Raw genomic sequence first — 56,540 nt, forward strand, 5'->3', positions numbered from 1 at the left:
GACGTCCGGGTGCGGCGCGCGGTAGCCTCCGCCTTCGACCAGTGGTCACGGGCCTTTTCCCCCGTCATCCGGGAGACGTTGCTGGGTCTGATGACCGACCCTGACGCAGAGGTGCGGCAGCGGGCCTGCCACACGGTCGCCGACGGCAGGAGCCGCGATCCCACCCTCGCCGACGGCATGGCAGAGCTACTGGACGATCCAATCCGCCAGGTCCGGGTCGTCGCCGTGTACGGGCTCGCCCTCCATGACGACGAGCGGTGCGTGGAAGGCGCAGGTCGTCTTCCCCCGGCGCCGCCCGGCGCCCCATACGAGTATGACCTCGACGAGGTATGGCGGTACAAGCTGCGCCGCGATGATCGCTGACACCCGGGCCGGGACGTCAGGGCCGGAAGAACACCAGGTACCGGCAGCCTTTGCCTGACGGCATGTGGCCTCGAACGAGGCCACATGCCACTGCCTTGGGGGGCCTGGCGCAGGGTACAGACCGTTACTGGTACCGGCAGCGCGCCGAGAGGTTTGAAAGGGATCAGGCAGTCACCAAAGGTAACGACGTCTTAGCCTGCCCAGGTTCGAACTCTGGCGCCGCCGGCATCCCCCTCGGTCGGGAGAACGGCATGCATGCCCTCCGCCACTTCTGCGCCTCCGTGCTCCTGGACGCGGGGGAGAGCATCAAGGCCCTGAGCGAGTACCTCGGCCATCGCGACCCGAGCCTCACCCTCCGGAGGTACACGCACCTGATGCCGAACAGCGAGGCGCGCACTTGGGCCGCCGTCGACCGGGTCTTCCGGGACCCGGAGAGCACCGAAGACGGCCCCGATACGGCCCACGGGGCAAGTTGACCCCCTGACCTGCAGCGCAATCAGAACAGCCACAACTGATCACCGGCGGCGTTGAGTCGCCACCGCCTGAACGGTCGTCGCGCTGAACTGCTGCTGAACTGTCGGCAGTTGATGTCGGTTGTCGACGCCGGCTGTTGACGCCGGTCGTCATCGAGCGCCCTTCCACGGCCCCTGGGCCGCCCGGGAGGGCGCTCGTGCGTGAGCGCCGCTCCAGGAGCGTTCCGGAGACACCGGGGCCTGGGCTAGGGCAGGTCCAGCTCGCCGACCGTCTGACTCCCGCTCGTCTCGCCGGTCGGACGGAAGCCGAGCCGCAGGTAGAAATCCTCCGGACCGTCCTTCCCCGGATGCCAGGTGGTCGTCATCCGGGTGCCGCCGCGGCTGCGGATCTCGGCAGCGACGGACTCGACCGCGAAGCGGCCGTAACCCCGCCCCTGCGCACCGGCGGCGATGTTGAGACGCCAGAGCCCGGAACGGATGTCCGTGCCCGATCCGTCGCCCAGCCAGTCGATGCCGAGGAAGGCCATGAGGAAGCCGACAGGTCTGCCGTCGTCAAGGATGAGACGGGGCCAGGCTGTTGTGGGATGGACATACGCCTCGGCCAGCGACTTCACGACCGGCGCGACCAAGTGCTCCTGCTCCGGACGGACCCGCACGCCGATGGCGGCGTCCATGTTGTCCGGAGTGATCTCCTCCAGACGGAGTGTGTTCGGCATGGGGAAACCCTAAGCGGTTGATCGAGTGGGCCACGAACCCGGCCGCGCCCGCGGTCGGTGCCCACGGCGCTGTCGGGGTAGCGCACTCGCTACGCGTCCAGGCTCGCGGCGAAAGCCGCAAGGGCCTCGAAGTCGGGCTCGCGCAGGCCGAGTCGGGGGTTCACGTGCTGGAGGAGTGCGGGGGCGGGATGGCGGGCGGTGACGAACACCGTGTCGGCCGGCCCCTGTTCGTCGTCCACCCAGGCGAAGGGGCGGCCCTCGGCGTGGGCCACGATGCGTTCCGTCTTCCAGTGGACGCCGTCGGGGCGCTCGGCGAAGAGAGCGCCCGTGAAGTCGACGTAGGGGAGTTCGGGGAGGCCGATCACGGGGGCGATCCAGCGGTTGGCCGCGTCCATCCACGTGGTGGCCCAGCACAGCTCGTAGCCGAGACCGAGGAGAGCGCGGCCGTGGTCGGGGTGGAGCCAGACGCGCAGCGGCCGCCCGGGCTCCAGCGCCACGCGGATCGTCGTGTATCCCTCGGGCCGACGCTCCTTCTGGGCCGCGTACGGATTGAGCGGGCCGTCGACGTCGAGGAACAGCAAGGGTCGGCTCATCGGGTCACGGTACGGGAGACCGGGCTCGGGGACGGGAGTGTTCGGCTCGGCTCGACCCGGGAGGTATGCCCGGGAGCGTCGGTGTGTGTCGTCAGGGGGCAGGGGCGCGTCGTGAGAGGTGTGGAATTTCTTGCGGCGCAGGCATAGCGCCGAGGGGCCGCACGCGTCACAGCAGGTACAGGGGCGGGACACGAAGCCCGTCGAGGCAGAGAAGGTGACGATGGATGCCGAAGGGCTCGAAAGCTTCAGACAGTTCGTGGCCGGCAGGTCCGCAGCCCTGCTGAGGACCGCCGTGCTGCTCAGCGGCGGTGACCGGCACGCGGGGGAGGACCTGTTGCAGGGTGCCCTGGCCAAGGCCGCCGGTCGCTGGCACCGCATCGACGAACCCGAGGCGTACGTACGGCAGGTGCTCTACCGTCAGCAGATCAGCCGCTGGCGACTGAAGTGGCGGCGACGCGAGGTCAGCGTCGCCCATCCGCCGGAGACCGGTCCGCCTGGCGCCGACACGGCGGCCGCCGTCGACCTGCGCCTGGTGATGCGCGAGGCACTGTCCCGGCTCACCGCGCGCCAGCGCACCGTCCTGGTGCTGCGCTACTTCGAGGACCTGCCGGAGGCCGACGTGGCCCGGCTGCTGGGCTGTTCCGTGGGCACCGTGCGGTCCACCGCCCACCGCTCCCTGGCCCGGCTGCGCGTCCTCGCGCCCGAACTCGCCGCGCTAGCCCCCGCCGCCGGTGAACGGCCGTCGTCCCGTGACTACTCGCCCGTGGAGGTACGGCCGTGAACATCGAGGAACTGCTGGGCGAGACGCTGCGCGAGCAGGCCGCCGAACAGCCGCCACCCGGCCCCGGCCTCGCCGACCGGGTCCTGACCGTGCGCAGGCGCCGCCGGACCCGGCGCATCGCGTCCGTCGCGGTCGCCGTCGCCGCGGCGGTCACCGCGGCGGTCGGGGTGCCGCGGCTGGAGTCCGGTGGACACGACGTACGCCCCCTGGGAAAGGTGGACCCCAAGCCGAAGGCTCCGACGGCCGCGCACCCGGCGCAGTCGCCGGTGCGCTCGCTGGTCGCGGCCGGGCGTACGGCCATGGCCGCGTACTACACCCAGAAGACCGACTGGCGGACCGCCCACAAGGGCATCAGGATGCGCACCTACTGGCTGCTCGACCCGAAGTCCGGCCACTACAAGAAGGACACCCGGTGGTCGTGGGTCGCGGTGGCCCCCGGCCTGCGGACCGCCGCCGTACTGGAGCAGCACCTGCCCGTGCGCCGGATCGGCCTGCTCGACATCGCTAGCGGCAAGGTCGAGCGGTGGATCCCGGTCGACCACCCAGTGGGAGGGCTGGAGTTCTCGCGCAACGGCACGAAACTCGTCGCGACGACGTACGAAGAGAATCCCGACATCATGACGAGAACGGGCGCCGAGGGCATCCCCGTGCCGGTGATGTCCTCCCGCACCGGGTTCTACGTCTTCGACGTGGCGTCGGGGAAGGGCTCGTGGGCCGCGGTGGGGGTGCAACGGGACAACCAGGGCCACGAGATCAACCTCCGCCAGGACTTCGAGTTCTGCCGCGACGGGAGGACCGTCACGGGCAGGCAGTCGGGCGCGCCCACCGTTCGTTTCTACGACGCGTCCGGCCGGGAGGTGGGCGTGCCCGAGGGGGAGCGGTACAACACCGTCGCGGCCGGCCTGTCGCCCGACGGCACCCGGCTCGCCGGGGAGTTCGCGGGCAAGAAGTGGCACACCTCCTCGTGGATCCTCGACCCGCACACCGGCAAGCACCTGGCCGAGGTCCGCGGCCAGATGCTGCTCGTCTGGGCCGACGACAAGTCCCTGATCGCCTGGGACATCGCCAAGGGCGACAAGAACGAGTTCCACAATCGGCTGGTGCTGGTCACCATCGGCAGTGACAAGGAGGTGCCGCTCAGCGGCTTCCTCCGGGGCACCGACGACTCGGTGGGGCGCTGGGAGCCCGTCTTCGCCGATCGCTGAGCCTTCCTCGCCGGCCGCTCACCAGACCACCGTGAACTCGTCCGTGAACTCGTCCGCGACCTCGGCGAGCACCGCCCGCAGCCCGTCGGCCGTCTCCCGGTCGGCGGGCCGCAGCGGTGCCCGGACCGGGCCGGCCGGCAGCCCGAGCGCGGCCAGCAGCGCCTTCGCGGTGACCGTGCCGGGCAGTCCCGCCCCCGTCGTCGCCTCGATCAGCGGCAGGGCCCGCCGCATCAGCCGGGCCGCCCCCGCCGTGTCGCCGCCGTCGAACGCGTCGAGCACCGCGCGCATCAGGCCCGGTACGACGTTCGCCACCGTGCTGACGTACCCGGCGCCGCCCACCGCGTACAGGGCGAGCGCATGCTCGTCGCAGCCCGCGTAGTACGCCAACTCCGTTCGGGCCAGCACTCTTTGGGTGCCGAGCAGGTCGTACGCGCAGTCCTTCACGGCCACGATCCGGCGGTGCGCGGCGAGCCGGATCATCGTGTCGGGTTCGATGCGGGTGCCGGTGCGGCCGGGGATGTCGTAGAGCATGAGCGGGAGTTCGGACGCGTCCGCGACCTCGGTGAAGTGTGCCTCCAGCGCGTCCTGCGGCGGCTTCGAGTAGTACGGGGTGACGACGAGTACGCCGTCCGCGCCCGCCTCCCCGGCCGCCAGGGCGAGTTCGACGGTGTGCCGGGTGTCGGACGAGCCGACGCCGGTGAGCAGGCGGGCCCGGTCGCCGACCGCCTCGCGGACCGCGCGTACCAGCGCGGACTTCTCCGCGTCCGAGGTGGTCGGCGATTCGCCGGTGGTTCCGTTCAGCACCAGGCCGTCGCAGCCCCCGCGCACCAGGCGGTCGGCGAGGCGCCCGGCGCCGTCGAGGTCGAGCGCGCCCGCCTCGGTGAACGGTGTGATCATCGCGCAGAGCGCCCGGCCGAAGGGCGCCGGAGACCGGTCGGAGTTCGTCATACGAGCAGTCTCGGCGCGATGACCGTACAGCTCCACTTAAATCTTCTACCGCATATCGCTAAGCACTGCTGAGAGGTGCTGTCGGGTCCTCGGCCCGAGGCCCTATGTACCGTTCCGCCCTTCATGGGTCACCATGGACCGGAAGGTCACCGACCGCAGGTCATGGGAGGCGTCATGAGGCTCGGCAAGGCACTCGCCACCGGAGTCGCGGAGGAACGGGCCCACGCGGACGAGGACACCTTCGAACTCCCCCGGATCGTCGAGGAGTCGGAGGCATCCGTGCCCGATGAGGTTCCGGCCGGCCGATGAGGCTGCGGCTCCCCGAGGAACGCCCGACGGAGCCGCCGACCGGATACAAGATCGCCCACCCGGTGCTGTCCCAGGACGGCACCAGGGCCGGGTTCACCGGAGTGTCGCTGGGCGGCGCGCTGCCGTACGGAGTGCTGGACGAGGCCCGCTGTGTCTACGGGCGGCGGCACCGCGCGCCGCACCGCCGCTGCGACTGCGGCTTCCACTGCGTGCTGGAGTCCTCCGCCGCCGAGGCGATGCTGTGCACCGCGGAGCACCGGGCGGCCGTCCTCCTCGAAGTCTCCGTACTCGGCGCCTACATCCGCTTCGAACGCGGCTTCCGGTACGCCCGCCAGCGGGTGCGCGGTGCCGCCGTCGGCCCCTGTGGCTGCGGTGCCGTGGCCGAGTCGCTGGCCGACGCGGGCTGGGGGCGTCCGGGCTGGCGCGCCCTGACGGCCGCCTGCGCGGGTTGCGTACGGGGCCGTACGTCGCTCTCGCTCGCCTCCTTCGCGCGGCTGGCCGGGGAGGGGCTGCGGGTCCGGGCGGCCGGTGGTCCCGCGGTCGTCGCCGCCGCTCTCGGGGTGCCGGAGCTGGTCGCCGAGGCGGCGCTTCTCCAGGCCCGACTCGACTGGTTCCAGAGCCAGTTGGCCCGACTTCGTGATCGGGGACCGCAGGGATAGCCGCGTCCGGTCCGGGTACCAGAGCCTCCATGGGCGAGAACGGCGAGCGGCGAGAACTCCTTACCTCTGCCTCGTGCTCGCCGTGAACCTGCTCCGAGGGCGGTACAGCGGTCATCGACGGCACCGTTGAGATCCGTCGGCGGAGCTGGAGGGGAATGATGCGGCGGCGGACCGGACCCCGGCCCGCTGCCGCATCGTGGGCCGGACGACCGCCCGCCCCCTACCCCTCTGCCGTCCGACTTGTCGACCGCCCGGCCGTCCCGCCCTCATGTCCCCGGCCGACGCCGGTCCGGACGGCTCGCCCCGCCATCGCCCCGCCGCCTCGCCTCGCCGCCTCGCGGGAACGCCCCGGCCCCGCGCCGTCACACCCGCTCGGCGGCGTCCCGCCCAGCCCTCTCGGGCAGCGGCACGATCCCGCTGTCCACCTTCTCCCGGGCCGCCCGCAGTGCCCGCAGCCGCGGGGGCCATGCGCGGGTGTCCCGGGGTTCGACGTAGGGCTCCTCGGTCGGGAGCCGGCCGTGGGTCATGGCGCGCTGGCGGGCGACCTCCGCGTCGAACTCCAGGCCCAGCAGGATGGCCAGGTTGGTGAGCCAGAGCCACACGAGGAAGATGATGGCGCCCGCGAGCGTGCCGTACGTCTTGTTGTACGAGCCGTAGCCGGCGGCGTACACGGCGAACCCGGCGGACGCGGCCAGCCAGATCAGGGTGGCGACGACGCTGCCCGGACTGAACCAACGGAAGCCGCGGCCGGAGACGTTGGGAGCGGCCCAGTAGAGCAGCGCGATCATCAGCTCGACGAAGACCAGCAGGACGGGCCACTTGGCGATCGACCATGCCGTGATCGCCGCGTCGCCGAGCCCGATCGCGGTACCGGCCCGTTCGGCCGGCGGCCCGGTGAACACCACGATGACCGCGCTCCCGGTGAGGAGCACCATCAGCGTGACGGTGAGCCCCAGCCGCAGCGGTGTGACCTTCCAGACCGGCCGGCCCTCCGGCAGGTCGTACACCGCGTTGGACGCGCGGATGAACGCGCCGACGTACCCGGACGCGGACCACAGCGCCGTGCACAGGCCGATGATCGCCAGCACCCCGCCGGTACCGCCGCTGTCGCCCAGTTGCGCGACCGCGTCCCGCAGGATCTCGCGTGCCGGGCCCGGGGCCAAGTCCCCTACGCCGTCCAGGAGTTCGTCGGTGACGCGCTGCCCCATGACACCCAGCAGCGACACCACCACGAGCAGGGCGGGGAACAGCGACAGTACGCCGTAGTAGGTCAACGCGGCCGCCCGGTCGGCGAGTTCGTCGTCCCGGAACTCCTTCACGGTGCGCCATGCCACGGACCACCACGCTCGCGCGGGCAGTCGGACCGGGCCGTTCTTCTCCCCGGATCCGGTCCTCTCCCCGGATCCCGCCGCCGCCGAGCCCGAGCCCGTTCCCGTGCCCCTATCCGCTTCACTGCCGGTGCCCCTGCCGGCCCCCGCCCCTGCGCCCCCTCCCGCGCCGGTGTCGGGCCCCGTCCCCGTCCCCATCCCCGTGTCCGGAAGAGCCCGCCGCTTCGATTCCGGTCGCTTCTCGCCCATGCCTGGCGTGTTGCCCGGATCGCGCCGCTGAAGCCCACCGGGGGCATCCAGGTCGTACGACCAGCCGACGATTCGAGTCGCCTGGACAAAAAAATTGTTCGGTGGGAGGGTGGAGTCATGTTGGACGTGACCGTAATCGAGGACGCCGAGGCCGCCGCCGTGTCGCTGGACCCCATACGGGCCCGGCTGCTGGCCGAACTGGGTGTCGGACCCGCATCGGCCGCCATGCTGGCCGGCAAGGTCGGTCTGCCCCGGCAGAAGGTGAACTACCACCTCAAGACGCTGGAGCGGCACGGCCTCGTCGAGCTGGCGGGCGAGCGTCGCAAGGGCAATGTCACCGAGCGGCTGATGCGCGCGACCGCCGCGTCGTACGTGATCTCCCCGCTCGCGCTTGCCGCCGTGCAGCCCGATCCGGACCGCTTCCGGGACCAGATGTCCGCCCGCTGGCTGCTCGCGCTCGGCGCCCGGCTGGTCCGGGACGTGGGCTCGCTCGTCACGGGCGCCGCGAAGGCCCGGAAGCGACTGGCGACGTACGCGCTCGACGGCGAGGTGACGTTCGCGTCGGCCGCCGACCGGGCCGCGTTCATCGAGGAGCTGACGGCCGGGGTCGGCGCGCTCATCCGCAAGTACCACGACGGCGACGGGGAGGGCGGGCGTCCGCACCGGATCGTCGTGGCCGTCCACCCCACGGTCAGACCCGAAGCCGTGGCCGGGCCCGGAGCCGTGGCGCGCACCGAAGCCGCGGCCGACGCCGAGGCGCCGCCGGAGGCCGAAGCCGCGGCAGGACCTCGGGCCGTGGAAGCATCTCAAGACGTGGAAACAAACGCGGGCCGCGAAGCCGCCCACTGATCATTCAGGAGTCATCATCATGCCCAAGGAATTCGAGATCGCCCGCGAGTACGAGGTCGACGTTCCGCCCGCCCGGATGTGGGAGGCGATCACCAGCGGCAGCGGCGGCTGGCTGTGGCCCGTGGAGTACGAGCCCCGCCAGGGCGGCGCCGGTCCCTTCGGCAGCATCATCACCGCCTGGGACCCGCCGCACCGGCTGACCGTCCGCACCGAGGACGTCCCGTTCCCGACGCAGAGCCTCAACCAGATCGACCACACCATCGAGGCCCGCGACGACGGCCGGCGCTCCTGGGTGCGGTACGTGCACAGCGGCATCTTCACCGACGACTGGGACAACCAGTACGACGGTGCCGACAAGCACACCGACTTCTATCTGCACACCCTGCGCGAGTACGTGACCCACTTCGCCGGCCGCCCGGTCGCCTTCGCGACCTTCCAGGGACCCGGCGCGTCCACCGCCGACGACGCCTTCGCCGCCGTCGGACGGGCGCTCGGCCTCGCGGACGACACCGCCGAGGGCGCGCGGGTGCGGGCCGAGGGACCCGGCGGCCAGGCCTTCGACGCCGTGCTGGACTACCGCAACCCGTACTTCATCGGGCTGCGCACCGACAGCGCGCTCATCCGCTTCTTCGGGCGCAACCGCTGGGGCGCGCCGGTCGGCATCAGCGTCCACGACTTCGCGCCCGACGCCGACGCCAAGGGCAACGAGACGGCCTGGACCGGCTGGCTCGACGGGGTCTTCGCGGGCTGACCCGCGGGCTGACCCGCGGGCTGACCCGCGCGCCGACGCCGAGGTCCGCGCAGGCGAAGAGCCCGGCCCCCCGGACGACGGGGCCGGGCTCTCGCGTACCGGAGCGACCGGTGACCAGTGGCCGACGATCGCCAGCCAGCCAGCCAGCCAGCCAGCCAGCCAGCCAGCCAGCCAGCCAGCCAGCCAGCCAGCCAGCCGGCCATCAGCAGCCGGTGGCCAGTGGCCCTCGATCAGCGGCCGGTGATCGCCGGCCGCCGATCAGTGGTCGGCGACTACGGACGGAACCGCAGTACCTGCGGGTCGTGGTCGCTGATCTGGTCGGAGAACTCCGAGTTGATGTGCACGCTGTCGTACTCGAAGTCGCAGCCCCTGCGAATCGACGGGCTGACCAGGATCTGGTCGAGGACCTGCTGGTTGCCCTGATAGTCGTACGTGTAACGCTCGCTCTTCGGCAGCGACTTGATCGCCGACCAGAGCTCGCCGTCACCCTCCAGGATCTTGGCGGTGTCCGAGAACTCGAAGTCGTTCATGTCGCCGAGGGCGAGCACGTCGGCGTTCTTCTGCGTCTTCAGGATCTCGTCGACGAAGGCGTTCACCACGGTCGCCTGGGCGTGCCGCTGGACCTCCGAGCTGCGCGTCGGGGGCTGGTACTGCGCGGTCAGCCCCTGGTCACCACCCTTGGAGTTGAGGTGGTTGGCGATCACGAAGACGGTGTGGCCGCGGAAGACGAACTCGCCCGCGAGCGGCTTGCGGCTGCTCGTCCAGGCCGTGTTGGCCGGGTCGATGCGGCCGGGGGACGCGGTGAGCTGCGCCTTGCCGTGCACCTTCGTGACGCCGACGGCGGTCGTGGAGTCGCCGCCCGCGCGGTCCGTGAACGAGACCCGCTCGGGGTTGAACAGGAAGACCTGGCGGATGTTGCCGCCGGGCTCGCCGCCGTCCTGGTCGTTGACCGGGTCGATGGAGCGCCAGTCGTACTTCGGGCCGCCCGCCGCGACGATCGCGTCGATCAGCTTGTTCACCGTCTGGTCGGCGGCGACCGTACCGTCGTCCGTCGCGCCGTTGTTGTCCTGGATCTCCTCCAGGGACACGATGTCGGGCGACTGCAGGTTGTTCACGATCGCGGACGCGTGAGCCGCGAACGTGGCGTCGGACGGGTCCAGGTTCTCGACGTTGTACGTCGCCACCGCCAGCTCGCCGCGCGCCTGCTTGTGCGTGGTCTCGCGCTCCAGGCCGCCCTTCTGCAGGGTGCCCAGCTGGCCGGCGACCAGCGTGTAGCCGCCGAACTGGTTGTAGTCGAGCGGACCCGCGGTGGTGCCGGTGAGCTTGTCGCCGACGTTCGCGGCCGGGAAGTCGGCGGTCGCGCCGAGCGACTGGACCTGTATCCGGCCGGTGTTCTGCGAGGTGTACGAGCCGTACAGCGAGCCGCCCCGGCGGGTGGCGTGCTCGTGCGGCTTCACCGTGACCCACAGCTCCGCGTACGGGTCCGTGGCGGTGACCACGCGGGCGTCGGAGACCTGGACGTTCATGCCCTCAAGGGACTCGTAGTAGTCCAGGGCGTACTGCTTCGGGTCCAGGGGCAGAGCGTTGACCGAACCGCTCGCGGCGGTGTCGCCCGCGGGGGTGTAGAGGTCCGGCACGGACTTCGCGTCGACGACCGTCGCGGCCGGGACGGCGTTGCCGCTGGAGACGACGGTGACCGTCGGCTTGCCGATCTCCGTCACGGACTGGTTGCCGGTGGAGACGCCGCCCGGGACGTACTCCGAGACCGTGCCCGTCACCGTGACCGAGTCGCCGACGGCGACCTTGGGGGTGGAGCTGGTGAAGACGAAGACGCCCTCACTGGTGGCGGGGTCCGCGTCAGGGGTGGGGTCCTGGAACCAGAAGCCCTTGGACGAACCATAGGTCCGCACGCCGGTGACGATGCCGGCCACGTCCGTGACCTTCGTGCCCGCGAGGGGGGACGTCCGGGTGGTGCCCTGGATGTCGTGGATGTGGACGGTGTCCGCCTGGGCCGGGGTGGTGAGCACCACGGCGGAGACGGTGGAACAGACCGCGGCGACGGTCAGCGCGCCGATGCGCGCGGTTCTCTTGCTCGGCAAGGGAATCCCTCCGGGGACGTTCATGAGCGCCGGGACGAGGGTGGACGGTGGGGGGAGCGCGACCTGCTTGCGGGCCAGTGACGCGCGTAGAAGGGCTTGGGCCACACGGCCGTTGAACTTCTACGCGCGTCAATCTCGTGTGTAGCGAGGGGAGTTGTCAAGGTTTCGGCGGTGTACGAGACCTGTCGGATACATGAACCGGGCGGCATGGGTGGAAATCCGTCTAGGCTGAGCAGTTGGCACGGACGTCCCGGGCCGCCTTCGGATCTCCGGGTCCGCGGGCGCCCGGCGGGGTCCGGCGCCCGCCGTGGCCGACGGTGCCCGCCACCGTCCGGCGCGGCTCCGGGCGACAACTCGCCTGAACCGCTTGCCCTGCTCGTCGTGGTTGTTCGGAGGAGAACTCAGCCGATGTCAGACAGCTCTTCCTTGCCGCCCGTGCGGCTGCACTCCGAGGCGCAGCTCGCGCGGGCCGCGCTCGCCGCGCCGCTGCTCTCCCGCGCCGCGCGGCTGGCCCGCTGGGCGGGCCCCGCCACCCGCGTCGGAGCGGGGGGCGAACTCGTCGAGGAACAGCTTCCCGAGGCCGCCGGCGTTCTCGGCCTGTCCGGCGACGAGGCCGCCGCCCTCGCCGGCGAGGCCTGGCGGGTGGCCGTCGACGCCGGGCTCGTCGAGGTCGTCGACGAGGAGGAGGGCACCGTCGGCACGGGCGAGGACCTCGCCCTGCTCACCTCCGGCGCCCCGCAGGACGTCCTCGGCGTCTGGCTCGGCGCGCTCGACACCGTGCTGGCCGACGCGAGCGTGCCCGACCTCGGCGATCTCGTCGACGCCATGGACGGGGAGGGCGAGATCGATCTCGCCGCCCTGGACTGGGACCCCGAGGCGGAGTCCGACTTCCTCGACGGGGTGCTCGGCAACCTGTATCTGCTGACCGTCGGCGAGGACGCGCTCGGCGAGGTGCCGGTGCCGCTGCCCGCGCTCGCCGCCTCGATGATCCTGCCCGACGACATGGGCGAGCCCACCAACGACGTCCTGGAACAGGTCTCGAACGCCATGATGCGGCTCGACGACCAGTTCCGGCTGCTGGAGCCCATCGGCCTCGTCGAGTTCCAGCCGGTCGACGAGGCCCTGATGGCGGACGCCGCCGAGGAGCCGCCCGCCGCCGACGACATGGACGTGTCGCGCTACGGGGTGGTGCGCCTTACACCGCTCGGTCTGTACGGACTGCGCGCCCGGCTGATCGAGGCGGGCTTCTCCGCCCCGGCGGTCGGCGAGCTGACGGACAAGGGCGCGGACGCCCTGCTGGACGGCACCGCCGACTTCCCCCCGGCCGCCGCGCAGGCCGAGATCGAGCAGTGGCTCGCCCGGCGTGAACCGCTGTCCGCCGCACAGGAGCTGCTGTCCGCGGCGCGTGGCGCCGACAGCGGAGCCCCGCTGCGCCGGCTGCACTGCCAGCAGGCGCTCGCCCTGGTCGGTGTGGAGGCCGAGACCGCGCTGCGCGAGGTGCTCGACGACGCCGAACTGGGCGGTCTCGCCCGGGTCTGGCTCTCCGAGCACGGCGCGGCCGACGTGCCCCCGCCGTCCGAGTCGATGGTCTTCTGGCTCACCATCGACACGGTGGCGGCGCAGCTCGCCGCCGAAGGGAACTCCGCCGAACTCCAGGCGCTGGTGGAGGGCCTGGCCCAGCAGCACAGCGGCTTCTTCGACTCGGCGTGGCGGGTCGACCACCCCGCCGCCCCGGACGTCCTGGAGGCCATGGGCCGGCTGCACCCCGACAAGAAGGTGGCCAAGGAAGCCCGCAAGGCGGCGTTCAAGGCGCGATCGCAACAGGGAGGCTGAACGGGGCGCCCCGTGCAGCGAGCCCGTGCCGTGACCTGGCGCGGTGAGCCGGTGCGGTGAGCCGGGACACGGACGCGGGGACAGGGGCGCGCGGACAGGGACGCGGGGACACGGACGCGGGGACAGGGGCGCGCGGATACGGGCGCGCGGAGCCTCGCGTTCCCCCTGCGCCGGTCGGGTGGATTCACCCAAGCGGGACCTCCGAAGTCGGCGCGCGTTCAACTCGCGTTCAGTCGGGGGCGGGACGGTGTGGCCGCGAACCGAGGTCGTCACCCCCGCACGACAGTCCGAGTCCACCGTCACAGGAGACATCACATGTCGCTCACTCGCAGGGACTTCGCCAGACAGTCCGCGATCACCGGCGCGGGCGTGGTCCTGACCGGCAGCGTCGGCGCCCTCGCCACGGCCCCGAATGCGCTCGCCGCCACGGAGACGGTCACCGACGGCGCGGCCGAGGACGCGGCGGAGGCCCGGCACGGTGGCGTCGGCTACGGTCCCCTCGTCACCGACCCGAAGGGCCTCCTCTCGTTGCCCGCCGGGTTCTCCTACCGGGTCATCACCTACAGCGGCCGTACGAAACTGGACTCGGGTGAGTTCACGCCGTCCAACCACGACGGCACCTCCACCTTCGACGGCCCGCGCGGCGCCACCCTCCTCGTCAACAACCACGAGCTCAAGGGCCCCCGCGCCGGCTGGACATACCCCGTGCCGCTCACCGAGGGACTGGTCTACGACCCGGCCGCGTCCGGCGGCTGTACGGTCGTCGAGGTGCGCCACGACCAGGTCGCCGAATGGGTCGGCGTCGCGGGCACCTCCACCAACTGCGCCGGCGGAAACACCCCTTGGGGCACCTGGCTCACCTGCGAGGAGACCGAGGACAAGGCCGGCCAGAACGGCATGACCAAGGACCACGGCTACGTCTTCGAGGTCGACCCCCAGGACCGCCGCCGCAACAAGAACCCCAAGCCCGTGAAGGCGCTGGGCCGTTACGCCCACGAGGCCGTCGTCGTCGACCCCCGGCGCGGCCGGCTCTACCTCACCGAGGACGCCTCGGGCCCCAACGGCCTGCTCTACCGCTGGACGCCCCCGCAGGGCTTCGAGCACGGCCACGGACAGCTCGCCACCCTCGCGGACGACGCCGGGGCCCTCCAGGCCTTCAAGTGCTTCGACTCCGGCGGCAAGTTCGTGGACGACCTCTCCCGCGCCACCCGGATCGGCACGGTGTACGGCGTGGACTGGGTCGACGTCCCCGACCGTGACGCCGGGACCGTCTCCGTCCGCAAGCAGTTCACCGACGGCCAGGTCACCCGCGCCCGCAAGCTCGAAGGCATGTGGTGGGGCGACGGCGGCGTCTACGTCGTCTCCTCCTACGCCCGCGCCGAGAGCCCCGGCCAGGCCCACGACGGAGCGGTCTGGTTCTACGACCCGGGGCGCCGCACCCTGACGCTGAAGGTCCTCATCGGCGTGAACCCGAACCCTTCCGAGGACGGCGCCTTCGACGGCCCCGACAACATCACCGTCTCCCCGTACGGCGGCCTCGTCATCGCCGAGGACGGCGAGGGAATCCAGCACCTCTTCGGCGCCACCGAGAGCGGCCGTACGTATCCGATCGCCCGCAACGAGCTCAACATCGGCACCGCCGAGGCGCCGGCGTACAGCGAGTTCACCGGCGTCACCTTCTCGCCCGACGGCCGGACCCTCTTCGCCAACATCCAGGAACCGGGCATCATGCTGGCCGTCACCGGCCCCTGGAAGCGCCAGAAGCGCGGCTGAACTCCCGCCGGTTCCAACGGAATTAATTCGCTCGCCCGACGCGCGGCCACCCTCCTAAAGTGATGCATGTCCAGGTGCGAAGGCAGGACCTACTTCCACTGATAATGGGGCGGTCGCGGGTTCGAGTCCCGCCATCGGTACAACGCGCCGATGTAGCTCAGGGGTTAGAGCACCTACGTCGGTTCCGCCGACTTCGATCTCTGGACACCACAACTTCACGCACCTCCCGGTGCGCGGGCCGCAGCTACTTCTCTTTCAAAGAATCCACGCCGCGGCCGACTTGATCTCGGGAGGCGCAGCTCATGGTGGGTGCCCGGTGCGCAGGCAACGGTTACTTCATTGGGATCGGAAGGTCGCGGGTTCAAGTCCCGTCATCGGCTTCAGGTCGGTGTAGCTCAGTCGGTAGAGCATCTGAACAGTTCCGTCGCCGACTCCTGATCTCGGGCACCCTCCATTTGCTGTGCCTCCCTCCGAAACACGACGTCACCGTCGCAGAAGGAATTCGGGGGAATTCACCATGGCACGATTCAACACCAAGGCGGCCAAGGCGCAGCCCACTTCCCGCGTCACGTCCACCGGCCGTGTGCTGCGCACCCACCAGGGCGGCCTCGGCCGCGAGCGCGACGCGCGCTCCGAGCTCTTCCTGCTCGCGATCGCCAACTTCGTCTCGCAGCAGACCTTCTACGAGACCGGCGCGGACCGCGACGACCGGTTCGCCACGCTGGTGCGCGAGCTCGCCGTCGCCGACCCGTCCTGGACCGCCGCACTGCTCGGCTGGCTGCGCGGCGAGGGCAACCTGCGCACCGCCTCGATCGTGGGCGCCGCCGAGTACGTGAAGGCACGCCTCGACGCGGGTGCCACCGACGGCCCCGCCAACCGGCAGGTCATCGCCTCCGTGCTGCGCCGTCCGGACGAGCCGGGCGAGCTGCTCGCCTACTGGACCTCCCAGTACGGCCGCAACGTGCCCAAGCCCGTCAAGCGGGGCATCGCCGACGCCGTACGCCGTCTCTACAACGGCAAGTCGCTGCTGAAGTACGACACCGCGTCCAAGGGCTACCGCTTCGGCGACATCCTCAACCTCGTGCACGCGGCGCCGGACCCCGCCAAGCCGTGGCAGGGCGACCTGTTCCAGTACGCGCTGGACCGGCGCCACAACCCGGACACGGCGGTCGTCCCCAAGTCGCTGCCCATGGTCGCCGCCCACCGGGACCTGATGGCGCTGCGGCCCGCCAAGCGGCGCAAGGTCGTGACCGGCGCGCAGGGCGCGCAGCGCCTGGCGGACGCGGGCATGACCTGGGAGGCGCTGGCCGGCTGGCTGCAGGGACCGATGGACAAGGCGGCCTGGGAGGCCGTCATCCCGTCCATGGGCGCGATGGCGCTCGTCCGCAACCTGCGCAACTTCGACGAGGCCGGTGTCAGCGACGAGGTGGCGGCGCGGGTCGCCGCGAAGATCAGCGACCCGGCGGAGGTCGCGCGTTCGCGGCAGTTCCCGTTCCGCTACCTCGCGGCCTACCAGCACGCGCCGTCGCTGCGCTGGTCGTACCCGCTGGAGCAGGCGCTCGGCCACTCGCTGGCCAACGTGCCCGCACTGCCGGGCCGGACCCTGGTGCTCGTGGACCGCTCGGGTTCGATGTTCTACTCGCGGCTGTCGGAGCGCTCCGAGCTCAACCGGGCCGACGCGGCGGCGATCTTCGGCACGGCGCTCGCGCTGCGGGCGGCGGACGCGGACCTCGTCGAGTTCGGCACGACCAGCAAGCGAGTCGAGTTCAGCACGGGCGAGTCGGTGCTCAAGGTCATCGGCCGGTTCGGTGATCTCGGCGGCACCAACACGAGCGAGGCCGTCCGCGAGCACTACAGGAAGCACGACCGGATCCTGATCGTCACCGACGAGCAGGCCACGTACAGCCACTACGGCGACCCGACCGAGCAGGTCCCGGCGCACGTACCCGTCTACACCTGGAACCTCGCCGGCTACCGGGCGGGCCACGGCCCGTCCGGAAAGGGCAACAGGCACACCTTCGGCGGACTCTCGGACGTGGCCTTCCGGCTGGTGCCGCTGCTGGAGTCGGCGCGCGACGCGGACTGGCCGTGGGCCTGAGGAACCGGCGCGGGCCCGTGGGCCAGGCGGACGCGTGAGGCCCCCGGGCTCGTGGGAGGAGCGCGGCCCGTACTTCGGTGCGGGCCGCGCTCTTCGTGCGTACCGGGATGTCAGAGGGACTGGGCCGCCGGTTTCACCATGCCTCGGACCGTGCGGGACTTGACGAACTCGCCCATGGCCGTCATGTCCCATTCACCGGAGAACTGCTTGATGAGCTTGGCCATCATGACGCCCGTCTGGGCCTCGGCGTTGGTGAGGTCGAAGCGGACGAGCTCCTCGCCGGTGGTGGCGTCGATGAGGCGGCAGTAGGCCTTGGCCACCTCGGTGAACTTCTGGCCGGAGAAGGAGTTCACGGTGAAGACGAGGCCGGTGACCTCCGGGGGCAGCCGGCCGAGGTCGACGGTGATCACCTCGTCGTCTCCGCCGCCCTCGCCCGTGAGGTTGTCGCCGGCGTGCTTGATCGCGCCGTTCACGATGGAGAGCTTGCCGAAGTAGCAGCTGTCGATGTGGTTGCGCTGCGGGCCGTAGGCGATGACCGAGGCGTCCAGGTCGATGTCCTTGCCGAGGAACGCGGGCTCCCAGCCGAGGCCCATTTGGACCTTGGAGAGGAACGGACTGCCGCCCTTGACCAGGGAGACCGTCTGGTTCTTCTGGAGGCTGACCCGGCCCTTGTCGAGATTGATCTTGCCGGTGGAGGCGGGGGCCACCGGGGGAGCCGGGGGAGCCGGGGGAGCGGCCGGGACCGGCGGTGCGGTGACGCGCGGGTCCGTCGGCGGGGCCGGGGGCGCCGCCGGGGGCTGCGGTACGGAGGCGGGCCGGGCGGCGGCGGGGGCGGGTTCCTCCACGCTCACGCCGAAGTCGGTGGCGATGCCCGCCAGCCCGTTCGCGTAGCCCTGGCCGACCGCGCGGGCCTTCCAGGCGCCGTTGCGGAGGTAGACCTCGACGATCACCAGGGCCGTCTCCGCGCCCAGCTGGGGCGGGGTGAAGGTGGCCAGGACCGTGTTGGCGTCCGCGTCGCGGATCGTCGCGGTGGGTTCGATGCCCTGGAACGACTGACCGGCCGCGTCGGGGCTCGCCGTGACCACGATCTTCTCGATGCCCGGGGGGACCGCGGTGGTGTCGACCGTGATCGCGTCGGGCGCCGTGCCGCCGCCCGAGCGGTAGGTCACGCCGGGGCCGGCGGGCTGGTTGTAGAAGATGAAGTCCGCGTCGGAGCGCACCTTGCCGTCGGCGGTGAGCAGCAGGCTCGACACGTCGAGCCGCACCGGTGCGGAGACGTCCACCGTCACGCGGGAGACGGGGAGAGGGATGTTCGAGCCGGGGGTCATAGCTGTCATGACTGGGGTAACGAGCGGAGGCGCTTTACCGTTCCCTTACCCAAGGGTGAGTTGCGGGGGCATGTCCTCCTTCGCCCCCGCAACCCGGACTCGGTACCAGGGCCAACCTGGACTCGGTACCAGGGCCAACCCGGACTCGGTTCTAGGGCACGACGACGATCTTGCGGCCCACGCCCGACGCGAACTGTTCCAGGGCCTCGGGATAGCTCGTCAGGGGGAGGCGGTCGCTGATGAGGACCGACGGGTCGAGGACGCCCGTGGCGAAGAGCTCCGCGGCACGCTCGAAGCTGTGGAGGACGGCCATCGAGCCGGTGATCGTGAGCTCCTGGTTGTAGATGCGGTACGGGTCGATGGTGACCCGGGTGGCGTAGTCGGCCACGCCGAACTGGAGGAAGGTGCCCGCCTTGGCCACCCGGTCCAGGCCGTCCTGGATCGCGGCCGCGTTCCCCGTCGCGTCGACGACCACGTCCCAGCCCCGCGGGCGGTCCAGTTCGTCGGGGTTCGCCGCCGCCCCGGAGACGCCGAGCAGCCGGGCGGTGGCCAGCCGCTCGGGGTTCACGTCGACGACGTCCACGCTCGCCGCGCCGGTGCGCTTGGCGAGCTCCAGCATCATCAGGCCCATCGTCCCGGAGCCGTAGATCAGGACGTGGGCACCGAGCCGGGACCGCAGGACGTCGTAGCCGCGGACGGCGCAGGAGAGCGGTTCGATCAGGGCCGCGTCCTGGGTCCCGACGTGTTCGGGGAGCTTCACGCAGTTCGCGACGGGGGCGGTCGCGTACTGGGCGGCGCCGCCCGCGGTGGTCACACCGATGGCGGCCCACCGCTCGCAGAGGTTGTTGCGGCCCGTACGGCAGTGGCGGCACTCGTGGCAGTACAGGGACGGGTCGACGGCCACCCGGTCGCCGACCACGAGCTCCGTGACCCGGGTGCCGACGCCGACCACCTCGCCGGCGAACTCGTGCCCCGGCACGATCGGCAGTTCGGGCGCGAACTCGCCCTGGAGGATGTGCAGATCGGTGCCGCACAGGCCGCAGGCGGCGACCTCGACCACGACCTCGCGGGGGCCCGGCGTCGGGTCCGGGACCTCGGCCACGACGGCACGCCCGACGGACTCGATGACTGCGGCCTTCATTTCACGGCTCCCAACGACAGGCCCTGGACCAGCTTGTCCTGGGCGGCGAACCCCGCGGCGAGCACCGGCAGGGAGATCACGAGCGACGCGGCGCACACCTTCGCCAGGAACAGGCCCTGGCTGGTGATGAATCCGGTCAGGAAGACGGGGGCGGTCTCCGCGACCACGCCCGTGAGCACCCGGGCGAAGAGCAGTTCGTTCCAGCTGAAGATGAAGCAGATCAGGGCGGTGGCGGCGATGCCCGGCAGGGCGATGGGCGCCACCACGCGGGTGAGGACGGTCGGCAGCCGGGCGCCGTCGATCCGCGCGGCCTCGATCACCGCGACGGGGACCTCGGCGAGGAACGACTGCATCATCCATACCGCGATCGGCAGGTTCATCGAGGTGTAGAGGACGACCAGCAGCCAGATGTTGTCGAGCATGCCGGTGTTCTTGGCGAAGAGGTAGATCGGCAGCAGACCGGCCACCACCGGCAGCATCTTGGTCGACAGGAAGAAGAACAGGACGTCCGTCCACTTCTTCACCGGGCGGACGGAGAGCGCGTACGCGGCCGGGAGGGCGAGGAGCAGGACGAAGACGGTGGACACGACCGACGCCACCGTGGAGTTGACGAGCGCGGGCCAGGGGCTCGCGCCGCCGCCCGTGCCGAAGAACTCCCGGTAGCCGTCGAGGGTCAGGGCCGCGCCGAAGGACGGCGGGTTCTTCGCCGCGTCCGGCTCGGAGTGGAAGGACGTCAGGGCCATCCAGGCGACGGGCAGGAAGAAGACGATGCCCAGCACCCAGGCCAGCAGGCCCAGGCCGGTTCCCCTGGCGCGGCGCGCGCGGACGTGGGGCGCGGTGGTGCTCATCAGCGGGACCCCTCCTCGCGGAACAGGGACGACACCACGCGCAGTGCGAAGGTCGCGATGACGATCGAGCCGATGACCACCAGGACGCCCGCGGCCGAGGCGAGGCCGTTCTCGTGGGCCTGGTAGAAGCTCTGGTAGACGGTGTAGGGCAGGTTCGCGGTGCCGAGGCCCCCTGAGGTGAGGGTGAAGACCGCGTCGAAGTTCTGGACGATGTAGATCGAGCCGAGCAGGGCGCCCAGTTCGAGGTAGCGGCGCAGATGCGGGAGCGTGAGGTGGCGGAAGACCTGCCAGTCGTTCGCGCCGTCCACCCGGGCCGCCTCGATCTGCTGGTGGTCGCGGCTCTGCAGGCCGGCGAGCAGGATCAGCATCATGAACGGCGTCCACTGCCAGACCAGGGACGCTTCGACCGCGAGCAGCGGGGTGTTGGAGATCCAGTCGGGCTGGGGACCGCCCACATAGTGCAACAGCCCATTGAGCAGGCCGTATTCAGGGTTGTAGAGCACATGCTTCCAGAGGAGGGCCGCGGCGACCGGGACCACCAGGAAGGGCGCGATCAGCAGGGTGCGGACGATGCCGCGCCCCCGGAACCTCCGGTCCAGGAGCAGGGCCAGGACCAGGCCGAGGACCAGGCTGACGAGGACGACGGTGACGGTCAGCAGGATCGTCGTCCAGACGGAGTGGCGCAGACCGGCGTCGGACAGGACGTCCGAGTAGTTGCCGAAGCCGGTGAAGCGGCGGGCCTTGGGATAGAGGGCGTTCCAGTCGAAGAACGAGATCACCAGCGTTGCCACGAAGGGCAGTTGGGTCACCACGATCATGAAGACCAGGGCGGGGAGCAGCGGGCCGCGGGTGGCCCAGGCGCGCAGCCGGGCGGACGGCTGCCGATGGGTGCGTACGGGGGGAGCGGCCACGCGGGCCGTGGTCGTGGCGGTCATCGTCCCTCGTACTCCTTGGAGATCTTCTCGGCGAGTTTCTGGGACTTGCTCAGCGCCGAGTCGACGGACTGGCGTCCGGCGATGGCCGCGCTGATCTCCTGCGAGACCTTGGTGCCGAGGTCGGTGAACTCGGGGATGCCGACGAACTGGATGCCGGGCGCGGGGCGCGGCTGTGTTCCGGGGTCGCGCGGCCGGGCGCCCTCGATGGCCTCGCGGGTCATCTCCTGGAAGGCTCCGGCCTCCTTGCGGTAGGCGGCGTTCGTGTACGTCGACGCGCGTTTGCCCGCCGGGACGTTCGACCAGCCCGTGGTGTCCCCGACCAGTTGCTCGTACCGTCGGCCGGAGGCCCAGGAGATGAACTTCCAGGCCTTGTCCGAGTTGTGCGAGGCCTTCTGGAGTCCCCAGGCCCAGGTGTAGAGCCAGCCGGAGGACGCGGTCTTCTCGACGGGGGCCGGGACGTAGCCGAGCTTGCCCCGGACCGGGGAGTCCTTGGCCTCCAGCAGGCCCGCGGCCGAGGTGGCGTCGTACCACATGGCCGTCTTGCCCTGGGTCATGTTGTTGAGGCACTCGGCGAAGCCGGACTGGGCGGCACCGGACTCGCCGTGTTCGCGTACGAGGTTCACGTAGAAGCGGGTGGCCCTCTCGAACTCCGGTGAGTTCAGGCGCGCTTTCCAGCCCTTGTCGAACCAGGTGCCCCCGAAGGTGTTGACCACGGTGGTGAGGGGAGCCATGAGTTCGCCCCAGCCGGGGAGGCCGCGCAGGCAGATGCCCTTCATGCCGGGTTCGGCCCCGTCGGCGGCGGCGGCCAGCCTGCCCACCTGCTCCCAGGTGGGGTGCGCGGGCATGGTCAGCCCCTTCGCGGCGAACACGTCCTTGCGGTACATCAGGAAGGACGACTCGCCGTAGAACGGCTGTCCGTAGAGCTTTCCGTCGGCGGCGGTCAGCGACTGCCGCATGGGCTTCAGGATGTCCTGCTCGTCGTAGGCGCTGTCCTCGCGTACGTACGAGTCCATCTCGTGCAGCCAGCCGTTGCGGGCGTAGATCGGTATCTCGTAGTTGGAGAGCGTGGCGACGTCGTACTGGCCCGCCTGGTTGGCGAAGTCCTGGCTGATCTTGTCGCGGACGTCGTTCTCCGGCAGGACGGTGAAGTTCACCTTGATGCCGGTCTCCCGGGTGAAGTGGGCCTCGGTGAGTTTCTGCAGCTCGACCATCTGCGGGTTGTTGACCATCAGGACGTTGATGGAGTTCCCGCCGGAGCCCGTCCCGCCCGCTCCGGTCCAGCAGCCGGAGAGGAGCGGGGAGAGCAGCGTCCCTGCGGCGGCCGCGGCGAGCAGTGCGCGCGGCCTCCGTCGGCTCGGGGTTCGCATGGATCACTCCTGGAGGAATGGGTGGATAAAGGGTGGGTCGGGGCGTAAGGGTGCCCCGCAGTGGGTGAGTCGGGCCGTCGGGTTCGGTGGGGGTGGGGGAGATGGCGGTTCGGGTCGGCCGGGGTGTCAGACGCGGATGACCTGGGGGCCCTGGAGCGAGTAGCGGTGTGCCTCGGAGGCCGGGAGCAGCGTGCTCGTGACGATCGTCTCCAGGGCGCCGACGCCGGCGAACCGGCAGAAGCTGACGGCGCCGAACTTGGTGTGGACCCCGGCGAAGACCGTGCGCCGGGAGGCCCTGATCGCCTGCGCCTTGACCTCGCTGACCGCCGGGTCGGGGGTGGTGAGGCCGTGTTCGCGGGAGATGCCGTTGGCGCCGATGAACGCGAGGTCGATGACGAAGCCGGCGAGCATCTTCGTCGTCCAGTGGTCGACCGTCGCGAGGGTGCCGGGGCGGACCCGGCCGCCGAGCAGCAGGACGCTCGTGTTCCCGGCCCCGGCGAGCGCGCCGGCCGCGGCGAGGGAGGCGGTGACCACGGTCAACGGCCGGTCCCTGGGCAGTGCTTCGGCGATGAGCTGCGGGGTGAAGCCCTCGTCGATGAAGACGGTCTCGGCGTCCCCGGTCAACTCGGCCGCCGCGGCGGCGATCCGGCGCTTCTCGGGCACATGGCTGGTGGTGCGGAAGGCGAGTGTCGTCTCGAAACCGGCGCTCTCCACGGGATAGGCGCCGCCGTGGGTGCGGCGCACCAGGCCGTGGTCCTCCAGGGTGCGCAGATCGCGCCGTACGGTCTCCTTGGCGACGCCGAGTTCGCCGGCGAGTTCGGTGACGTCGACCGAGCCCGTGCGGCGCGCGGTCCGGACGATCTCGCGCTGCCGTTCTTCCGCCGTCATCGCCGCCATGGCCGTCACCCGCTCCCTCGCGCTCCGTCACGCGGTGCCCGTTCGGGCCCGGTGGAGCCCTTGAGGGAAGTTCTACAGCGGGCGTCGGTCGCGGACCAGGCCTGTTGCGGGCCCGATACTGCCCGGCTGGGCCCGTTCGGTGCCGTGGCCGCCCGCGGCGGACCTGGGGCGGAGCGGGTGGTGAGGTGGGATCGGGCAGAGTCCGTGCCCGAACACGGGAGCGGGCGGGCCCGTTCGGTGCCCGCCCGCCGTTTCGCCGCCCGTCCCCGCCGTGGCGTCAGTACGGCCAGACCGGCGGGTGCGTCGTGAAGTGGCCGCCCAGGTGGGCGTGGTCCGGGTTGCCCGGGTCGAGGTCGCCCTGCTCGGCGATGATCTTCTCGGCGTACGGCTCGGAGTCGTCGCGCGGCTCGTAGCCGAGGGCCCGCGCGCTCGAAAGGTCCCACCACAGGCGGGTGTTGGCGGACGAGCCGTAGACGACCGTGTGGCCGACGTCCTCGGCGGTCAGGGCCGCGTGGAAGAGCCGGGCGCCGTCCTCGGGGCTCATCCACACCGAGAGCATGCGCACGCTGGTGGGCTCCGGGAAGCAGGACCCGATGCGCACCGAGACGGTCTCCAGGCCGTGCTTGTCCCAGTAGAACTGGGCCAGGTCCTCACCGAACGACTTGGACAGGCCGTAGAACGTGTCCGGGCGGCGCGGGGTGTCGATCGGGATCAGCGGGTCGTCCCCCCGCGGGCGCGGGGTGAAGCCCACCGCGTGGTTGGAGGAGGCGAAGACGATCCGGCGTACGCCTTCCTCCCGCGCCGCTTCGTACAGGTTGTACGTTCCCTCGATGTTGGCCTTGAGGATCTTGTCGAAGGAGGCTTCCAGGGAGATGCCCGCGAGGTGGATGATCGCGTCGACGCCCCGCACCGCCTCGCGCAGCGCCGCCCGGTCGGCGAGGTCCGCGGTGATCGCGTCCGGCTCGCCCTCGACGGGCAGCACGTCGAGCAGGCGCAGCTCGTAGCCGTACTCCGGCAGTAGCCCGCGCATCAGGGTGCCGAGTCCGCCGGCGGCGCCGGTGAGCAGAACGGTGCGGGGAGCGGGCATGCGGGGGTCTCCTCGGTGCGGGCCGGCGGGTCGGGGCGGGCTCCGCCGGGCACCCGGCGGAAGGCTCTGAGGCATGGCCGTATTCGTGTATGACATTCACATCCATGGACACGCTAAGGAGCGTCGACGCGCCACGTCAAGTGTCACGTGGAGGGGGGAAATCCGCCTTCGTGTTGCGGGTTTGTGTGCTTGACCGGCCCCGAGGTGGCGGCTTAGCGTGGGCGTGTTCAGAGATATGGACGTGGATCAGAAACGTGCACTCGGTGGGCACCTTTTAAGGGAGAGTCCGTGACGTCAGCCCCTCTTGCCGCTCGGCTGAGCATCCCCAGCGGGCCGCTCTTCTTCCCCGTCACCGCGTACGGCCCCGACGGCACCGTCGATCTCGACGTCTACCGGGAGCACGTGCGGCGCGGCGTCGAGGCCGGAGCCGCGGCGGTCTTCGCGTGCTGCGGCACCGGCGAGTTCCACGCGCTCGTGCCCGAGGAGTTCGAGGCCTGCGTCCGGGCGGCGGTGGAGGCGACCGCGGGACGCGTGCCGGTGGTCGCGGGCGCCGGATACGGGACCGCGCTCGCCGTGCGCTACGCGCGCCTCGCGGAGGCCGCCGGAGCGGACGGGCTGCTCGCCATGCCGCCGTATCTCGTCTCGGCCGGGCAGGAGGGCCTGCTCCGGCACTACCGGGAGATCGCCGCCGCCACCTCCCTGGACGTCATCGTCTACCAGCGCGACAACGCCGTCTTCACCCCCGGGAGCGTGATCGAACTCGCCCGCACCGACGGGATCATCGGGTTCAAGGACGGGCTCGGCGACCTGGACCTGATGCAGCGGATCGTCAGCGCCGTACGGAGCGAGGTGCCCGGCGACTTCCTGTACTTCAACGGCCTGCCGACGGCCGAACTGACCGGACTCGCCTACCGGGGACTGGGGATCACGCTCTACTCCTCGGCGGTCTTCTGCTTCGCCCCCGAGATCGCGCTGGCCTTCCACCGGGCCCTGAACACCGGCGACGACACGACCGTGAACCGGCTGCTGGACGGTTTCTACCGGCCCTTCGTCGACCTGCGGGCGCTGGGACGCGGCTACGCGGTCGCCCTCGTCAAGGCGGGCGTCCGGCTGCGCGGACTGGACGTCGGCGAGGTGCGGCCCCCGCTGAACGAACCGGCCGAGGACCATGTCAAACAGCTCGCGCAGCTGATCGACCGCGGGTACGCGCTCCTTGAGGAGGACATGTGAGGACGTCGGCGTTCCTGTACCCCTGGGACGTCAACGGCGACCCGGAGGCCGCCGCCAGGACGGCCGCGCTCGGGGTGAGCCAGGTGACCCTCGCGTCCGCCTACCACTCCACACGCGCGGCGACGCCCCGCCACCCCCGGCACCGGATCGTCACGGCCTCGCACGCCGCCGTGCTGTACCCGGTGGACGAGGCACGGTGGCAGGGGCGCGCCCTGCGCCCCTACCCGGCCGGTGACTGGGCGCCCGGCGACGCGTACGGCGAGGCCGCCGCCGCGCTCGCCGGGGCCGGGCTCGACGTCCACACCTGGGTCGTGCTCGCTCACAACTCCCGTATGGGGGAAGAACATCCGACGACTTCGGTCGTCAACGCCTACGGGGACCGCTACCCCTGGGCCCCCTGCGCGGCCCAGCCCGCCACGCGCGCCTACCTGGCCGACCTCGCGGTGGAGGCCGCGGTCCGGCCCGGCGCCGCCGGCACGGAACTGGAGTCGCTCGGCTGGTACGGGCTCGCCCATCTGCACGCCCACGACAAGATCGGCGGCGCCCCGCTCGGGGACGCCGGCCACTACCTCATGTCGCTCTGCTTCTGCGCCGCGTGCGCGGACGGATACGACCGACAGGGCCTCGACGCCGAGGAGTTGGCGTCGTTCGTACGCGGAGCCCTGGAGCCCGTGTGGCGGGGGGCGCCGTCGGACGGGGGCTGGACCGGGGTCGAGAAGCTGCTCGGGGCGCGGACCGCCGGGCTCACCCGGGCGTGGCGTGACGAGGTGGCCCGGTCGCTGCAGGAGCGGACGGTCTCGGCGGTACGCGCCGCCGCGCCGCCCGGCTTCCAGGTCCTTCTGCACGCCGACCCGGTGTCCTACCACTGCGGCGCCAACGCCGGAGTCGACCCGCGGCACGTCCTGTCCGTGGCCGACGGAGTGGTGGTGCCCTGCACCGGGGGTGCCGGTCCGCTGACCCCGTTCGCGGAGGCCGTGCGGGCGGGCGCGCCGGGGCGGGTCCTGGCCGCCAACTTCACCGTGGTGTCGGGGATGGGCGGCCGGCCGGACACCCTGGCGGCGGACGCGGCGCACGCGGTCGAACTCGGCGCGACGGAACTGCGGCTGTATCACGCGGGGTTGGCCTCGGACACCGACCTGGAAACGGTACGGGGGGTGCTGGCGGGGCTGTAGCCCCGGCCCCTCGGGCGGGCATGTCCAGCCCCTCCGGCGTGTACATCCACCCTCCGGCGTGATGATCCAGCCCCTCCGGCATGTGAGGAGCGGGGTCCGGGGCGGACCCCGGGTGCGATGGGGTCCCCCCGGTCGAGCGCAGCCGAGACCGTGGGGGAGGGAAGGGGCGGAGGGGGCGAACACCGTCCTGCCTTCAGTCCGCGACCGGCACCGGGGCGACCCGGAACAGAGGACCCAGGGTCACCAGCCGGATCAGCCCCAGCGCGGGCAGCAGAACCCGGTAGTCGACCAGTTCGACGAGCCCCGCCCCGAGCGCCAGCCCGACGGCGTTCGGCGCGAACAGCAGCGTGTTCAGGGAGGCGGAGACGCGCCCCAGCAGGTCGTCCGGGGTCTGCCGCTGAACCGCCGTGTACGCGGCGATGAGCGCGCAGGGCAGCCCGACCCCCGCGGCCGCGCTCGACGCGAGGGCCACCGCGTCGTCCGGAACGGCCCGGAGGACGACCGCGACGGCGGTGAGGGCGATCCCCGAGGCGGCGAAGCGCCGTTCGCCCAGCCGCCGCAGAAGCGTCCCGGACACCAGCCCGACGGCGACCGAGCCGGCGCCCTGTGCCACGTACAGGACGCCGACGTACGTGGGTGAGTGACCCAGCCCCTCCGCCACGGCGTAGACCGTCGAGCCGCAGATCCCCCCGAAGAGCATGGTCGTACCGCCGGCGATCACCAGCGGCCGGAGCCCGGGGTGGCGCAGGAGATGACGGACGCCCTGCGCGGTGCGGGTCCGCAGACTCCCGGCGGGCACGGGGACCGGCGGGGCCTCGCGGACGCGCAGCAGCGCGAACACCGCCGCCGCGAGCGCGAACGTCACCGCGTCCAGGAGCGCCACCCGCGGACCGCCGTACGCCGCGTAGAGGCCCGCCCCGGCGAGTGGCGCCAGCAGTTTCATGCCCTCGTTGGCCGTCATGCGCAGCCCGTTGAAGTCACCGAGGAGGCGCTTGTCGAGCGCGCCGGCCAGCAGTGCCGTCTCGGCGGCGTCCTGGACGACGCCCAGAGCGCCGTAGACCAGGAGCACCGCGAACAGGATCCACAGGCGGCCCCGCTCGTCCACGGCGAACAGGATGGGCAGGAGCGCCGCCAGCACCAGATGCGAACCGATGAGCAGAGGCCGGCGGCGGGTCCGGTCGGCGAGCGTGCCGAGGACGGGGCCGATCAGGGTGGGGGCCCAGAGGGCGAAGACGCACAGCGCCGCCAGGCCGTTCGAGCCCGTCAGGTCCTTGACCCAGATGCCCGAGGCCAGCCACATCGCCGACGTGCCGAAGCCGGAGACGACCGTTCCGGTCAGATAGAGCCCGGCGTCGCGATCGGCCAGAACCCGCGTAACTGTCCATGTCATGGCAGGTGATCGTGGTTCTAAGGCGGCCCGGAGGGGATCGGACAACTGCCTTAGACCGGGCGGTCCGGCGGCCGGGCCCGTGCTTCCCGCACACGAACGGGGCGGCGTACTCCGACGGGTGCCGGGGTACGCCGCCCTGGGGTGGGACGGGTCTGCGGGTCGGGCCGTGCGGTCATGCCGGCTATTTCGGGTCGCGGTCGAACTGCGCCTTGGACCAGCGGTGGCCGAGGACGCTCAGGCCCAGGCACCAGGCGAGGGCGATCCACCCGTTGTTGCCGATCCCGGTGCCGAGGAGGAGCCCGCGCAGGGTCTCGATGGCGGGGGTGAAGGGCTGGTACTCGGCGATCGGCTGGAACCAGCCGGGCATCGAGTGCAGCGGGACGAAGGCGCTGGAGATCAGGGGCAGGAGGATCAGCGGCATGGCGTTGTTGCTGGCCGCCTCGGCGTTGGGGCTGCCCATGCCCATGCCGACCGCGATCCAGGTGAACGCCAGGGCGAAGAACGCGAGCAGGCCGAAGGCCGCCAGCCATTCCAGAGGGGTGGCATCGGTCGAGCGGAATCCCATGGCGACGCCGACGGCGCCGACGAGGACCACACTCATGATCGCCTGAAGCACGCTCCCGACGACGTGTCCGAACAGCACGGACCCGCGGTGGATCGCCATCGTGCGGAAGCGGGCGATGATGCCCTCGTTCATGTCGGTGGCGACGGAGACCGCGGTGCCGACCACGGTGGAGCCGATCGTCATCAGCAGGATGCCCGGGACGATGTAGGCGATGTAGGCGGAGCGGCCCGCGCCGCCGCTCATGGTGTCGCCGAAGATGTAGACGAAAAGCAGCAGGAGCATGACAGGCGTGAGCAGCAGGTTCAGGGTGAGGGAGGGGTAGCGGCGGGCGTGCAGGAGGTTGCGGCGCAGCATGGTGGTGGAGTCGCGTACGGCGAGGGAGAGGGTGCTCATCGGACAGCCTCCTTCGGCTGGTTGGGCTGGTTGGGTACGGTGCCGCCGGTCAGGGCGAAGAAGACGTCGTCGAGGTCGGGGGTGTGGACGGTGAGTTCGTCGGCTTCGATGCCGGCGGTGTCGAGTCGGTCGAGGACGGAGCGCAGGGCGCGCTGGCTGCCGTCGCTGGGGACCTGAAGGGTGAGGGTCTCGTCGTGCGGGGAGGCTTCGTCCAGTGCGGAGGCGGCGGTCCGGTAGGCGGCGGGGTCGGTGAAGCGGAGGCGGACGTGTCCGCCGGGGACGAGTCGTTTGAGTTCGTCGGCGGTGCCCTCGGCGGCGATCCTGCCGTCGTGCAGGACGGCGATCCGGTCGGCGAGTTCGTCGGCCTCCTCCAGGTACTGGGTGGTGAGCAGGACGGTGGTGCCGCCGGTGACGAGTTCGCGGATGATGCCCCACATGGTGTGCCGGGAGCGGGGGTCGAGGCCGGTGGTGGGTTCGTCGAGGAAGATGATCCGCGGGTTGCCGACCAGGGTCATGGCGATGTCCAGGCGGCGTTTCATGCCGCCGGAGTAGGTGGAGGCGGGCTTCCTCGCGGCCTCGGTGAGGTCGAAGCGCTCCAGGAGTTCGGCGGTGACCTGTCGTCCCTCGTGCTTGGAGAGGTGGTGCAGGTCCGCCATCAGGAGCATGTTCTCCTCGCCGGTGATCAGCCCGTCGACCGCGGAGAACTGTCCGGTGACACCGATCGCGGCACGTGCGGCCTGGGCCTCGGTGGAGAGGTCGTGGCCGCCGACGCTGATCCGACCGGAGCCGGGGCCGGGGGAGATGAGCGTGGAGAGGATCTTGACGACGGTCGTCTTGCCGGCGCCGTTCGGGCCGAGCAGGGAGAAGACCGTTCCCTCCGGGACCGTCAGGTCGATGCCGTCGAGGACGACCTTGTCACCGTAGGACTTGCGCAACTCGTGCGCCGAGATGGCCGGGTTGGTCATGGGGTGCTCCTTGATCGCGGTTCAGAGGCTGCGGGCGGTGATGGTGCCGTGGGTGGTGGTCGCCCGGAGGGCCAGGGCGGGGGTGGTGTCGGAGTTCTTGAGGGTGTTGTCGATCCGGCCGTAGGTGGTGCCGGCGTCGAGGGTGGCGGAGACTCCGGCGGCCGCGCCGATGTTGATGTCGCCCTTCTGGGTGCTCAGGGTGAGCGTGCCGCGGACGGCTTCGGTGATGGTCAGGTCGCCTCGCTGGGTGCTGATCTCGCCGGGGCCGGTCAGGCGGCCGATGGTGATGTCGGCGTCGAGGCCGGTCAGGTGCACGGTGTCGGCCTCGTCGAGCTTGACCTGGCCGTGGGCGCCGTCGAAGGTGAGGTCGCCGAGGCGCCCGACGCCGCGGAGTCCGGCGGCGGCGGCCGTGGCCTGGACGCGGGAGCCGGCGGGGAGCTGGACGGTGACCTCGATGGAGCCGGAGGGGCCGAGGAGCCGGTTCCTGGCCTGGGGGGTGCGGACGCGCAGGACGCCGTCCTGGTAGGTGACCTCGGTCTGTTCGGCCGTCTTGATGTCGCGGCTCCTGGTGGCGTCGGCGGGCAGGATCTCGACGGTGGTGTCCGCGCGGTCGGCGGCGATGAGCCGGATGTGTCCTGCGGTGATGTCGAGGACGGCCAGGACGGCGGCGGGGGTGTCGAACTTCTGCATGGTGCTCTCCTTCGTCTGTCGCGTCCGCGGTGGGTCCGTCTCCGCGGTTCGCGTTTTCCGATGAAGGAAACGCTACGTTGCATTCGAGGTCCGAGCAATGCTGTTGTTGCGTCAGATTGCTTTAGCCGCAGGTGATAGCCGTGAAATCGTTGCAATGATTTTGAGAGCGAATGCAACAGGCCGCGATGCGTTCGTTGCAATGAAATGCCGGTGAACGCTATGCTGGGGACACACGGACCATGAAGGAGGCCGCGATGCCGGGAGGCAGACTCACCCAGCAGGAACGTCAGCAGATCGCGCTGGGACTGGCCGACGGCCTCGCCTACGCCGAGATCGCCAGGGGTCTGGACCGGCCGACGTCGACGGTCACGCGCGAGGTGATGCGCAACGGCGGCCCCACCGGCTACCGCGCCGAACTGGCGCACCGCGCAACCGAGAACCGCGCGCACCGGCGCCGGCAGGCCACCCCCCTGGCGGCCGACGCGCCCCCGCAGCCGCACGGGCGCGACGCCGAGGCGGTGCGCGCCTACGAGGAGGTGTTCACCGAGGTCATCATGGCCACGGGCGCGCCCACGATGATGGCCCGCGTGATGGCCTGCCTCACCCTCACGGACTCCGGCAGCCTCACCGCGGCCGAGCTCGTCCAGCGCCTTCAGGTCAGCCCGGCGTCCGTCTCCAAGGCGATCACGTTCCTGGACGGCCAGGGACTCATCCGCCGGGAACGCGACGAACGCCGCCGTGAACGCTATGTCGTCGACGACGACGTCTGGTACCAGGCGATGATGGCCAGCGCCCGCTCCACGGCCCAACTCGTCGAGACCTCACGGCACGGCGTCAGCATCCTCGTCCCCGGCACCCCCGCCGCCACCCGCCTGGAGAACATCGCCCGCTTCCTCGACTTCGTCTCCGAGAACCTCGCCCGCGCTGCGGAACAGGCACGGGAGATCCTCCACACCAAGCCCGCCACGGCCTCGGGCGGCGTGGCTCCGGGCGGCGCGGCCGAGCCGGGGCCGGACAGCGCATAGGCCGTCCGCCACGACTCGGCGCTGCACATGGGGCGCCCGGACTCGATCTGTACGTCTGCCGACCGTACGACCATCGATCCGGGCGTCCGCCGGTGTTCGCTCAGTTCTTCAGCAGGTCGCAGACGAAGTTCTCCTCGACCGCGCGCAGTTTCTTCAGGAGTTCGGGCTTGGTCGCCTCGTTCACCTGGGTGGTGAGGGAGAAGGTCAGCGACCGCCGGCCGTCGGGTGTGGCGGCGATGAGCTGGGTGTAGCCGGGGAAGTTGCCGGTGTGGCCGAGGACCACTCCGCAGCGGGTGGAGTACCGGAAGATCGCCGCCCCCGCCTTGTTCCTGCCGGGTCCCGCGGGCTCGGAGGCCCCGTCGATCCAGCGCCGCTGCTCGCGCAGGGTGGCCGGGGAGATCAGCGCCCCGCCCGCGTAACCGCGGATGAAGCGGGTCATGTCCGCCGGAGTCGAGACGATCCCGCCCGACGCCCACACGCCGGAGGCGCTGAGCACCTCGCTGACGTCCTCCGGGGCCTTCGGTGGCTGGACGTCGTAGCCGTGCATGTACGGCTCGGGCATCTCGTAGCCCTGCGGGAGGCTCGTGTCGCGCAGGCCGAGCGGCCGGTAGACGAGCCCTCGCAGCAACTGCTCGTAGCGCTTGCCGGTCGCCGCCTCGGCCATCAGCGCGACCGCGATGTTGTCGGAGTTCGAGTACTGGTACCGCGATCCCGGCCGGAACAGCAGTGGGTCACCGGCCACGTAGTCGAGCAGCCGGCGCGAGTCGAAGTGGTGGTGCGGATCGGTGGTGAGGATCTCGATGAACTCGGGACTCTTCGTGTAGTCGGGCAGTCCGCTGGTGTGGTTCAGCAACTGGCGCAGTGTCACGGCGTGCCACTTCCGCGGCAGTGACGGCAGACGGCGGCCGATCGTGTCGTCGAGGGAGAGCGCGCCCCGGTCCACCAGGCCCAGTGCCACCGCACCGCTGAACGCCTTCGCCGTGCTCGCGATCCGCATGTGGTCGTCCGGTGCGACCGGACGGCCGCTCACGATGTCGGCGACTCCGGCGCGCACGACCCGGGACCCGCCCTCGCGGCGCAGGACGGCGATGACGCCGGGCGGACCGCCGGGGCTGCGCACCAGTTCTTCGAGCTGCCGGCGCAGCCCGCGGTCGTGGTCAGGGGCGCCGGTGGCGGGGCCGGATCCGGCGTCGGCCGGTGCGGACACGGCGCCCGTCAGGCACGCGGCTGCCAGCAGGACGCCGAGGAACGGGCGCGGTCGGATGCGGCGGGGCAGTGGCATGGGGTTCTCCCGAGTAGGGCGGGGGCCGGGGCACGCCCAGCTTCGGCCCGGGTCGATCCACTCGCCTGCGCCGCTGCTGCATACGGGGGAGCGCGCCGCCCGGTGTTGGGCCGTCCGGCCGCCCCGGCGCGTGATCCCGGGCCGGGAAGCCGATGAGTTCCGGGTACGGGCGGGGTCTACCTCACGGGCGCCCCCAAGGCCTCGCCCTGAAGTGGATACGAGTGCGGACATGCGTTCTGAGGAGAATCGGATGACAGACCAGACCTTCGACTTCGGGCCGCAGGCCCTGATCGTGGCGCGCCTCGCGGAGAGTGTCACGGACGAGCAGCTCGACGGGGCGACCCCCTGTCCGGCGTACGCGGTGCACAACATGCTCGGACACCTGAACGGACTGGCCGTGGCCTTCCGTGACGCCGGGCGCAAGGACCTGGGCCCCACGACCGACACCAGCCCGGCCGCAGCCGTGCCCGACATCGAGCCGGGCTGGCGCGAGAGCCTGCCGAAGGCGCTCGACGAACTCGCCGACGCCTGGCGGGACCCGGCCGCCTGGACCGGCATGACCCGGGCGGGCGGAGTGGAGCTGCCGGGTGCGGTCGCCGCGGCCGTGGCCGCCGACGAACTGGTCGTGCACGGCTGGGACCTCGCGCGGGCCACCGGCCAGGAGTACGCGCCCGATGCCGCCGCGCTCCAGGCCACGCGCGGCTTCCTCACGGCCGTCGCCGAGGACCCGACCCGGGTCGGCGGCATCTTCGGTCCCGTCGTCGCGGTACCGGACGACGCGCCCCTCCTCGACCGCGTCATCGGCCTCAGCGGCCGGGACCCCGGCTGGAAGCCGTAGCGCAAGGAGGGGCAGCCCCCTGGCCGGAGGCCGTGGCGGGGAGCGTTCCCGGCCCGATCCCGGCCGGGAACCGCAGCGAAGGAGCGGGCCGCGAGAGCCGTGATCCGCCTTCGCCGAATCACGGAAGCACACACATCGGAACCGGGTGGAGGCGGCCGGGCCGCACGCCTCCAGGAAGGCCGCGCGCCTTCGCGCAGGGTGTACGCCGCCGCGTAAGCCGCGCGCCTCTACGAAGGCCATGCGCCTTCGTGCAGGGGGTGCGCCTCCGCGTAAGCCGCGCGCCTCCAGGTAGCGCTGAATGCCTCCGTGCCCCGCGCACTTCGCGCCCCGCGCACTTCGCGCGGAGGTGCGTACCTCCGCGCTGGCCGCCCCGCCCTCGCTCCCGCCTTCGCCGAACGCGGGCGCCGACGCGAATCCGTTCCGCGTCCGTGATCCCGACCGGAATCGCGAAAGTGAACAGTCGGAGCGCCAGGCCCTCGGCCGGTCGGGCGTGAACCGTCCGGTGCTCGGCGTCCGCACGTCACCTCGATTTCCTTTGTCGGAAGCGTTGACGAAACACGGTCACGCTCCTACCTTCAACGCGTCGTACTTCGTACGTCATATATGAGACGCGATATGCGAGATCCGGGACCGAAGTCCGCGATCGGTGCCCGGCTCCCGTGATCCGAGACGTGAGACCAGAGAGGCGCGCATGACCTCTGTGCCCACCCCGATCCCGTCCCGCACGCAGTTCGTGCTGGAGGGGATCAAACACCGCATCCTCACCGGGCAGTTGACCCCGGGACAGGCTCTGGTCGAGACCGACCTCGCCGCACAGTTCGGGGTGTCGAAGACCCCGGTGCGCGAGGCGCTCAAGACCCTGGCCGGCACCGGGCTCGTCGTGATGAACCAGTACAAGGGCGTCACGGTGCGCATGGTGGACGCGGACATGGCGCGCGAGGTGTACGACGTACGGCTGCTCCTCGAACCCGAGGCGCTGCGTCGGGTGGTGCGCCGCGGAGCCTCCCTCGACGCCGCCCGGGACGCGCTCACCCGTGCCGACGACGCCGCCGACACCGCCGAACGGTCCCTGGCCAACCGGGAGTTCCACCGCGCCCTGTACGTCCCCTGCGGCAACCCGCTGCTCGGCCGGATGCTCGACGAGGTGCGCGACCAGGCCGCTCTTGTCTCGGCGGTCGCCTGGGCGGCCGACCCCTCCTGGGAACGGGAGGCGAGCGAGCACCGGGAGATCCTGCGGCTCGCCCTCGACGGTGACGCAGACGCCGCCGCCGGAGCGCTCCGCGCACACATCGCGTCGTTCGTGCAACGGGCCTTCCCCCAGGGCCAGGAAGAGGACGGACAGGAATGACAGCGACGTTCGAGACCCAGCGGGCGGCCCTCGCCGAGGTCGTGGCGATCCCGGTGACGCCGTTCGCCGAGGACGGCACGATCGACCGGGACACCCACCGGGTCCTGCTGCGCCGACTGATCGACGGCGGCGTCCGCACCCTCACCCCCAACGGGAACACCGGCGAGTTCTACGCCCTCACCCCCGAAGAGCGCCGGATCGTCACCGAGTTGACCGTCGAGGAGGCCGGCGACCGCGCGGTCGTCCTCGTCGGCGTCGGGCACGACGTACCGACCGCCGTCGCCTCCGCGCGGCACGCCCGTGCCCTCGGCGCACCGATGGTGATGGTCCATCAGCCCGTGCATCCCTACGTCTCGGAGAGCGGCTGGGTCGACTACCACCGGGCCATCGCGGAGGCCGTGCCCGAGCTGGGCGTCGTGCCCTACATCCGCAACGCGGGGCTCGCGGGCGCGCGGCTCGCCGAACTCGCGGACGCCTGCCCGAACGTCATCGGTGTGAAGTACGCCGTTCCCGACGCGGCGCGCTTCGCGTCCTTCGCGCGGGACGCCGGGCTGGAACGGTTCGTGTGGGTGGCCGGACTCGCCGAGCCGTACGCTCCCTCGTACTTCTCGGCCGGCGCCACCGGCTTCACCTCGGGTCTGGTGAACGTCGTACCGGCCGTCTCGCTGAACATGATCGAGGCGCTCCGGTCCGGCGACTACCCGGCCGCGATGAAGGTCTGGGAGCAGATCCGCCGCTTCGAGGAACTGCGCGCCGCGAACGCCTCCGCGAACAACGTCACCGTGGTCAAGGAAGCCCTGTCCTCGCTCGGGCTGTGCCGCCGCGACGTCCGTCCGCCGAGCAGGCCGCTGCCCGCGAGCGAGCGGTCCGAGGTCGCGGCCATAGCCGCCGGATGGTCCCTGTGAAACGGCCCGAGGACCTCAGAAGCCATCAGTGGTACGGCACCGACGGGCTCCGCTCGTTCAGCCACCGGGCCAGGACCCGGCAGCTCGGCTACCTCCCCGAGGAGCACCTGGGCAAGCCGGTCGTCGCGATCCTCAACACCTGGTCCGACATCAACCCGTGCCATGTGCACCTGCGCGACCGCGCCCAGGCGGTGAAGCGGGGCGTGTGGCAGGCCGGTGGATTCCCGCTCGAATTCCCGGTGTCCACGCTGAGCGAGACCTTCCAGAAGCCGACCCCGATGCTCTACCGCAATCTGCTCGCGATGGAGACCGAGGAACTGCTGCGGTCGTACCCGGTGGACGGGGCCGTGCTGATGGGCGGCTGCGACAAGACCACGCCCGCGCTGCTGATGGGGGCCGCCTCGGTCGATCTGCCGACCGTCTTCGTGCCCGCCGGGCCGATGCTGCCGGGGCACTGGCGCGACGAGGTCCTCGGCTCCGGCACCGACATGTGGAAGTACTGGGACGACAGGCGCGCAGGTCTCATCGGCGACTGCGAGATGACCGAGCTGGAGAGCGGGCTCGCCCGGTCGCCGGGGCACTGCATGACCATGGGTACGGCGTCCACGCTGACGGCCGCCGCCGAGGCGCTCGGCGTCACCGTGCCCGGCGCGTCGAGCATCCCCGCCGTCGACTCCGGACACGACAGGATGGCCGCCGCCGCGGGGCTCAGGATCGTCGAACTCGTCCACAAGGACCGCAGGTTGTCCGACATCCTCACCGCGGACGCCTTCACGGACGCGGTGACGACGGTGCTCGGTCTCGGCGGTTCGACGAACGCCGTGATCCATCTGATCGCCATGGCCGGACGGGCCGGGGTCACCCTCACGCTGGACGACTTCGACAAGATCGCCCGGACCGTGCCGGTGCTCGCCAACGTCCGGCCCGGTGGACGGACGTACCTCATGGAGGACTTCCACTTCGCCGGCGGTCTGCCCGGGTTCCTGTCGCGGATCACCGATCTGCTGCACCTGGACCGGCCCACCGTGTCCCACGACACCCTGCGCGAGCAGTTGGCGAACGCCCGGGTGCACAACGACGACGTCATCCGCACCCGGGAGAACCCGGTCGCGGCCGAGGGCGGAGTGGCCGTCCTGCGCGGCAACCTCTGCCCCGACGGCGCCGTCATCAAGCACATCGCGGCGGAGCCGCACCTGCTCAAGCACACCGGTCCCGCGGTCGTCTTCGACGACTACCGCACCATGCAGCGGACCATCGACGACCCGTCGCTCGGCATCACCGCGGACAGCGTCCTCGTGCTGCGGGGCTCCGGCCCCAAGGGCGGTCCGGGCATGCCCGAGTACGGGATGCTGCCCATCCCCGACCACCTGCTCAAGCAGGGGGTCCGGGACATGGTGCGGATCTCCGACGCCCGTATGAGCGGCACGAGTTACGGCGCGTGCGTGCTGCATGTGGCGCCCGAGTCGTACGTCGGCGGCCCGCTGGCCCTCGTGTGCGACGGGGACACGATCACCCTGGACGTAGAGGCACGGTCACTCCGGCTCAACGTGGACGACGCGGAGCTGGAGCGCAGACGGGCGAAGTGGACCCCACCGCCCGTCCGGTACGAGCGCGGCTACGGAGCGCTCTACAACGAGCAGATCACCCAGGCCGACACCGGCTGCGACTTCGCGTTCCTGGCCCGGCCGGGCCAGGTGCCGGACCCGTACGCGGGCTGAGGCCCCCCGCACCCCGCACATGGAAGTGCTCGATCCATGTGGTCGTAGCAAGCGCTTCCTGCACTCACAGTACTTGCCCCACTGCGAACGGAGAACAGTCATGGCACAAGCCGCAGCCGTGGCGAAACCGCCCGCGCCACCCCGGCGGCGCCGTGCTTCCGCGACCCCGCGCAGGCTCCCGTATCTGCTGATCGCACCGGCGGCCCTGCTGATGCTGGGCTTCATCGCCTACCCCGTCATCAGCGTCTTCTACTACAGCCTGCAGAACTACAACCCCACCAAACCGTGGCGCAACGGCTTCGCCGGCTTCGGCAACTTCACGCACGCCTTCACCCAGGACCCCCAGTTCTGGGACACGCTGACCTTCAGCGCCAAGTGGGTCGTCGTCGAGGTCGGCCTCCAGCTCCTGTTCGGCCTGGTGCTCGCGCTGATCGTCAACCAGACCTTCGTGGGGCGGGCGTTCGGGCGGGCGCTGGTCTTCTCGCCATGGGCCGTCTCCGGGGTGCTCACCTCGGCGATCTGGGTGCTGCTCTACAACTCCCAGACGGGCATCACCCGTTACCTCGCGGACGCCGGTATCGGCTCGTACGGGACGAGCTGGCTGTCGGACACCTCCACCGTCTTCCCGGCGGCCGTGGTCGCCGACCTGTGGCGCGGGGTCCCCTTCTTCGCGATCCTGATCCTCGCCGACCTCCAGTCCGTCTCCAAGGACCTGTACGAGGCCGCCGAGGTCGACGGAGCCAGCCGCGTCCGGCAGTTCCTGCACATCACGCTGCCGCACCTCAAGGACGCGATCGTCCTCTCCACGCTGCTGCGCGCGGTGTGGGAGTTCAACAACGTCGACCTGCTCTACACCCTGACCGGCGGCGGACCCGCGGGCGAGACCACGACCCTCCCGCTCTACATCGCCAACACCAGTGTCGACGCCCACAACTTCGGCTACGCGTCGGCCCTCACGACGGTCGCGTTCGTGATCCTGCTGTTCTGCTCGATCGTCTATCTGCGGCTGAGCAAGTTCGGAGGCGGGGACAAGTGATCACCAAGGACGCCGGGACGATCGCCCCGGCCGCACCCGCCCCGCCCGTCGAGGAGCCCCGCCCGCGCGAGCGGAGGAAGCACCGCGCCTGGGACGAGGTCCCGCGCCGGCACATCTACGTACCCCTGGGCATCTACCTGCTCTTCACCCTGATCCCCTTCTACTGGATCCTGCTCTTCGCGCTGCGCCCGGCCGGGTCGACCTCGCTCGTGCCCTGGCCCATGACCTTCGAGCACTTCCACAAGGTGTGGACTGAGCGCAGCTTCGGGACCTACTTCCAGAACAGCGTCCTCATCGCCGTCGCCACCCTGGTGATGACCACGCTCGTCGCGCTCGCCGGCGGCTACGCGCTCGCCCGCTTCGACTTCAGGATCAAGCGCGGCTTCATGCTCGCGCTGCTCTGCTCGCAGTTCGTGCCGGGTGCGCTGCTCCTGGTCCCGCTCTTCCAGATCTTCGCCGAGCTCCGGATGATCAACTCGCTGGTCAGCGTCATCATCGCCGAGACGGTCTTCCAGCTCCCGCTGTCGATGATCCTGATCAGCGGGTTCATCAGGAACGTGCCGTACTCCCTGGAGGAGGCCGCCTGGGTGGACGGCTGCAACCGCTTCGACGCCTTCCGGATCGTCGTACTCCCGCTGCTGCGGCCCGGGTTGATCGCGGTTGGCTCCTTCGCCTTCGTGCACGCCTGGAACCACTTCCTGTTCGCCCTGATGTTCCTCAGCGACCAGAGCAAGCAGACCATCCCGGTCGGCCTCAACACCCTGATGAGCTCCGACAGCGTCGACCTGGGCGCGCTCGCCGCAGGCGGCATCATCGCCGCCGTCCCCGTGGTCGTCGTGTTCGCCTTCATCCAGAAGTGGCTGATCACCGGATTCAGCGCGGGGGCGGTGAAGGGATGACGGCCCTCTCGCAGCAGGGTGGCGCCCGCCGCCCGGACGGTCCGCGGACCGCGCCGGCCGGAGCCACGGCGCACACCGGTCCGCGGGCCGCGCCCACCACTGCCCCGGTGAACACGACGGCCCCCGCACTCCCGCTGCCCGTCGTCCTCGCGGGCGCCCGGGGCCATGGCCGCTGGCACCTGGACAACATCCGCCGGCTCCAGGACAAGGGCCTGGTACGCCTCGTCGGCGTCTGCGAGCTGAACCCGCTCGCCGAGGAGGAGCTCGGCGGGCAGCGCGTCGAGCAGTCCGCCGACTTCGGGGCCCTCCTCGACTCCACCGGCGCCGCCGCCGCGGTGATCTGCACCCCCATCCCCACCCACACCGACCTCGCGCTGACCGCCGCGCGCAAGGGCGTCCACCTGCTCCTGGAGAAGCCGCCCGCGCCCTCCTACGCCGAGTTCCGGCGGATGGCCGAGGGGGTCGCGGCGGCCGGGGTGGTCTGCCAGATCGGCTTCCAGTCGCTCGGCTCGCACGCCGTCCCCGCCATCAGGAAACTCATCACCGAGGGCGCGCTCGGCCGGGTGACCGGCATCGGCGGGGCAGGGTCCTGGGCGCGCGACGAGGCTTACTACGGGCGCGCCCCCTGGGCGGGGAAGCGCCGGCTGAACGGCGTGGACGTGGTCGACGGCGTCCTGACGAACCCGCTGGCCCACATCGTCGCCACGGCCCTCGCGCTGGACGGTTCGACCCGTGCCGAGGACGTCACCGGCATCCGGACCGAGCTGCTGCGCGCCAACGACATCGAGTCCGACGACACCTCGTGCGTGCGGGTCACGACCGCCGGGGGCCGGATCACGGTCGCCGCGACGCTCTGCGCCGAACAGCCCGGCGAACCGTATGTCCTGGTGCACGGCACAGGGGGCCGGATCACCTTCTGGTACAAGCAGGACCGCGTCCTCGTGCAGCGGTCCGGACACGGCCCCGAGGAGATCGAGTACGGCCGTACGGACCTGCTGGAGAACCTCGTCGAGCATCTGAGCGGCGGCGCCGAACTGCTGGTCCCACCGGAGTCGACGGGCGCCTTCATGAAGGTCGTCGAGGCGATCCGGCAGGCACCCGACCCGATCGCGCTGCCCCCGGACGCCTGGGCGACGCTCCCCGGCGAGCGGCGCCGTGTCGTACCCGGTGTCGACGGATTCGTCGCGGCCGCCGCGGAGACCCTCGCCCTCTACTCCGAGCTGGGCGCCCCCTGGGCGCTCCCGACAGAGGTGAGCACCCGATGAACAACGACTCGCTGGTCCTGCGGATCGGCGGCCGGCCCGTCGGCCGGTACGTCACCCGGCCCGCACTGCCGGACCGGCTGTCCCCGCGTCCGTACCTGCACCCGGTCACCACCCTGGCGGGCACGGCCGTCACCGAGCTCAGCCCGGCCGACCACGCACACCACCTCGGCGTCGGTGTAGCCGTACCCGACGTCGAGGGGCACAACTTCTGGGGCGGGCGCACCTACGTCCGCGACCAGGGGCCGACCGAGCTCGACAACCACGGCGCCCAGCGGCACTCCGCGTTCCAGCTCTGCGACCCGGACGGCTTCGTGGAGGAACTGCGCTGGATGGCCGCGGGCAACGAGCTGCTGCGGGAACGCCGTACGGTCGCGGCCGTCGGACTCACCGACTCCGCCTGGGCGCTGGACTTCACCTTCTCGCTCACCAACGTCACCGCGGGCGGGCTCTCGTTCGGCAGCCCGGCCACCAACGGCCGGCCGGGCGCGGCGTACGGCGGCTTCTTCTGGCGGGCCCGCAAGGAACCGGACGCCCCCCGCGTGTTCACCGCCGACGCCGAGGGCGAGGAGGCGGTCCACGCGACCACCGCCGACTGGCTCGCCCTCGCGGGCGCCGGCTGGACGCTCGTCCTCGCCGGGGCCACCGCCGCGACGCGCCGGGACCCGTGGTTCGTGCGCACCGCCCAGTACCCGGGCGTCGGTTCCTCCCTCGCCCACGACAAGCGGCTCATCGTAGAGGCGGGGGACACGCTCGTACGCCGGGTGGTCACCGTCGTCGCCGACGGAACCCTGGACCGGAGCGGGGCCGCGGCGCTGGTCCGCAAGGCGGTGAGCCCCTGATGGCCCTGCCCTCCGCCGACCTCGGTGACGGCACGTACCGCAACCCGGTCCTCGACGCCGACTGGTCCGACCCCGATCTGCTGTGCGTGGGCGACGACTTCTACCTCACCGCCTCCAGCTTCGGCCGCGCCCCCGGGCTGCCCCTGCTGCACTCCCGGGACCTGGTCAACTGGACGCTCGTCGGACACGCCCTCCAACGCCTCGACCCGGCGAGGGAGTTCAGGACTCCTCGACCCGACTGCGGGGTGTGGGCACCCGCGTTGCGCCACCACGACGACCGCTTCTGGATCTTCTGGGGCGACCCCGACCACGGCATCTTCCAGGTCAACGCCCCCGGGATCAGGGGACCTTGGACCCGACCGCATCCGGTCAAGGAGGGCAAGGGACTCATCGACCCCTGCCCGCTGTGGGACGAGGAGAGCGGCGAGGCGTATCTCGTGCACGCCTGGGCCAAGTCCCGCTCCGGCGTGAGGAACCGGCTCACCGGACACCGGATGCGGCCCGACGGCACCGGTGTGCTCGACGAGGGGAAGGTGATCGTCGACGCCGATCTGATTCCCGGCTGGTTCACCCTCGAAGGACCCAAGGCCTACCGGCACGACGGCTGGTTCTGGATCTTCGCGCCCGCCGGGGGAGTCGAGACCGGCTGGCAGGGCGCCTTCCGCTCGCGCGGCTTCTTCGGGCCCTACGAGGAGCGGGTGGTGCTGGAACAGGGGAACACCCCGGTCAACGGCCCGCACCAGGGCGGCTGGGTGCGCACGGCGGCCGGCGAGGACTGGTTCGCGCACTTCCAGCAGCGCGGGCCCTACGGCCGGGTGGTCCATCTCCAGCCGATGCGGTGGGGGGCGGACGGCTGGCCCGTGCTCGGTGACCGGGGCTCCCCCGTCGCCGTACACCGGAAGCCGAAGCTGCCGGCCCAGCCGCCGTCCGCGCCCGCCACCGACGACGACTTCCCCGGCGGCCGTTTCGCGCGTCAGTGGCAGTGGACCGCCAACCCCCAGGAGGGCTGGGCCACCCAGCACTCCGGCGACGGACTCCGGCTGAGCTGTGTCCGGACGGCGGACGCGCACGACCTGCGCCGACTGCCCCACGTGCTCACCCAGCGGATGCCGGGCGCCGCCGCCACCGTCCAGGTCGACCTGAGCCTCGACAGCGAGGAGCCCGGAGCGCGGGCGGGGCTCGTGGTGCTCGGTGACGCGTACGGCTGGATCGGGCTCCAGCGACAGCCCGACGGATCGGTCCGGCTCGTGCACCGGTTCGCCGAGCGGGCCACCGGGGAGTCGTCCGACACGCGTTCCGGGCCGTGCCGGGGTGAGCGTGACGCCGCACCCGCGCGGCCCGCGCCCGAGGGCCGGGCCCGGCTGTGGACCGAGATCGGCGCGGGCGGCCGCTGCCGCTTCTCCTACGACGTCGGTGGCGGCCGGCAGTCCTCGGGGCAGGTCTTCGCCGCCACCCCCTGGCGCTGGGTCGGCGCCCTGCTCGGCCTCTTCGCGCTCGCCCCGGCCGGCAGGGGACACGCCGGCGCCGCCTCGTTCACGCGATTTCGTGTCACTCCGACCCTCTGAGGGTCACTTCCCGCCGTTCGTCCGCCTGTTGGGAGCCGAAATGACGCACCTCCGTAGCAAGCGCTTGCCGGATGTGGAGGGAAGGGCGCGCCCCTTCCGGAAGCAGCCGGGTGCCGATCTCCGAGAACACCGCACCGACCCCACCACCCCGTTGGATCCAGAAGAAGAGAGCCGACCCGTGAAGAGAAGCCCACTCAGGAGCAGCCCACTCGGCACCGGTGCACCGCGGACCGGTGCGCCGAAGACCGGCATCCGTGGCGGCAGGCGCGTCGCCGTGGCCGTCGCCCTCGGTTCCGTGCTCGCGCTGACCGCCACCGCCTGTGGTGACAACGGCAGCGGCAGCGCGGGGGACAAGGGCACCGAGGGTTCCGGCAAGGGCGAGATCACCTTCTGGGACAACAACGGCGGTGTCCGCACCGACATCTGGAAGCAGATCATCGCCGACTTCGAGAAGAAGTACCCGGACATCAAGGTCAAGTACGTCGGCATCCCGGCGGCCAGTGCCCAGTCGAAGTACGACACCGCCATCCAGGGCGGTGGCCTGCCCGACGTCGGAGGCGTGGGCACCGCGATGCTCGCCGAGGTCGCCGTCCAGGGAGCGCTGGAGCCGCTGGACAGCCGGATCGAGAAGAGCGCGCTGAACGGGAAGCTGAGCCAGAACCTGCTGGACGTCAGCCGGGCCGCGGGCGGCGGAGACACGCTGTACCAGGTGCCGACCTCCGCCAACAACGGCACGCTCTGGTACCGCACCGACCTGTTCAAGGCGGCGGGCCTGGACGCGCCGACCTCCTGGTCGAAGTTCTACGACGCGGCCGCGAAGCTCACCGACAAGGGCAGGAACAAGTTCGGCTTCACCATCCGCGGGGGAGAGGGCTCCATCGCCCCGGCACTGGACGCGGCGTACGGCCAGAGCGGCATCACCTCCTTCTGGAACGGCGACAAGACCACGGTCAACGACCCGAAGAACGTGGCGGCCCTCGCGAAGTACGTCGCGCTGTACAAGAAGGTCACCCCGTCCGCCGACGTCAACAACGACTTCACCAAGATGGTCGCGCAGTGGGACAGCGGCACCATCGGCATGCTGAGCCACAACCTCGGCTCCTACCAGGACCACTTGAAGGCGCTGGGCGCCGGCAAGTTCCGCGGCGTCCCGAACCCCACGCTGGACGACGGTACGCGCGTACAGGTCTCCAACCCGGTCGACGGGCTGAGCCTGTTCAAGTCCGGCAAGAACAAGGCGGCCGCCTGGAAGTTCATCGAGTTCGCCGTCTCGGCCGCGGAGAACTCCAAGTTCAACGAGTCCGCGGGCCAGGTACCGGCGAACACCGACGCCGCGAAGGACGCGTGGATCCAGCAGGCCGAGCCGACCAGGCTCGCCGCCGAGGCGCTGAACGGCACCGGCACCAAGATCGTGCAACTGCCGTACTACCTGCCCGACTGGAACACCGTCTCCAAGGCCGACAACGAGCCGAACTTCCAGAAGGTGCTGCTCGGCAGGATGAGCGCGAAGGACTTCCTGGACACGCTGGCCGACCAGTTGAACAAGGCCCAGGCGGACTGGAAGGCCCACCACTAGTCCGGCGCGCCCGCCGTGGCCGGCCGCGGCCGGCCACGGCGCGCGCCCCCGCACCGCTGTCGAAGCCTCCGTCGACCTCTATGGAACCTCCGTTGAAACCCTCTGTCGAAAGGCACACGCCCGTGTCCCTCACGCGCAGACAGGTCACCTCGGCGGCCGTGGCCGCCTTACCCCTCGCCGTCGCCGCGGCGGCACCCGCCTCGGCGCGCCCGCACCGCCGGCCGCGCACCCTCCACATCGCCGGTGATTCCACCGCCGCCCAGAAGTACGCCGACGCCGCGCCCGAGACCGGGTGGGGCATGGCCCTGCCGTTCTTCCTCCACGAGGACATCGTGGTCGCCAACCACGCGGTGAACGGCCGTAGTTCGAAGAGCTTCATCGACGAGGGCCGCCTCGCGGCGATCCTCGACGTGATCCGGCCCGGCGACCTCCTGCTCGTCCAGTTCGGGCACAACGACGAGAAGACCGCAGACCCGACGCGCTACACCGAGCCGTGGACGACGTTCCAGGACTGTCTGCGGCAGTACGTCGCGGGCGCGCGGGACCGGGGCGCCCGGCCGGTGCTCGCCACCCCGGTGGAGCGCAGGAAGTTCGACGCGGACGGCAACGCGGTGCCGACGCACGGCGACTACCCGGCGTCGATGCGCGCGCTCGCCGCGGACGAGCACGTGGCGCTCCTCGACATCCAGGCCCGCTCGATCGCCCTGTGGCAGCGGCTCGGCGTCGAGGAGACGAAGAAGTACTTCAACTGGACCGCGACCGAACAGGACAACACCCACTTCAACCCGCCCGGTGCCATCGCCGTGGCCCGTCTCGTCGCGGCCGGACTGCTGCACCGCCGGGTGCTCTCGACCCGGGACGTACGCCGTCTCGACGCGGAGATCCCCGAGTCCTGGATCACCTGGCCCACCGCCTGAACACCTGAGCCGAAAGAGGGAGCCGCACCATGAGCACACAGAAATGGCATGAGCACGTCACAGAGTGGAGCGCGATCACCGCGCGCAGAGCGGCCGTCCTGATCGGCTGCACCGCCCTGGTGCTCGCCGTCACCGGCACCACCGCCGGGGCCGGGCCCCGCGAGCTCGGCCGGCAGACGCTCGCAGCGAACGACGGCTGGGCGTCCGCGGGGACCGGTACCACCGGCGGTTCGGCCGCGGCGGCCGCGCAGGTCAGCACGGTCACCACCTGGGCGGAGTTCAAGGCCGCACTCGCCGCCGGCGGCACCGCGCCGAAGATCATCAAGGTCAGGGGCACGATCGACGCCAACGCCGAGGGGTGCGACTCCTTCGCGGCGCCCGGCTACGACTTCGCCCGGTACCTCGCCGACTACGACCCCGCCGTGTGGGGCTACGACCAGGTCGTCAGCGGTGAGCAGGAGGATCTGCGCGCCGCCTCGGCGGCCAACCAGGACACCGCCATCAAGGCGTACGTCCCCGCCAACACCACCATCGTCGGCATCGGCCGCAACGCGGGCTTCAAGGGCGCGAGCCTCCAGATCAAGGCCGTCGACAACGTCATCGTCCGCAACCTCTCCTTCGAGAGCCCCCTCGACTGCTTCCCGCAGTGGGACCCCACCGACGGCGACACCGGAAACTGGAACTCCGAGTACGACAGCGCGGTCATCTACGGAGCCACGCACGTCTGGCTCGACCACAACACGTTCACCGACGGCGCCCACCCGGACAGCTCGCTGCCGACGTACTACGGCCGGATCTACGAACAGCACGACGGCGAACTGGACATCGTCAAGGGCGCCGACTACGTGACCGCCTCCTGGAACATCTTCGCCGACCACGACAAGACCATCCTGATCGGCAACAGCGACAGCGCGTCCACCGCCGCCGTGGACCGCGGCCACCTGAAGGTCACCCTCCACCACAACCTGTTCACCGGTCTCGTCGAGCGCGCCCCGCGCGTGCGCTTCGGACAAGTGGACTCCTACAACAACCACTTCGTGGCCGACTCCACGTACGGCTACAGCTACGGCATCGGCATGGAGTCCCAACTCGTCGCCGAGCACAACGCGTTCACGCTGCCGGACTCGGTCAGCGCCGCCCTGGTCCTCAAGAAGTGGAAGGAGGCGCCGCTGACCGCCGCCGACAACTACGTCAACGGCCGCCCGACCGATCTGATCGCCGTGCACAACGCGGAGATCCCCGCCGAGACGCTCCAGTCCGGTGCCGGCTGGACACCGGCCCTGCGGACGAAGATCGACGCGCCGAGGGCCGTTCCCGGCATCGTCGACCACCGCGCGGGCGCCGGAAAGATCTGCTGACCATGACCGGACACCCCGTCTCCAGAAGGGCGTTCGTCGCCGCGGGCACCGGAGCCGCACTTGCTCTCGGGCTCGCGGCGCCCGCCCGTGCCACCGGGCGCCCGTCCAATGGGCACCCGCCCTTCGGACGCCACGGTTCGCCGTCCAAGCGGCTCGACGCGAAGACGCTGTACGTCCACCCCGGCGGCCTCGGCGACCACACCACCGTGCAGGCCGCCGTGACCGCCGCGACCGGCCCCGGATACACCCTGGTCATCGCGCCCGGTGTGTACCGCGAGACGGTCTCGGTCGGAGCGGTCGACCCGGCGACCGGTCTGCCCGGCGCCGCGGGGTCCGAGATGACCTGGATCGGCGCCTCCGACGACCCGCGCGAGGTCGTCGTCGTGTACGACAACGCCAACGGCACGCCCAAGCCCGACGGTTCGGGCACCTACGGCACCACCGGATCGGCCACGACCACCGTGCGCACCGACGGGTTCACGGCCCGCTCGGTCACGTTCGCCAACGACTGGCTGCGCGCCGACCACCCGGGGATCACCGGCACCCAGGCCGTGGCGATCAAGGTGCAGGGCGACCGCTCGGCCTTCCACGGGTGCCGCTTCCTCGGCCACCAGGACACGCTGTACGCCGACTCGTTCGCCCTGGGCACCTTCGCCCGGCAGTACTACCGCGACTGCTATGTCGAGGGCGACGTGGACTTCGTCTTCGGGCGGGCGACGGCGGTCTTCGAGTACTGCCACTTCCGCACGCTGAACCGTACGGACCTCGCCGGGGCCCCGTACGGCTTCGTCTTCGCGCCGTCCACGGCCGTCGCCGATCCGCGCGGATACCTGGTCACGCGGAGCCGGATCAGCAGCGCGGCGCCGGACGCGTACTACAAGCTGGCCCGCCCCTGGGTGCCCGGTTCGGACCTCACCGCCCGCCCGATGCTGACCGTCCGCGACACCCGCCTGGACGCAGGCACCGACGCCGTAGCGCCGTACACGAACATGTCAGCCGCCTATCCGTGGCAGAGCCAGCGTTTCGCCGAGTACCGCAACACCGGACCCGGCGCGGTGATCACCGTCCCGGAGAACCGTCCCCAGCTCACCGACGAGGAGGCCCGCTCGGCGACCCGGGAGGCGTACCTCGGCGACTGGACGCCGGGGAGGGGGTGCTGAGATGCGCAGGCGCACGCTCCTCGCCGGCGTGGCCGGGGGAGTCATGGCCCTCGGCGGCACCCCGGCCGCCGCGCACGGCCGCCGTGTCCTGCACGTGTGTCCCGGTGACTCGGTCCAGGCCGCCGTGGACGCGGTGGACGGACCCGGGCAGACGATCGTCGTCCACCCGGGGACGTATCGCGAAGTGGTCGACATCCCCGCAGACAAGCGGGAGTTGACGCTGCGCGGTGCCACCCGCGACCCGCGCGACGCCGTGATCGTCTTCGACCGGGCGAACGGCACGCCGAAGCCGGACGGCTCCGGCACGTACGGGACCGCGGGCTCCGCGACGCTCACCTCGGCGGCGCCGGGACTGACCGTCCGCGGGCTCACGATCGCCAACGACTGGCTGCGGGCCGACCATCCGGAGATCACCGGCACCCAGGCGGTCGCGGCCCGCGTCACCGGCGACCGCTCGTCGTTCGCGCGGGTGCGGCTGCTCGCGCACCAGGACACGTTGTTCGCGGACACCAGCGACCTGGCCGCCTTCGACCGTCACTTCTACCGCGACTGCTACATCGAGGGCGATGTCGACTTCGTCTTCGGCCGGGCCACCGCCGTCTTCGAGCGCTGCCACTTCCACACGCTCGACCGGGACGTCTCCTTCAGGCCCGAGGGAATGGTCTTCGCGCCGTCCACGGCCCGCGCGAACGCGTACGGCTTCCTGGCCGTCGGCGGCCGTGTCACCTCCGGCGCCGAGGACGGGGCGTACAAGATCGCCCGGCCCTGGGTCCCCTCGTACGAGACCACGGCCTGGCCCTCGCTCGTGGTCCGCGGATGCGAACTCGGGCCCGGCATCGACGCGGTGGCGCCCTACACCGACATGCGCGCGGCCTATCCGTGGCAGTCCATGCGCTTTCGCGAGTACCGCAACACCGGACCCGGCGCGGTGATCACCGTCCCGGAGAACCGTCCCCAGCTCACGGACGCGGAGGCCGAGCAGCACACCCGTGCCGCGTATCTCGGCGACTGGCGTCCGTGATTCCCCCGTTCCACTCCCCAGCACGACGAAAGGACCGCACTCCATGTCTCGTCGTACCGCTCTCGCCCTGAGTGCCACCCTGGCACTCGGCGCAGGCCTCGCCGTCCTCCCCACCCAGGCGCAGGCCGCCACCGTCGTCGTCTCCACCACCGCCCAACTGACCAGCGCCATCTCCAGTGCCACCGCCGGAACCGTCATCCAGGTGCGCGGCGGCACCTACTACCCGACGGCCACGCTCCAGTCGACGACCAACGGCACGTCCTCCTCGCCGGTCACGCTCACCGCGTACGGCTCCGAGACCGTGAAGATCGACGGATCCTCGCTCCCCTCGGGCTCCTGGATCTTCAAACTGACCGCCGACTACTGGAACGTCTCCAACATGACGTTCCAGAACTCCCCGGACAGCGCGGTCGTCTGCCAGTCCTGCACCGGCACCGTCTGGAACAACATCAAGACCATCGACGGCGGCGACTCCGGCTTCACGCTGACCGGCGACGGCACCGTCAACAACACGGTGAAGAACATCGACTCGTACGGCAACTACGACGCCGCCACCCACGGCGAGAACGCGGACGGGGTCGCCGTGAAGTTCGGCTCGGGCACCGGCAATCTGATCACCGGGGCCCGCCTCTACAACAACTCGGACGACGGCATCGACTTCTGGTCGTTCTCCTCGCCCGTCACCGTCGAACACTCCTGGTCCTTCGGCAACGGCAAGAACCGCTGGGGCGATTCGGCCTTCGCGGGCGACGGCAACGGCTACAAGCTGGGCGGCGACGGCGAGGTCGTCGCGCACGTCATCAACAACTCCGCGGCCTGGGACGACGCGGGCAACGGCTTCACCGAGAACTCCAACACCGGCGCCATCGTCATCAACCGCACCACCGCCTACGCCAACGGCAACTACGGGTACTACTTCGCCACCAGCTCCGCCAAGCTCGGCAAGAACCTTGCCGTGGGCAACGGCGCCTCGGTGTCCAAGGGTTCCTCGGTGACCTCGGCCGGCAACAACTGGGACTCCGGCATCTCCACCCCGTCGTTCGTGTCCACGGACGCGAGCACCACGTACAACGCCCGTTCGTCCAGCGGCGCGCTGCCCGCCACGACCTTCCTGACGACGGGCAGCAGCAGCATCGGCGCCACCATGAACTGACCGCCGCCCCGCAGGGCGGGGACTCAAAGAGTCCGGCGCGAGGCCCAAGTCGGCCGAAAAGTATGTATCGATCCGGCAAAAGGCCTCGCGCCCAAGGACGTTACGCGCGTAGAAACCTGTCATGCATAAGCCACTGCGCATCGCGGCCGTCGCCGCCACCTGTGTCGTCGCCGGTGCCGCCCTGTACGGCACCGGCGTCGCCACCGCCGGTCAGTCGACGGCGAACTCGACGCACGAGCCTTACAACATCGGCGTCCTCGTCAAGGACATCGACACTTACTACGGCACCACGGCCGACAGCAACGGGGTGTACCAGGCGTCCCCCGACAGCCCCTACGCCAAGGACCTGGCGCGCCTCGACGCCGCCGCGAAGCGGCACATCGACGAGGCGGCCCGCAAGGCCCACCACCGGCACGAGAAGGCCGCGGTCGTCTTCGACATCGACGACACGCTGCTGCTCTCGCTCGACTACGAGAAGAAGACCAACTACACCTACAACTCGGCCTCCTGGGCGGCGTACGTCGCCCAGGCGGACCGCCCGGCCGTCTTCGGCAGCCCCGAACTCGTCGAGTACGCCGCGTCCAAGGGCGTCACCGTGTTCTACAACTCGGGCCTGAAGGAGTCGCAGCGCGTCTCCGCGGTCGACAACCTGAAGAAGATCGGTGTCGACGTCAACCTCGACGCCGAGCACATGTTCCTCAAGGACGCGGCCAACCCGCCCGCCTACCTGAGCGGTTGCGCCACCGTCACCGCCTGGAACTGCACGACCGTGCAGTACAAGGCCGGTACCCGCAAGCACATCGAGTCCCTCGGGTACGACATCGTCGCCAACTTCGGCGACCAGTACTCGGACCTCGACGGCGGCTACGCCGACAAGACCTACAAGCTCCCGAACCCCACGTACTTCGTGAGCTGACGCGTCCCCCCACGGGTGAACGCCCCCGCCGGTCGTCACCGGCGGGGGCGTTCCGCTGTCGGCCGAGGGGGGCTCAGGCCGACAGGCCCACACAATCGATGACGTCAAATACGAACGTGTGGTTGTTTCCGGGGTGCGATCGAATCTCCGGACCCCGGACCCGGACCCCGTCGTGGGCGAACACGGACAGGTCTATGAGCTGTCGGCGGTGCGGTCCGCGAAGTCACCTGCCACGGCGGGCCGTTCGCCGCCCTTCGTGGTCGCCGTCACCGTGTAGCGGTCGTCCTTCGCGTCCCGGCCGCCGCGATCGTGGTCGTACTGGCCGGCGAAGACCCACTCGCCCGGCCAGACCGTGCGGCCCGGCTTGAGCGCCCAGGTGTAGACGAGGAAGCCGTCCCGTTCAGCGACCGTCGTCGCGAAGTCGCTCTCGGGCAGCGAACGCCAGGCGCCCGCTTCGTTCACCCCGCCGGTCTGCCTGACCTTCAACTCGACCTTCAAAGACGTGAGTCGGTCGTCGGTCCGCAGGGTGACATCGCTCTGTGCCCAGAAGTCGTTGCTGTGCGGGTCGACCGTGCCGTCCGACCACAGCGGGCCTCGCACGGTGCTCCCGGCGGGCGGAGTCCTGGGCGCGGCGGTCGCGGTCGCCGTGGCAGTGGCCGAGGACGACGGACCCGGCCCGCCGGACTCCTTCGGCGTTCCGGAGCTCCGGCCGGGGGCGGGGGTGACCGGTGCCCGGCCGGTCGGGTCCGGCGACGGGGCGGGGGTCGGCGGGACCGCGACGGTCTGCCGCGGTGCGGAGTCGTCCCTCACCGCCGAGGCGACCGCGTAACCGCCCAGCGCGAGGACGCCCGCGACCGCGACCGTGGCGCCGGCGACCCGGGCCCAGCCGGGCAGCGGCGGGCGGGCCGCATCCCTCCCGGTCCGCCGCTCACCGGCACCCGCCAGGCCGCGTTCCACCCGGGCCAGGATGCGCGCGCGGTCGGGCTCGTGCGCCCCGGCCGTCTCGCGCAGCCGGGCGCGCAGCTCGTCGTGCACGTCCCGAGCCTCTCTCATCGGTCCCGTCCTCCGGCCCCGCCCGCGGGCAGCGCCCCCGCGTGCATCCGCACCGCCGCCCCGTCGGCGCCGAGCAGCCGCTTCAGTTCCGCCATGCCCTTGGACGTCTGGCTCTTCACCGTACCCACGGAGATCCCGAGGGCGAGCGCGGTGTCCTTCTCCGAGAGATCGAAGGCGTGCCGCAGCACGACACAGGCGCGCTTGCGGAACGGCAGCCGGCGCAGCGCCTCCTGGACATCGACCGCGCCCGCCACGTCGGGGTTCTCGGTCCTGTCCGCGCGCTGCGACCAGAAGAGGGTGATCCGCCGGCGCTCGCGCACGGCCGCGCGGATCCGGGTGCGGGCGAGATGGGCGACCACCCCGCGCGCGTACGCCGCCGGACGGTCCGCCGCCCGCACCCGGTCCCAGCGGTGCCACAGCGCGAGCAGCGCGTCGGCCGCCAGATCGTCGGCGGCGTCCGGCTCACCCGTCAACAGGTTGGCCAGGCGTGCCAGTTCGGCGTAGTGCCGTTCGAAGAAGGCGTGGAACTCCACGGAGGCGGCGTCGTCGACGACAGTGCCCACGGGGTACCTCTCCTCGCTTCGGCTGTGGCACCGGTGCGGGTGCGGCGTATACGGCCCCTGCCACCGCTCCCCGGTGATTCACCCGTGGGGAAAGGGAGTTCCGGTGGGGCGGGGTGCGGAAGCGTACCAGCCGGTCGTGCGGGCCTTCGAACGATGTATGGCAGGCCGAACTCGATTCCGTAACACGGGGAAAACCTGAAAGCAGTTGATCGGGGGAACAATCCAGCCAGCATCCGCACACCAGCACGCAGGCAACGAGGAGAATCGCGATGTCCGAAGCGCAGAAGGTCGACAACCGGCCAAGTGCCGCCCCACCGGCGGCAGGCGGGGTCGACGGCTTCTTCAAAATATCCGCCAGGGGCTCCACCTTCGGCCGGGAGATACGCGGCGGGTTCGCCACGTTCTTCACCATGGCGTACATCCTTGTCCTGAACCCCATCATCCTGGGCAGCGCCAAGGACAAGTTCGGGCACACCCTCGACACCGGCCAACTGGTCACCGCCACCGCACTGGTGGCGTGTGTCATGACCGTCATCATGGGCGTCGGCGGCAACCTCCCGCTCGCCATCGCCGCGGGCCTCGGCCTCAACGCCGTCGTGGCCTTCCAGTTGGCGCCGCTGATGAGCTGGCCCGACGCGATGGGTCTGGTCGTCCTCGAAGGCGTCCTGATCTGCGTCCTGGTGCTCACCGGGCTCCGGGAAGCGATCATGAACGCGATCCCGCAGCAGATCAAGCAGGCCATCGGCGTCGGCATCGGCCTGTTCATCGCCTTCATCGGCTTCGTGGACGCCGGGTTCGTCAGCCGTATCCCGGACATCGCGAACACCACCGTCCCCGTGCAGCTCGGTGCCGTGGGCCGCCTCACAGGCTGGCCCGTCCTCGTCTTCTGCCTCGGTGTCCTGCTGACCATCGCGCTGCTCGCCCGCAAGGTGAAGGGCGCGATCCTCATCAGCATCGTGACGATGACCGTCGTCGCGATCGCCGTCAACGCCGTCGCCGACATCAAGAGCTGGGGCCTGACCAGCCCGAAGGTCCCGGACAAGATCGTCGACACCCCGGACTTCGGGCTCATCGGTCACTTCAGCCTGTTCGGCGGCTTCGCCGAGGCGGGGGTGCTCACCGCGGTCCTGCTGGTCTTCACGCTGATCCTGTCGGACTTCTTCGACGCCATGGGAACCATCGTCGGGATCAGCGCCGAGGCCGGGCTGCTCGACGAGCAGGGGCAGGTGCCGGGCATCGGCCGGGTCCTGTTCATCGACGGCGCCGCCGCCGTCGCGGGCGGTGTGGGCTCCGCCTCCTCCAACACCGCCTACATCGAGTCCGCGGCCGGTGTCGGCGAGGGTGCCCGCACCGGCTTCGCCAACCTGATCACCGGCGGCCTCTTCGGCCTCGCGCTCTTCCTCACCCCGCTGCTGACCATCGTCCCGCTCCAGGCCGCGGCGCCCGCGCTGATCGCGGTCGGGTTCCTGATGATGACCCACGTCAAGCACATCGACTGGGACGACTTCGAGATCGCGATCCCGGCGTTCCTGACCATCGTCGCGATGCCGTTCACGTACTCCATCACCGACGGCATCGGTGCCGGATTCCTGGCCTACGTCGTCATCAAGACGGTGCTGGGGAAGGCGAAGGAGGTCAACTGGCTGCTGTGGGCCGTCTCGGCGCTGTTCCTGGTCTACTTCGCGATCGACCCGGTGGAACAGCTGCTCGGCGTGAAGTGATCATCCGGCTCTCGTGAGGGGCGGCCCGTACGGGAAGTGACCGGCTCCACGTGCCGGAAACCGTAAGGGGCGGCCCCGCGCCGATCGGTGCGGGGCCGCCCCCTGTACGAGCCGGTGTGCCTCAGTTCTTCAGGGCCGCCCGCATCATCGCCCTGGCGACCGGTGCCGCCAGTCCGTTGCCGCTGACCTCCGAGCGCGCCGCGTCCGACTGCTCGACCATCACCGCGACGGCGACCTCCTTGCCGTTCGAGTCGGACTTCGCGTACGACGTGAACCAGGCGTACGGCGTCTTGCTGTTCTTCTCGCCGTGCTGGGCCGTGCCGGTCTTGCCGCCCACGGTCGCGCCGGGGATGAGCGCGTTCGTGCCCGTGCCCTTCTCGACGACCGTCTGCATCGCGGACCGGAGCTGCCGGGCCGTGTCCGAGCTGACGATCTCCTTCGTGCCGGTGCTGTCGTCGTAGTTCCTCAGCACATCGCCGTTGGAGTCGCTGGTCTGCGACACCATGTGCGGCGAGACCAGCTTTCCGTCGTTGGCAATAGCGGCGGACACCATGGCCATCTGGAGCGGGGTCGCGGTGACGTCGTACTGTCCGATGCCGGTCAGCGCGGTGGACGACTTGTCCATGCCGGTCGGGTAGACGCTGGTGTACGCCCGCACCGGCACGTCCTGCGCCGTGTCGTTGAAGCCGAACTTCTCCGCCATCACCCTGACCTTGTCCTGGCCCAGGTCGACGGCCATCTTCCCGAAGACGTTGTTGCAGGAGTACTGGAGCGCGACCCGGATCGAGGCGTTCTCGCACGGCGCGGACGCGCTCTCGTTCTTCAGGGCGGTCGTCGTCCCCGGCAGGGTGTACGGGTTCGGGCTGTCCGTCCTCGCGTCCACGTCCGCGTAGAGCCCGTCCTCCAGCGCGGCGGCGGCCACGACCAGCTTGAACGTCGAGCCCGGCGGCAGCGGCTGCCGGAGCGCGCGGTTGACCAGCGGCTTGTCGGGGTCGCTGGTCAGCTTCTTCCAGAGGCTGTCGTTGCCCGCGCTGATCGCCGTCGGGTCGTACGAAGGGGTCGAGACGACCGCGAGGATCTTGCCGGTCTTCGGGTCGATCGCGACGGCCGCGCCCTTGTTGCCGCCGAGCGCCGCGTAGGCGGCCTTCTGCACGCCCGGGTCGATCGTCGTGATCACGTCACCGGGGTCGGCGCGCTTGTTGGCGAGGGAGTCCAGCGGGTTCTTCAGCCGGAGGTCCGTGCCGTCCAGCAGCTTCTGGTAGATGCCCTCCAGCTGGGTGGCCCCGTACACCTGCGAGCTGTAGCCGGTGACCGCCGAATACAGGCTGCCGTCCGTGTACGTCCGCT

At 71.0% G+C, this 56,540-nt stretch carries 51 protein-coding genes and 1 tRNA gene (2 of these 52 running past the window's edge); 32 read left to right on the forward strand and 20 right to left on the reverse strand.

The genetic code is table 11. From position 1 onward, the window contains the following. Both OHT01_RS29880 and OHT01_RS29885 read left to right on the forward strand, forming a co-directional pair. On the forward strand, positions 1-363 hold the final stretch of the coding sequence (locus tag OHT01_RS29880; protein ID WP_328556204.1) for a HEAT repeat domain-containing protein. 912 nt of this gene lie to the left of the window's left edge; the window shows 363 of its 1,275 coding nt (coding positions 913-1,275); its start codon lies off the left edge, out of view; its stop codon occupies positions 361-363. A gap of 251 nt (positions 364-614) precedes the next feature. Then, the gene (locus tag OHT01_RS29885) at positions 615-839 is read left to right on the forward strand and encodes a tyrosine-type recombinase/integrase (protein WP_443043465.1); all 225 of its coding nucleotides are present in this window, start codon (positions 615-617) and stop codon (positions 837-839) included. Between the two features lie 242 nt (positions 840-1,081). Here OHT01_RS29885 and OHT01_RS29890 read toward each other — a convergent pair whose 3' ends face one another. Together OHT01_RS29890 and OHT01_RS29895 are read right to left on the reverse strand one after the other, a co-directional pair. Further along, entirely contained in the window at positions 1,082-1,552 is a 471-nt protein-coding gene (locus tag OHT01_RS29890) for a GNAT family N-acetyltransferase (protein WP_328556205.1), read from the reverse strand. 89 nt (positions 1,553-1,641) lie between these two features. Then, complete coding sequence (locus tag OHT01_RS29895) at positions 1,642-2,145, reverse strand: HAD domain-containing protein (RefSeq protein ID WP_328556206.1); 504 nt, start codon at positions 2,143-2,145, stop codon at positions 1,642-1,644. 220 nt (positions 2,146-2,365) lie between these two features. On the opposite strand from OHT01_RS29895, the gene OHT01_RS29900 reads away from it, so the two are divergent. Continuing rightward, complete coding sequence (locus OHT01_RS29900) at positions 2,366-2,926, forward strand: SigE family RNA polymerase sigma factor (RefSeq protein WP_328556207.1); 561 nt, start codon at positions 2,366-2,368, stop codon at positions 2,924-2,926. Further along, positions 2,923-4,131 (forward strand): WD40 repeat domain-containing protein, encoded by a 1,209-nt coding sequence (locus OHT01_RS29905; protein ID WP_328556208.1) that lies wholly within the window; start codon positions 2,923-2,925, stop codon positions 4,129-4,131. The genes OHT01_RS29900 and OHT01_RS29905 overlap by 4 nt, the downstream gene beginning before the upstream one ends. Before the next feature lie 18 nt (positions 4,132-4,149). On the opposite strand, the gene dapA is transcribed toward OHT01_RS29905, so the two are convergent. Then, positions 4,150-5,079, reverse strand: a complete 930-nt coding sequence (dapA, locus tag OHT01_RS29910; protein WP_328556209.1) for a 4-hydroxy-tetrahydrodipicolinate synthase — start codon at positions 5,077-5,079, stop codon at positions 4,150-4,152. A gap of 174 nt (positions 5,080-5,253) precedes the next feature. Between dapA and OHT01_RS29915 the strand changes: the two genes are divergently transcribed. Together OHT01_RS29915 and OHT01_RS29920 are read left to right on the forward strand one after the other, a co-directional pair. Then, on the forward strand, positions 5,254-5,388 hold the full coding sequence (locus OHT01_RS29915; RefSeq protein WP_328556210.1) for a hypothetical protein: 135 nt from the start codon (positions 5,254-5,256) through the stop codon (positions 5,386-5,388). Then, on the forward strand, positions 5,385-6,047 hold the full coding sequence (locus tag OHT01_RS29920; RefSeq protein ID WP_328556211.1) for a hypothetical protein: 663 nt from the start codon (positions 5,385-5,387) through the stop codon (positions 6,045-6,047). The genes OHT01_RS29915 and OHT01_RS29920 overlap by 4 nt, the downstream gene beginning before the upstream one ends. Positions 6,048-6,409: 362 nt before the next feature. On the opposite strand, the gene OHT01_RS29925 is transcribed toward OHT01_RS29920, so the two are convergent. Then, on the reverse strand, positions 6,410-7,624 hold the full coding sequence (locus OHT01_RS29925) for a YihY/virulence factor BrkB family protein (protein ID WP_443043466.1): 1,215 nt from the start codon (positions 7,622-7,624) through the stop codon (positions 6,410-6,412). Positions 7,625-7,741: 117 nt separating this feature from the next. Between OHT01_RS29925 and OHT01_RS29930 the strand changes: the two genes are divergently transcribed. Both OHT01_RS29930 and OHT01_RS29935 read left to right on the forward strand, forming a co-directional pair. Continuing rightward, complete coding sequence (locus tag OHT01_RS29930; RefSeq protein WP_328556213.1) at positions 7,742-8,473, forward strand: ArsR/SmtB family transcription factor; 732 nt, start codon at positions 7,742-7,744, stop codon at positions 8,471-8,473. A 19-nt stretch (positions 8,474-8,492) separates the two neighbouring features. Beyond that, complete coding sequence (locus OHT01_RS29935) at positions 8,493-9,224, forward strand: SRPBCC family protein (RefSeq protein ID WP_328556214.1); 732 nt, start codon at positions 8,493-8,495, stop codon at positions 9,222-9,224. Positions 9,225-9,496: 272 nt separating this feature from the next. On the opposite strand, the gene OHT01_RS29940 is transcribed toward OHT01_RS29935, so the two are convergent. Continuing rightward, entirely contained in the window at positions 9,497-11,323 is a 1,827-nt protein-coding gene (locus OHT01_RS29940) for an endonuclease/exonuclease/phosphatase family protein (RefSeq protein ID WP_328556215.1), read from the reverse strand. A gap of 408 nt (positions 11,324-11,731) precedes the next feature. Here OHT01_RS29940 and OHT01_RS29945 point away from each other — a divergent pair, with 408 nt between their 5' ends. The 4 genes from OHT01_RS29945 to OHT01_RS29960 all read left to right on the forward strand — a co-directional run bounded on the left by OHT01_RS29945 (position 11,732) and on the right by OHT01_RS29960 (position 17,027). Then, positions 11,732-13,156, forward strand: coding sequence for a hypothetical protein (locus OHT01_RS29945; RefSeq protein WP_328556216.1), 1,425 nt, complete (start codon positions 11,732-11,734; stop codon positions 13,154-13,156). 315 nt (positions 13,157-13,471) lie between these two features. Continuing rightward, positions 13,472-14,929 (forward strand): alkaline phosphatase PhoX, encoded by a 1,458-nt coding sequence (locus tag OHT01_RS29950; RefSeq protein WP_328556217.1) that lies wholly within the window; start codon positions 13,472-13,474, stop codon positions 14,927-14,929. A gap of 67 nt (positions 14,930-14,996) precedes the next feature. Beyond that, a tRNA-Ile gene (locus OHT01_RS29955) sits at positions 14,997-15,066 on the forward strand. 380 nt (positions 15,067-15,446) lie between these two features. Beyond that, entirely contained in the window at positions 15,447-17,027 is a 1,581-nt protein-coding gene (locus tag OHT01_RS29960; protein ID WP_328556218.1) for a TROVE domain-containing protein, read from the forward strand. A 110-nt stretch (positions 17,028-17,137) separates the two neighbouring features. On the opposite strand, the gene OHT01_RS29965 is transcribed toward OHT01_RS29960, so the two are convergent. From OHT01_RS29965 to OHT01_RS29995, 7 genes are all read right to left on the reverse strand, one after another. Further along, complete coding sequence (locus tag OHT01_RS29965) at positions 17,138-18,355, reverse strand: TerD family protein (RefSeq protein ID WP_328558321.1); 1,218 nt, start codon at positions 18,353-18,355, stop codon at positions 17,138-17,140. Between the two features lie 151 nt (positions 18,356-18,506). After that, the gene (locus OHT01_RS29970) at positions 18,507-19,496 is read right to left on the reverse strand and encodes a zinc-dependent alcohol dehydrogenase family protein (RefSeq protein WP_328556219.1); all 990 of its coding nucleotides are present in this window, start codon (positions 19,494-19,496) and stop codon (positions 18,507-18,509) included. Continuing rightward, positions 19,493-20,344: a carbohydrate ABC transporter permease gene (locus tag OHT01_RS29975; protein ID WP_328556220.1), complete on the reverse strand. Its 852-nt coding sequence runs from the start codon at positions 20,342-20,344 to the stop codon at positions 19,493-19,495. The genes OHT01_RS29970 and OHT01_RS29975 overlap by 4 nt, the downstream gene beginning before the upstream one ends. Continuing rightward, positions 20,344-21,279: a carbohydrate ABC transporter permease gene (locus tag OHT01_RS29980; RefSeq protein ID WP_328556221.1), complete on the reverse strand. Its 936-nt coding sequence runs from the start codon at positions 21,277-21,279 to the stop codon at positions 20,344-20,346. The genes OHT01_RS29975 and OHT01_RS29980 overlap by 1 nt, the downstream gene beginning before the upstream one ends. Beyond that, a complete protein-coding gene (locus tag OHT01_RS29985; protein WP_328556222.1) occupies positions 21,276-22,646 on the reverse strand; it encodes an ABC transporter substrate-binding protein in 1,371 nt (456 codons plus the stop codon). Before OHT01_RS29985 ends, OHT01_RS29980 begins: the two co-directional genes overlap by 4 nt. 126 nt (positions 22,647-22,772) lie before the next feature. Beyond that, positions 22,773-23,543: a DeoR/GlpR family DNA-binding transcription regulator gene (locus OHT01_RS29990; RefSeq protein ID WP_328556223.1), complete on the reverse strand. Its 771-nt coding sequence runs from the start codon at positions 23,541-23,543 to the stop codon at positions 22,773-22,775. A 277-nt stretch (positions 23,544-23,820) separates the two neighbouring features. Then, the gene (locus tag OHT01_RS29995; protein WP_328556224.1) at positions 23,821-24,630 is read right to left on the reverse strand and encodes an NAD-dependent epimerase/dehydratase family protein; all 810 of its coding nucleotides are present in this window, start codon (positions 24,628-24,630) and stop codon (positions 23,821-23,823) included. A 288-nt stretch (positions 24,631-24,918) separates the two neighbouring features. On the opposite strand from OHT01_RS29995, the gene OHT01_RS30000 reads away from it, so the two are divergent. Continuing rightward, positions 24,919-25,860 carry a 5-dehydro-4-deoxyglucarate dehydratase gene (locus tag OHT01_RS30000; RefSeq protein ID WP_328556225.1) on the forward strand — a complete coding sequence of 314 codons (942 nt, stop codon included), beginning with the start codon at positions 24,919-24,921 and terminating at the stop codon, positions 25,858-25,860. Continuing rightward, on the forward strand, positions 25,857-27,032 hold the full coding sequence (locus tag OHT01_RS30005) for a hypothetical protein (protein ID WP_328556226.1): 1,176 nt from the start codon (positions 25,857-25,859) through the stop codon (positions 27,030-27,032). Before OHT01_RS30000 ends, OHT01_RS30005 begins: the two co-directional genes overlap by 4 nt. Before the next feature lie 193 nt (positions 27,033-27,225). Here the strand turns inward: OHT01_RS30005 and OHT01_RS30010 are convergent, their stop codons facing one another. From OHT01_RS30010 to OHT01_RS30025, 4 genes are all read right to left on the reverse strand, one after another. After that, positions 27,226-28,422, reverse strand: coding sequence for an MFS transporter (locus OHT01_RS30010; protein ID WP_328556227.1), 1,197 nt, complete (start codon positions 28,420-28,422; stop codon positions 27,226-27,228). Positions 28,423-28,603: 181 nt separating this feature from the next. Next, a complete protein-coding gene (locus OHT01_RS30015) occupies positions 28,604-29,380 on the reverse strand; it encodes an ABC transporter permease (protein ID WP_328556228.1) in 777 nt (258 codons plus the stop codon). Continuing rightward, complete coding sequence (locus OHT01_RS30020; RefSeq protein ID WP_328556229.1) at positions 29,377-30,345, reverse strand: ATP-binding cassette domain-containing protein; 969 nt, start codon at positions 30,343-30,345, stop codon at positions 29,377-29,379. Before OHT01_RS30020 ends, OHT01_RS30015 begins: the two co-directional genes overlap by 4 nt. Positions 30,346-30,366: 21 nt before the next feature. Then, complete coding sequence (locus tag OHT01_RS30025; RefSeq protein ID WP_328551772.1) at positions 30,367-31,035, reverse strand: DUF4097 family beta strand repeat-containing protein; 669 nt, start codon at positions 31,033-31,035, stop codon at positions 30,367-30,369. Between the two features lie 254 nt (positions 31,036-31,289). Between OHT01_RS30025 and OHT01_RS30030 the strand changes: the two genes are divergently transcribed. Continuing rightward, positions 31,290-32,060: a helix-turn-helix domain-containing protein gene (locus OHT01_RS30030; protein WP_328556230.1), complete on the forward strand. Its 771-nt coding sequence runs from the start codon at positions 31,290-31,292 to the stop codon at positions 32,058-32,060. A 100-nt stretch (positions 32,061-32,160) separates the two neighbouring features. Here OHT01_RS30030 and OHT01_RS30035 read toward each other — a convergent pair whose 3' ends face one another. Beyond that, the gene (locus OHT01_RS30035; RefSeq protein ID WP_328556231.1) at positions 32,161-33,342 is read right to left on the reverse strand and encodes a serine hydrolase domain-containing protein; all 1,182 of its coding nucleotides are present in this window, start codon (positions 33,340-33,342) and stop codon (positions 32,161-32,163) included. Between the two features lie 250 nt (positions 33,343-33,592). Between OHT01_RS30035 and OHT01_RS30040 the strand changes: the two genes are divergently transcribed. The 16 genes from OHT01_RS30040 to OHT01_RS30115 all read left to right on the forward strand — a co-directional run bounded on the left by OHT01_RS30040 (position 33,593) and on the right by OHT01_RS30115 (position 51,856). Beyond that, positions 33,593-34,180, forward strand: a complete 588-nt coding sequence (locus tag OHT01_RS30040) for a TIGR03086 family metal-binding protein (protein ID WP_328556232.1) — start codon at positions 33,593-33,595, stop codon at positions 34,178-34,180. 691 nt (positions 34,181-34,871) lie between these two features. Further along, positions 34,872-35,528: a GntR family transcriptional regulator gene (locus tag OHT01_RS30045; RefSeq protein ID WP_328556233.1), complete on the forward strand. Its 657-nt coding sequence runs from the start codon at positions 34,872-34,874 to the stop codon at positions 35,526-35,528. Then, positions 35,525-36,433, forward strand: a complete 909-nt coding sequence (locus tag OHT01_RS30050; protein ID WP_328556234.1) for a dihydrodipicolinate synthase family protein — start codon at positions 35,525-35,527, stop codon at positions 36,431-36,433. Before OHT01_RS30045 ends, OHT01_RS30050 begins: the two co-directional genes overlap by 4 nt. Continuing rightward, complete coding sequence (gene araD / locus OHT01_RS30055; RefSeq protein ID WP_328556235.1) at positions 36,421-38,151, forward strand: L-arabinonate dehydratase; 1,731 nt, start codon at positions 36,421-36,423, stop codon at positions 38,149-38,151. Before OHT01_RS30050 ends, araD begins: the two co-directional genes overlap by 13 nt. 100 nt (positions 38,152-38,251) lie before the next feature. Beyond that, positions 38,252-39,187 (forward strand): carbohydrate ABC transporter permease, encoded by a 936-nt coding sequence (locus tag OHT01_RS30060; protein ID WP_328556236.1) that lies wholly within the window; start codon positions 38,252-38,254, stop codon positions 39,185-39,187. Continuing rightward, entirely contained in the window at positions 39,184-40,086 is a 903-nt protein-coding gene (locus OHT01_RS30065) for a carbohydrate ABC transporter permease (RefSeq protein WP_328556237.1), read from the forward strand. Before OHT01_RS30060 ends, OHT01_RS30065 begins: the two co-directional genes overlap by 4 nt. 107 nt (positions 40,087-40,193) lie before the next feature. Then, on the forward strand, positions 40,194-41,351 hold the full coding sequence (locus tag OHT01_RS30070; protein WP_443043557.1) for a Gfo/Idh/MocA family protein: 1,158 nt from the start codon (positions 40,194-40,196) through the stop codon (positions 41,349-41,351). Beyond that, positions 41,348-42,190 carry a PmoA family protein gene (locus OHT01_RS30075; protein WP_328556239.1) on the forward strand — a complete coding sequence of 281 codons (843 nt, stop codon included), beginning with the start codon at positions 41,348-41,350 and terminating at the stop codon, positions 42,188-42,190. The genes OHT01_RS30070 and OHT01_RS30075 overlap by 4 nt, the downstream gene beginning before the upstream one ends. Next, a complete protein-coding gene (locus OHT01_RS30080) occupies positions 42,190-43,755 on the forward strand; it encodes a glycoside hydrolase family 43 protein (protein ID WP_328556240.1) in 1,566 nt (521 codons plus the stop codon). Before OHT01_RS30075 ends, OHT01_RS30080 begins: the two co-directional genes overlap by 1 nt. A 250-nt stretch (positions 43,756-44,005) precedes the next feature. Continuing rightward, entirely contained in the window at positions 44,006-45,331 is a 1,326-nt protein-coding gene (locus OHT01_RS30085) for an ABC transporter substrate-binding protein (protein WP_328558322.1), read from the forward strand. Positions 45,332-45,453: 122 nt separating this feature from the next. Beyond that, positions 45,454-46,248, forward strand: a complete 795-nt coding sequence (locus tag OHT01_RS30090; RefSeq protein WP_328556241.1) for a rhamnogalacturonan acetylesterase — start codon at positions 45,454-45,456, stop codon at positions 46,246-46,248. A 29-nt stretch (positions 46,249-46,277) separates the two neighbouring features. Further along, positions 46,278-47,606, forward strand: coding sequence for a pectate lyase family protein (locus tag OHT01_RS30095; protein ID WP_328556242.1), 1,329 nt, complete (start codon positions 46,278-46,280; stop codon positions 47,604-47,606). Positions 47,607-47,608: 2 nt separating this feature from the next. After that, on the forward strand, positions 47,609-48,766 hold the full coding sequence (locus OHT01_RS30100) for a pectinesterase family protein (protein WP_328556243.1): 1,158 nt from the start codon (positions 47,609-47,611) through the stop codon (positions 48,764-48,766). Position 48,767: 1 nt separating this feature from the next. Beyond that, positions 48,768-49,787, forward strand: coding sequence for a pectinesterase family protein (locus tag OHT01_RS30105; RefSeq protein ID WP_328556244.1), 1,020 nt, complete (start codon positions 48,768-48,770; stop codon positions 49,785-49,787). A 43-nt stretch (positions 49,788-49,830) separates the two neighbouring features. Further along, positions 49,831-50,940, forward strand: a complete 1,110-nt coding sequence (locus OHT01_RS30110) for a right-handed parallel beta-helix repeat-containing protein (RefSeq protein ID WP_328556245.1) — start codon at positions 49,831-49,833, stop codon at positions 50,938-50,940. 121 nt (positions 50,941-51,061) lie between these two features. Then, complete coding sequence (locus OHT01_RS30115; RefSeq protein WP_328556246.1) at positions 51,062-51,856, forward strand: HAD family acid phosphatase; 795 nt, start codon at positions 51,062-51,064, stop codon at positions 51,854-51,856. A 192-nt stretch (positions 51,857-52,048) separates the two neighbouring features. Here OHT01_RS30115 and OHT01_RS30120 read toward each other — a convergent pair whose 3' ends face one another. Further along, entirely contained in the window at positions 52,049-52,909 is an 861-nt protein-coding gene (locus OHT01_RS30120) for a hypothetical protein (protein WP_328556247.1), read from the reverse strand. Beyond that, entirely contained in the window at positions 52,906-53,472 is a 567-nt protein-coding gene (locus OHT01_RS30125; RefSeq protein ID WP_328556248.1) for a SigE family RNA polymerase sigma factor, read from the reverse strand. Before OHT01_RS30125 ends, OHT01_RS30120 begins: the two co-directional genes overlap by 4 nt. Before the next feature lie 269 nt (positions 53,473-53,741). Here OHT01_RS30125 and OHT01_RS30130 point away from each other — a divergent pair, with 269 nt between their 5' ends. Further along, positions 53,742-55,193, forward strand: coding sequence for an NCS2 family permease (locus OHT01_RS30130; RefSeq protein ID WP_328556249.1), 1,452 nt, complete (start codon positions 53,742-53,744; stop codon positions 55,191-55,193). Positions 55,194-55,314: 121 nt separating this feature from the next. On the opposite strand, the gene OHT01_RS30135 is transcribed toward OHT01_RS30130, so the two are convergent. After that, positions 55,315-56,540: the 3' portion of a peptidoglycan D,D-transpeptidase FtsI family protein gene (locus OHT01_RS30135; RefSeq protein WP_328556250.1), read on the reverse strand. Its footprint extends 226 nt past the window's final position; only the last 1,226 of its 1,452 coding nucleotides appear in the window; its start codon lies beyond the right edge, outside the window; it ends in the stop codon at positions 55,315-55,317.

The sequence above is a fragment of the Streptomyces sp. NBC_00358 genome, assembly GCF_036099295.1.
Classification (GTDB): Bacteria; Actinomycetota; Actinomycetes; order Streptomycetales; family Streptomycetaceae; genus Streptomyces.

Coding starts and splice junctions, on each gene's coding strand:
- OHT01_RS29885 (WP_443043465.1), top strand. CDS start 615: ATGCATGCCCTCCGCCACTTCTGCGCCTCCGTGCTCCTGGACGCGGGG.
- OHT01_RS29890 (WP_328556205.1), bottom strand. CDS start 1,552: ATGCCGAACACACTCCGTCTGGAGGAGATCACTCCGGACAACATGGAC.
- OHT01_RS29895 (WP_328556206.1), bottom strand. CDS start 2,145: ATGAGCCGACCCTTGCTGTTCCTCGACGTCGACGGCCCGCTCAATCCG.
- OHT01_RS29900 (WP_328556207.1), top strand. CDS start 2,366: ATGGATGCCGAAGGGCTCGAAAGCTTCAGACAGTTCGTGGCCGGCAGG.
- dapA (WP_328556209.1), bottom strand. CDS start 5,079: ATGACGAACTCCGACCGGTCTCCGGCGCCCTTCGGCCGGGCGCTCTGC.
- OHT01_RS29915 (WP_328556210.1), top strand. CDS start 5,254: ATGAGGCTCGGCAAGGCACTCGCCACCGGAGTCGCGGAGGAACGGGCC.
- OHT01_RS29920 (WP_328556211.1), top strand. CDS start 5,385: ATGAGGCTGCGGCTCCCCGAGGAACGCCCGACGGAGCCGCCGACCGGA.
- OHT01_RS29925 (WP_443043466.1), bottom strand. CDS start 7,624: ATGGGCGAGAAGCGACCGGAATCGAAGCGGCGGGCTCTTCCGGACACG.
- OHT01_RS29930 (WP_328556213.1), top strand. CDS start 7,742: ATGTTGGACGTGACCGTAATCGAGGACGCCGAGGCCGCCGCCGTGTCG.
- OHT01_RS29935 (WP_328556214.1), top strand. CDS start 8,493: ATGCCCAAGGAATTCGAGATCGCCCGCGAGTACGAGGTCGACGTTCCG.
- OHT01_RS29945 (WP_328556216.1), top strand. CDS start 11,732: ATGTCAGACAGCTCTTCCTTGCCGCCCGTGCGGCTGCACTCCGAGGCG.
- OHT01_RS29950 (WP_328556217.1), top strand. CDS start 13,472: ATGTCGCTCACTCGCAGGGACTTCGCCAGACAGTCCGCGATCACCGGC.
- OHT01_RS29960 (WP_328556218.1), top strand. CDS start 15,447: ATGGCACGATTCAACACCAAGGCGGCCAAGGCGCAGCCCACTTCCCGC.
- OHT01_RS29965 (WP_328558321.1), bottom strand. CDS start 18,355: ATGACCCCCGGCTCGAACATCCCTCTCCCCGTCTCCCGCGTGACGGTG.
- OHT01_RS29970 (WP_328556219.1), bottom strand. CDS start 19,496: ATGAAGGCCGCAGTCATCGAGTCCGTCGGGCGTGCCGTCGTGGCCGAG.
- OHT01_RS29975 (WP_328556220.1), bottom strand. CDS start 20,344: ATGAGCACCACCGCGCCCCACGTCCGCGCGCGCCGCGCCAGGGGAACC.
- OHT01_RS29980 (WP_328556221.1), bottom strand. CDS start 21,279: ATGACCGCCACGACCACGGCCCGCGTGGCCGCTCCCCCCGTACGCACC.
- OHT01_RS29985 (WP_328556222.1), bottom strand. CDS start 22,646: ATGCGAACCCCGAGCCGACGGAGGCCGCGCGCACTGCTCGCCGCGGCC.
- OHT01_RS29990 (WP_328556223.1), bottom strand. CDS start 23,543: ATGGCGGCGATGACGGCGGAAGAACGGCAGCGCGAGATCGTCCGGACC.
- OHT01_RS29995 (WP_328556224.1), bottom strand. CDS start 24,630: ATGCCCGCTCCCCGCACCGTTCTGCTCACCGGCGCCGCCGGCGGACTC.
- OHT01_RS30010 (WP_328556227.1), bottom strand. CDS start 28,422: ATGACATGGACAGTTACGCGGGTTCTGGCCGATCGCGACGCCGGGCTC.
- OHT01_RS30015 (WP_328556228.1), bottom strand. CDS start 29,380: ATGAGCACCCTCTCCCTCGCCGTACGCGACTCCACCACCATGCTGCGC.
- OHT01_RS30020 (WP_328556229.1), bottom strand. CDS start 30,345: ATGACCAACCCGGCCATCTCGGCGCACGAGTTGCGCAAGTCCTACGGT.
- OHT01_RS30025 (WP_328551772.1), bottom strand. CDS start 31,035: ATGCAGAAGTTCGACACCCCCGCCGCCGTCCTGGCCGTCCTCGACATC.
- OHT01_RS30030 (WP_328556230.1), top strand. CDS start 31,290: ATGCCGGGAGGCAGACTCACCCAGCAGGAACGTCAGCAGATCGCGCTG.
- OHT01_RS30035 (WP_328556231.1), bottom strand. CDS start 33,342: ATGCCACTGCCCCGCCGCATCCGACCGCGCCCGTTCCTCGGCGTCCTG.
- OHT01_RS30040 (WP_328556232.1), top strand. CDS start 33,593: ATGACAGACCAGACCTTCGACTTCGGGCCGCAGGCCCTGATCGTGGCG.
- OHT01_RS30045 (WP_328556233.1), top strand. CDS start 34,872: ATGACCTCTGTGCCCACCCCGATCCCGTCCCGCACGCAGTTCGTGCTG.
- OHT01_RS30050 (WP_328556234.1), top strand. CDS start 35,525: ATGACAGCGACGTTCGAGACCCAGCGGGCGGCCCTCGCCGAGGTCGTG.
- araD (WP_328556235.1), top strand. CDS start 36,421: ATGGTCCCTGTGAAACGGCCCGAGGACCTCAGAAGCCATCAGTGGTAC.
- OHT01_RS30060 (WP_328556236.1), top strand. CDS start 38,252: ATGGCACAAGCCGCAGCCGTGGCGAAACCGCCCGCGCCACCCCGGCGG.
- OHT01_RS30075 (WP_328556239.1), top strand. CDS start 41,348: ATGAACAACGACTCGCTGGTCCTGCGGATCGGCGGCCGGCCCGTCGGC.
- OHT01_RS30080 (WP_328556240.1), top strand. CDS start 42,190: ATGGCCCTGCCCTCCGCCGACCTCGGTGACGGCACGTACCGCAACCCG.
- OHT01_RS30095 (WP_328556242.1), top strand. CDS start 46,278: ATGAGCACACAGAAATGGCATGAGCACGTCACAGAGTGGAGCGCGATC.
- OHT01_RS30100 (WP_328556243.1), top strand. CDS start 47,609: ATGACCGGACACCCCGTCTCCAGAAGGGCGTTCGTCGCCGCGGGCACC.
- OHT01_RS30105 (WP_328556244.1), top strand. CDS start 48,768: ATGCGCAGGCGCACGCTCCTCGCCGGCGTGGCCGGGGGAGTCATGGCC.
- OHT01_RS30110 (WP_328556245.1), top strand. CDS start 49,831: ATGTCTCGTCGTACCGCTCTCGCCCTGAGTGCCACCCTGGCACTCGGC.
- OHT01_RS30115 (WP_328556246.1), top strand. CDS start 51,062: ATGCATAAGCCACTGCGCATCGCGGCCGTCGCCGCCACCTGTGTCGTC.
- OHT01_RS30120 (WP_328556247.1), bottom strand. CDS start 52,909: ATGAGAGAGGCTCGGGACGTGCACGACGAGCTGCGCGCCCGGCTGCGC.
- OHT01_RS30130 (WP_328556249.1), top strand. CDS start 53,742: ATGTCCGAAGCGCAGAAGGTCGACAACCGGCCAAGTGCCGCCCCACCG.